Origin of the sequence: Mycobacterium sp. IS-1742, assembly GCF_001500125.1 — a bacterium.
GTDB lineage: Bacteria > Actinomycetota > Actinomycetes > Mycobacteriales > Mycobacteriaceae > Mycobacterium.
The window spans coordinates 57672-108303 of sequence record NZ_LQIV01000011.1 but is presented as its reverse complement, the minus strand read 5'-3'; the positions used below and the strand labels follow the sequence as shown (position 1 = coordinate 108303).

Here is a 50632-nt window from a genome sequence, read left to right as displayed (position 1 = left end):
CCGGGTCGACGACCGGGATGCCGGTCGGCGGGGTGGGGGCGGACCACTCCGGGGGCGCCTGCGGCTCGTCGGCCGCCGGATCGCGGAACCGCTGTTGAGCCCTGAAGCCGCCCGCCGAGTGGTCACCCATCAGCCGACCCCGGCGTAGGAGTGCAGGCCGACGGTGACGAGATTGATGAAGAACAGGTTGAACACCATCGCGGTGAACCCGGCCACGTTGATCCACGCGGCCTTGCGGTCCCGCCAGCCCGCGGTCGAGCGGGCGTGCAGATAGGCGGCGTAGACCACCCACGCGATGAACGACACCGTCTCCTTGGGGTCCCAGCCCCAGTAGCGTCCCCAGGCCTCCTCGGCCCAGATGGCGCCGAAGATCACGCCGAACCCGAAGACCGGGAACGCGAAGATCGTCGTGCGGTAGGCGATGCGGTCCAGCGTCTGCGCGTCGGGCAGGCGCTGCACGACCCGCGACACCAGCCCGTCGTGGTCGGGTTGACCGAACCGCGACATCTTGACCAGGAACAGGATGCTCGCGACGCCGCCCACGAGGAACACCCCGGACCCCAGGCTGACCACCGACACGTGGATGGGCAGCCAGTAGGACTGCAGGGCGGGCATCACCGGGGCGGCGTGGGAGTAGAGCCACCGGCCCGAGACCGTCAACAGGATCAGCACCGGGACGAGGACGAACACCCACAGGCTGCGGTACTGCGGTCGGCGCAGCACCACCGCCGCGGCGACCAGACCGCAGAACGACGTCAGGTTGATGAACTCGTACATGTTGCCCCACGGCACCCGTGAGGTGGACAGGCCGCGCAGCACGATGCACGCCAGCAGCAACGCCGTGCCCACGTACACCAGCGCGATCCCCGACGAGCCGATGCGCTCGCCGAGCGGGCGCCTGGGGACGTCGGCGACGATGCCCGGTCCTGCGCTGTCGGCGCCGACGGCTCCGGCGGCGACCAGCTCGCGGTCGGCGACCTTGCGGCTGCGGCTGTAGGCCAGTTCGACGGCGAGCAGCAGCAGCGCCGCGACGAGGACCACCACCGACGAGGTGAACGCCCAGTCGGAATACCGGGCCAGACCGAGGTCGATATCGGAACCGTTCATGTGACTCTCTCTCCTGACACGGCGCCGGCTTGCGTGTCGGTGTGACCAGCGTCGGGGTGGCCGGCCAGCAGCCGCACCGTCAACCGCTCGAACTCCTCGCCCCACCCGGAGTTGTCGGTGCGGGCCAGCCCGCCCAATTCGACGCCAACGGTACCCGGATGTGCCGAAATGATCCGAATCCAGATCCGGCGGCGCCGCACGATCAACGACACCAGCAGGCCCGCCATCATGCTCATCGCGAACACCAGCACCCAGATCTGGGCCGGGTCGTGGGAGACCTGCACGTTGACGAACGGCACCGCACCGTCGAACCGGACGACGGTGCCGTCGTCGAGGCGGGTCTCACCCCCGGCGTCGAGGTTCACCCGCGCCTCCCGGGTGAGGCGGCCCTGACCGACCAGTCGCTCGTCGAGCGAGAAGATGTTCTGCGGTCGGCCGGAGTCGAGCCCGGTGTCGCCGCGGTAGATGTCGATCGCCACGCCGGGGTCGCGCATCTCGGGGAAGCTCGACGACAGCAGGCTGCCGTGCAGCAGCTGCGTCGGCGCGAACAGGCCCTGGATCGCTATCTGGTTCTCGCGGCGTTCGTCGGCGTCGGGATAGGTCCCCGCCGGCGGGTCGAACCGCATCACGCCCGACGACAGGAACGTCGTCTGGTCGTCGGGCCGCCACTGCAGCGTCTGGGTGCGGGTCTGCCCGTCGGGGAACGTCACGGTGAACGTCGGCGCGTAACCGTGGCCCTGCAGGTAGACCCGGTCACCGCCGACGCGCAGCGGTTCGTTGACCTTCAGCTCGTAGGGCCGCCACGTCCCGGACGTCAGATCCTCACCGGCCTGATAGGCGATGTCCGCCGAGAACGAGGTGGCCTGACCGTTGTCCAGGTAATCGGCCTCGAACCCGTTGACCTTCAGGCAGATCGGGTACAGCGAGGTGCCGTCGACGGTGTTGCCGGCGCGGAACGAGTCGAACGCGGCGGGCGAGGCCGAACAGAACCCGGGGCCGCCGTCGGCGATGACGATGACATTGCCCTCGTAGCCGAACAGCTTGCCCGCGGCGATCGCGACGAGCAGGCCCAGCAGCGAGAAGTGGAAGACGATGTTGCCGAACTCCCGCAGATAGCCCTTCTCGGCGGAGATCTCGGTCGTCTCGCCCTCGGTGCGGGTGGCCTTCCGCCAGCCCCTGAGCTCGTCGCTCATGGCGGCCGCGACCTGCTGCGGGTCGCCCGTGACCTCGGCGGTGTGGTGTTTGGGCAGCCGGCCCAGGTTCCGCGGGGCGGGCACCGGAACCGCCCGCAGGCTCTTCGCGTGTTCGACCAGGCGCGGTGTCAGGCAGCCGACGAGCGAGATGAACAGCAGCACGTAGATCGCGGTGAACCAGAAACTCGAGAACACGTCGAAGGCCTGGAGGCGGTCCAGCCACGGGCCGAGCGTGGGGCGGTCGGCGATGTACTCGGCGACCTTGGCCTCGTTGAGGCTGCGCTGCGGCAGCAGGGCGCCCGGGATGGCGGCCAGCGCCAGCAGGAACAGCAGCACCAGCGCGGTGCCCATCGACGTGAGCGTCCGCCAGGTGTTGCGCGCGTAGGCGAGCAGCGTCGAGACCGGGCGGGGCATCAGATCGGCAGCCTGACGTCGCTGACGAACGCATCCCGCACCCACGACACGAAGTCGTTCCACAAGCCGGTGACCAGGGCGGTGCCCACGATCAGCAGCAGCACTCCCCCGAAGACCTGGATGGTGCGGCTGTGCCGGCGCAGCCAGCCCAGCCCCTGCATCGCGCGCGCCGACCCGAAGGCCAGCAGGACGAACGGGATGCCGAGGCCCAGGCAGTAGGCGATGACCAGCGCGACACCGCGGGCCACGCTCGCCCCGTCGGTCGCCGACGCGACCGTGATGACCCCGGTCAGTGTGGGCCCGAGGCACGGCGTCCAGCCCAGCGCGAACACCGCACCCAGCAGCGGCGCGCCGGCGACGGTGGACAGCTGGCGTGGGGTGAACCGGGCCTGACGTTGCAGCGCGGGGATCAGCCCGATGAACACCAGACCCATGATGATCGTGACGACGCCGCCGATGCGTTGCAGCAGAAGCTGGTTGGTGATCAGTGTCGTCGTCATACCGAGCACCGCGACGGTCCCCAGCAGGAACACCGCGGTGAAGCCGGCGACGAACAACGCGGCGGCGCCGGCGACGCGCAGACGTCGCGTGCGCACGGCGACGGCGCCGGACGCGTCGGCCTCCGGATCGACGCCCACCACGGCGGCCAGATACGACAGGTAACCCGGCACCAGCGGCACTACGCACGGCGACGCGAACGACACCAGACCGGCCAGCACGCAGACGCCGAGCGCCAGCGCCACCGGCCCGGCGGCGGCGATCTCGGCGAACCCGGTCACGGCTGGGCCCCCTGCCCCGGGGCGGGCTCGGCGGCCAGCCGCTCGACGACCGGCTGCAGATCCTCGGCGAGCAGTTCCCGCAGGAACACCGCGGCCACGCGGTGCTCACGGTCGAGCACGACGGTCGACGGGATGACCGTGGTCGGGTACTTCCCGCCGAACGCGATCATCGTGCGCATCGGCGGGTCGTAGATCGATGGGAACGTGATCCCGCGGTCGCGGACGAAGTCGACGGCGGCGTCGCGGTTGTTGTCACGCACGTCGATGCCCAGGAACGCGACGTTCAAGTGTCGGCTGTGTTCATACACCTGCTGCAGTTCGCCGATCTCGGTGCGGCACGGCGCACACCACTGACCCCAGACGTTGATCACGACGACCTGGCCCGCGAAGTCGTCGAGCGACAGCGTCCTGGCCGGGTCGAGCAGATCCGGGCCCGACAGCGGGCCGGGTTTGCCGCGGTCGGCGGGCGGGTCGTAGAAGATGTCGGTCTTGCCGCCGGGCGCCACGAATTCGAACGTGCCGCCCTGGGCGACGGCGTCGTCACCGGTGGAGCAGCCGGCCAGCGCGACCATCGCCACGCTCGCCAGCACGATCCACCACCGCCTCACTGCCCGGACAACTCCGCGTAACCCCACCCGACGTAGGTGTCACCGTGGAAGTAGAACGAGGTGACCGAGGCGAGGTTGCACAGCCGCCGGGTCGGGAAGTGGTGCAGCGGTGCGCCGGTCATCGCCCGGCGCAGCGTCTCCACCGGCAGCTGGTGGCTGACGCACACCGCTTCGTGTCCGGCGGCCTTCTCGCGCGCCCGGTCCACCGCCGCGGTCATCCTCGCAGCGATGTCGCGGTACGGCTCACCCCACGACGGGGTGCGCGGGTTGCGCAGGTGACGCCAGTTGACCGGGTTGCGCAGGGCGCCGTCGCCGGGTGAGACCCGCTTGCCCTGGAAGACGTTGAGCGATTCGATCAGTTCGTCGTCGGTGTCGATGGACAACCCGTGCGCCGCGGCGATCGGCCCTGCGGTCTCCTGTGCGCGTTCCAGCGGGGAGGCCACCACGTAGACCACGTCGCGGTCGGCGAGCCAGGCCGCGACCGCCTCGGCCTGGGCGCGGCCGCGTTCGGACAGGTGGTAGTCCGGCAGCCGGCCGTAGAGGATGCCCTCCGGGTTGTGCACCTCGCCGTGCCGCATCACGTGCACGATCGTCTTGTCCCCGGTCATGCGGGCCTCGTCGCTTCCGCGGCGGCGCGGGCCGCGCCGGGCAGCGCGGCGGCGATTCGGTCGAACGCCTCGTCGTCGAGGGCCGCCGAGACGAACCACGCCTCGAACGCGCTGGGCGGCGGATAGACGCCGGCGTCGAGCAGGGCGTGGAAGAACGGCGGGAACCGCCACGTCTCGCTGGCCCGGGCGGTGGCGAAGTCGGTGACCTGTTCGGCGGTGAAGAACACCGACACCATGTTGCCGCCCCGCTGGACGCGGTGGGTGACGCCGGCGTCGGTGAGCGCCTCGGTGAGCAGCCCGGCCAACCGGTCGGCGTTCTTGTCGAGCGCGGCGTACACCGCGTGGTCGGCGGTGCGCAGCGTCGCCAGCCCGGCGGCCATCGCGACGGGGTTCCCCGACAGGGTTCCGGCCTGATAAACCGGGCCGAGCGGCGCGAGCCGTTCCATCACCTCGGTGCGACCCCCGAACGCCGCGGCGGGCAGGCCGCCGCTCATCACCTTGCCGAACGTGAACAGGTCCCCGTCGACCGGATCGACGCCGTACCACCCCGACCGGCTGACCCGGAAACCGGTCATGACCTCGTCGAGGATCAGCAGGGCGCCGTGGTCGGCGGTGATCCGGCGCAGCGCGGCGTTGAAGCCGGGCTCCGGCGGGACCGCGCCCATGTTGCCCGGGCTGGCCTCGGTGATGACGGCGGCGATCTGGTCGCCGGCGTCTGCGAAGACCTCCTCGACGGCGTCGACGCTGTTGTAGGGCAGCACGATGGTGTCGGCGGTGGCGGCGCCGGTGACCCCGGGCGACGACGGCAGCCCCAGCGTGGCGACACCCGATCCGGCGTCGGCGAGCAGCGCGTCGCTGTGGCCGTGGTAGCAGCCGGAGAACTTCACGATCTTGGGGCGCCCGGTGAACCCGCGGGCCAGCCGGATCGCGCTCATCGTGGCCTCGGTCCCGGAGTTGACCATCCGCAGACGCTCCACGGGCGCGACGCGGTCGATGATCTCGGAGGCGAGTTCGGTCTCCGACGGGGTGGGGGCGCCGAAGGACAGGCCGTCGGCCGCGACGCGCTGCACCGCCTCCACGACGGCCGGGTGGGCGTGACCGAGGATCATCGGCCCCCAGGAGCAGACCAGGTCGACGTAGCGGTTGCCGTCGGCGTCGGTCAGCCAGTAGCCGTTGGCCGAGGTGATGAACCGCGGTGTACCGCCGACGGCGTTGAACGCCCGGACCGGGGAGTTGACCCCGCCGGGGATGACAGCGCACGCATCGGCGAACAGCCGCGCCGACTTCTCGGTCGCGGTGTGGTCAGCACCCATGACCACCAGTGTCCCAGCCGCGCCGGACGCGTCAACTACAGGGTGTAGTGGGACCGGTCATACCGGGTTCGGACCCGACACCGGGGTGAGCGCGAACACGGGATGGTCGGCGTCGTGCGGGAGCCGGCGGAAGTACCCCTCGACGGCTCGCCCGGCCTTCTCGCGGTAGGCGGCCAGGACGACGGGGCGTTCGTCCTCGGCGATCTCCCGCGCCTCGTACGCGGTCGATCCGACCGTCACCGTCCCGGCTGCCCGGACGTTCCGGACCCACTGCGCCTCGCCGCGCGTCGAGACCACGTACCTGTGCCCGCCGACGTCGACGGGGATGACCGGGACGCTTTGGGCGCGGCCGCTGCGCCGACCGGCGACCGTCAGCGTCTGCGCGCCGCTCAGACCCGTGACCTTCACGATGCGGTTGAACACCGCCCGCGTGAACCACGACGGTTCGAGGTACGCCATAGAAAAAGTGTGGGTCCGCGGACCCGGTCAGGGCAACCGGCCCCGCCAGTAGAGCACCTCGCCGACGCCCTGGGTCATCACGGCGCCCGGCATCACCCGCAGCCGGTACGGCGTGAGCCGGAGCGCGGCGAACTCGTCGGATGTGGGCCCGCCGCTCCACTGCGGGATGACGTAGGGGTCGTATCCGACCGGGGCGGGCCCGTTGGCGAACTTGTCCCACACGGCGGTGCGGGTCTCGTCGTCGGTGTACCACTCGACGAGGCAGTCCGCGCTGCAGGTGTCCTGGCTGGGCGCCCAGTAGTTGATCGACACGTACGGATTCGCCTGCAGGTGGGCGCGTTTGACCGGGCTCGGCACGGTCGCGATCCAGCCGAACAGGTCGGTGCCGTCCCACTCCCAGATGGGGTGCAGGACGCGGGAGCGCGGGCGTCCGTTGGCGTCGACGGTGGCGACCGACGCCCACACGATCGCGTGCGCCATCTCGACGAACGCGGGCGCGGTCCTGTCCAGAGTGCTCACCCGGTTCACCCTAGGCGCGCGACTCCGAACCGGGTCAGCTGGAGTCGGAGGAGGCCTGCGCGGTCTCCGCGTCCTTCGTGTCGTCGGCGGTGTCGGCGGTGTTGCCGTCCCCGTCGGCGCTGTCCTCGCCGCCCTCGTCCTTGCCGAACTTCGGCTCGCCGTTCTCGTCGACCCAGTCGTTGACCGCGGTGCCGGCGACCGTTCCGCCGGTCCCCGGCATCACGATCGTGGGCCGTTCCTCCTCGTATTCCTTGCGCATCTCCTTGGCCGCTTCGCGGTGCTTGTCCGTGATCTCCGGTTTCTCGGTGATCTTGGCGTCGGGGTCGTCGGCCACCTTCTGGGAGGCGTTGGCCTCGGCTCCGGTCTGTTCTTCGTCTTTGTCGTCGTCGCTCATGTGCATACGACTAACCGAATGTGTGATCGACGAAACAGAACGTCGGTTACGCGTGCACAGCTCTCAGTGCGGCGGGCAGGCTCGGCAGGAAGTGCTGGGTGGCGAAGGCACGGAGATCGTCGGCGGTGTCGAGCGGCTGCATGCTGGGCAGCAACAGCACCACGGCGGCGTAGCGCAGGATGACATCGGCGAGTTCGTTCACCGCCCGCGGACCGATCCGTTCGGCGAATCCGGCCGGGAAGATCACCCGCAGCGCCTCGGCCATCCGCTCGACGGCCGCCGCCCAGTGCTGATGGGCGAGGGCCAGCACGAAGCCGGGATCCTCGGCGAGCATGCCGTTGAGGATCCGGTGTCCGCGGAATTTGAGGATCGACAGCGTGAACGCCTCGACGTGGTAGTTCGCCTGCGGCCCCGCCTTCTTGAGCTCGAGCGCGATGTCGGCGAACAGCGCGACGTTCTCCCGCTCCACCACCGCGGCCACCAGTTCGTCGCGGTTGGCGAACCGCCGGTAGATGGTGGTGCGGCTGACGCCTGCGCGCCGGGCGACGTCGTCGAGGGCGACCCGGCGGAAACCGTGCCGTTCGAACTCGACGACCGCCGCGTCGAGGATTGCTTCGGTGGCGCTATCCAGCGTGCGCATAGCCGCGTTGGGCGTACTTGTTGTAGCGGACGCTCATCGGCAGCCGGTCCCACACCCAGTTCACCGGGCGGGACCGCCAGAACGCGGCGAAGCGCTGGTAGCGCCGCTCCTGGCGCTCGCTCCAGGGCAGGCCGAGCAGGCGCCGGGCCTGGGGCGGCAGCCCGCCGGTCGTGAGGAACGCCGCGAGCGGATCGAAGCCGACCGACAGCACCCGCCACACCAGCGGATGCACACCCTTCGGGCACGGGAAGCCCTTGGTCACGTATCCCACGCCGTACTTGGCCGTCTGGTGGGCGACGACGGTCTCGTCGAGCATGCGCTCCCAGTACTTCTCGAACTCGGCGTAGGTTGCGGGCATCGGCCGGTCGCTGACGCCGTAGCGGCGGTACCACGTCTTCGACTCCAGGTAGATCTGTTCCTTCTCCGCGCGCGTCAACTTCTTGACGAAGGTGTCGGCGAAGTACAGCACCTGCTCGACGAAGGTCGCGTGGGCCCAGAAGTACGTGTCCGGATCGAGGGCGTGGTAGCGGGAGCCGTCGGGCATCTCGCCCTTGATGTCGTGGTGGAAGTCGCGGACGTTGAAGCCCTCGTTCTTGTCGTCGGAGCCGTAGACGGTCATGAAGATCGGCGGCAGCGACCGCTTGACCCGCGCCGCGGTGTCGGAGAAGAACACCGAGTGGTCCAGGACGCCCTGCCCGAGCTCGGCGAGCATGTTCTGCAGAACCGCGGGCCGGGGTCCGATCAGGTACATCCGGTTGTCGCCGAAGTACCGCCAGACCAGGGACTGCGGCCCCAGCGGCAACGCGTCGTCGAGGTCGGTGTTGTTCTGCGCCAGTTCGGTCATGAGAGACAGTGTTACAGATCTTGAACTTTGTACCAACAGGTCAGTGACGAGGCTCACTCCGCCGCAGCCGCGCCACCGCCACGACGGTGAGCACTCCCGCAAGCGTCGCCAGCAGCAGCGCCAGTACCAGCAGCGGCGCCGAGTACACCGTCACGACGGTCTCGGGCTCTCCGGGCAGGACCGGCGCCGCCGTCGCCGGCCTGCCGGCCGCCGCCCAGCTCGCGAGGCAACCGAGCGCCGCGGCCGCGGCCAGCACCAGTTCCAACAGCGCGCGCGTCCGTGCGCTCACGGCACCCGGTCCTCGACGAGCCTGACGAGCTCCTCGCGCAGGGTCGCATGCCGGCGCGCCCACGCCTGGGCCGTGCGGCCGCCGGACAGCTTGAGACCGATTCCGGTGCGTCCGCGCGGAACACCGGTCAGCTCGCCCAGCGCCCGGGCCGACTGCCACTTCTGCATCTCGGCGCCGGACGGGGGCGGGAACACGGTGACGATCTCGGACACCTTGGTGATCTCGGCGCCCTGGCGCAGGGTCTGGGGTGTCAGCTCGACGGAGGTGTGGATGCGCGCGGCCTTAATCTGGATGGCCAGGAAGCCCGACACCAGCACCAGGAACAGCCCCGGCACCAACGGCTGCAACCCGTACCCGGCGGAGATCTGGATCGCCAGCATCGCGCCGCCCGCCGCGGGACCGGCGAGCAGCCACGCCCAACTGGCGCCGGGCTCGTAGAACAGCCGCTCGGTCGACGGGCCGGTCATCGGGACCCGGCCTGCTCGTACCAGCCGGTGGCGCTGCGCCGCGTCAACATCACGGTTCCGACCGCGATCGGCACCAGCGCCAGCAGCGTCACGAGGTTCGCCACTCCGGCGCCCGCGGCCAGCATGACGAGCACGACGGCGATCGCGAGCGCCAGCGCGACCGTCGCGCGACGGAACCGCGGATCGCCGCGCCGGGCCCGGCCCGCGACGAACGCCAGTGCCGCGCCGGCGAACACCGAGCCGACGCCGACACCGCGCTGGACGGCCAGGAAGCTGCGCAACGACTCGTTGCTGACGTCGGAGTCGATCGCCGATCGCGCGGTCTCGAAGGTGACGGTGGCGGCCAGCAGTCCGCCGACGATGAGCAGGACGGCCCCGCCGACCAGTGCCCAGAACGCGATGTCGACGACGCGCGGCCGCGACGGTAGTGGCGAAGCGGTCATGGTCGGGTCAGCCTAGCCTGGTCACCGCGTGAAGAAGGCGTTGGCGTCTTTGCGGTGCAACAGGAAGATGCCGCCGGCGATGAGGACCGAACCGATGATCGCGGTGACGGCGTAGCCGAACGCCGCGACCGGCGACTCCCGCTCGACGGTGAACAGATTCGTGACGGTGTAGGCCACCGATCCGAACCCGCCCGCGGTCAGCAGCGTTCGGGTCCAGCGATAGCCCTGCCGCAACAGGATGAGGAACGTCAGCACGATCGCCGAGACGGCGACGACGATCATGACCGCCATGCCCTTGATGAACGGCGACGCGCCCGCGACGGGCGCCAGCAGGTTGTCGATCAGGTATCCGATCACCAGCAGCGGCAGCGCGGCCGTCCACAGCCAGAACCCGGTGTCGACATCGGGCGGCCTCGTGGTGGATTCGGTCATGCCAGCCAGCCGGCCGCGTCGGCCGCCCAGTAGGTCAGCACGATGTCCGCCCCGGCGCGGCGGATGCCGACCAGCGCCTCCAGCGCGGAGGCCTGCAGATCGATCCAGCCGTTCGCGGCGGCGGCGCTGATCATCGCGTACTCGCCGGAGATCTGATAGGCGGCCACCGGCACCGGCGAGATGTCGGCGCATGCGCGCACCACGTCGAGGTAGGACATGGCCGGTTTCACCATCACGATGTCGGCGCCTTCGGCGAGGTCGAGTTCGATCTCGCGCACCGCTTCGCGGGCGTTGCCGCTGTCCTGCTGATAGGTCCGCCGGTCGCCCTGCAGGCTGGAGCCGACGGCTTCGCGGAACGGACCGTAGAACGCCGAGGCGAACTTCGCCGCATACGCCAGGATCGCCACATCGGTGAAACCGGCGGCGTCCAGCCCGTCACGGATGGCGGCCACCTGACCGTCCATCATGCCGCTGGGCCCCACCACGTGGGCGCCTGACTGTGCTTGGGCCACAGCCAGTTTCACGTACTGCTGGTTGGTGGCGTCATTATCGACCCGGCCGCGGTCGTCCAGCACGCCACAGTGCCCGTGATCGGTGAACTCGTCGAGGCAGGTGTCGGCCATGATCACCGTGTCGTCGCCGAGATCCTCGGCCAGGTCCCGCAGCGCGACGTTGAGGATGCCCTCTGGGTCGATGCCGGTGGACCCACGCGGATCCTTGTCCTCGTCGCGGGGCACCCCGAACAGCATCAGCCCGCCCACCCCGGCGGTCACCGCGTCGGCCGCGGCGCGGCGCAGCGAATCGCGGGTGTGCTGCACCACGCCCGGCATCGACGAGATGGGCCGCGGTTCGTCGATACCGTCCGCGACGAACATCGGCAACACCAGATGCCTTGGCTCCAGGGAGGTTTCCGCCACCAACCGGCGCATTGCCGGCGTCGAACGCAACCTGCGCGGACGCTGACGCATGATCAGCGGCGGCGGCTCTTCTTGCGCGGTGGCGGCAGCGCACCCTCGGCACGCAGCCGGGCGGCATGCTCGGCGAGCGCCTCCACGAGCGGACCGACGGCGGCCACCTCGGGCTGCACGTCGACGCGCAGGCCGAACTCGGCCGCGGTCTCCGCGGTCTTGGGCCCGATGCAGGCGACGATCGTGCGGGCGTGCGGCTTGCCCGCGATACCGACGAGGTTGCGCACCGTCGAGCTCGAGGTGAAGCACACCGCGTCGAAACCGCCGGTCTTGATCATCTCCCGGGTCGAGGCCGGCGGCGGCGCGGCACGCACCGTCCGGTAGGCGGTGACGTCCTCGATCTCCCAGCCGCGTTCGCGCAGTCCCTCGGCCAGCGTCTCGGTGGCGATGTCGGCCCGCGGCAGCAGCACACGGTTCACCGGATCGAAGATGTCGTCGTAGGGCGGGAACTCGTCGAGCAGACCCAGCGAGGACTGTTCCCCGGTCGGGACCAGCTCGGGGTTGATCCCGAACGCGCGCACCCGTTCGGCCGTCGCCTGACCGACGCAGGCGATCTTCACACCGGAGAACGCGCGGGCGTCGAGCCCGAACTCGTTGAACTTCTCCCACACCGCGCGCACCGCGTTGGTGGAGGTGAACACGACCCACTGGAAGCGTCCGTCGACCAGACCCTTGACCGCGCGCTCCATCTGCGCGGGGCTGCGGGGCGGTTCGACGGCGATGGTCGGCACCTCGATCGGCAGCGCACCGTGGCCGACGAGCTTCTCGCTCATCTCGCCCGCCTGGTCCTTGGTCCGCGGCACCAGCACGGTCCAGCCGTACAGCGCGCGGCTCTCCCACCAGTTGAGCTTCGCCCGGTTGGCGACGGTCCGGCCGAGCGTCACGACCAGCGGTCCGGCCAGCGGCGCGGCGGGCGCACCGGTGGCGTCCGGCCCGGTCAGCACGTTCTTGTCCATCAGGCCGGACAGCGTCGACTCGACGGACCGCTGCTGGCAGGTGGTGCCGTTGGCGGTGACAACCGCCGGGGTGGTCTCGGCCAGGCCGTACTCGATCAGCGTGCGCGCGGCGTCGGGCAGATGCGAGGCGGTCGCGTGCAGGATCAGCGGACCGGGGGCCGCCGCGATCGCCGCCCAGTCCACGTCACCGCGCACGTCGGCGACGGTGTGGGTGGAGCCCAGCGGCAGCCCGGCGTACGTCGGCACCGCGGTGGTGTCGGGCAGGCCGGGCACGATCTCGAAGTTGGCGTGGCTCTTCGCCAGCGCGTTCACCTCGGCGATGACCGCGTCGACCGACAGCGGGTCACCGGCCACCAGCCGGACCACGTCCACGCCGTGTTTGGCCTCACCGGCGAGGGTCTTGGCCACCTCGGCCGGGTCGCCCAGCGCGGGCCGGATGTCCGGGCCGCCGGGGATCGTCGAACCCGCCTGCTCGTCGGCGCCGTCGGCCGGCTCGGCCGGTTCAGGGCCCGACGGCGGCGGCAGGTGCGCGCCCACCAGGGACAGCACCGCCTCCGGAACGTCGGGGTCGGTGAAGACCAGCGCGGCATTGACGAGCACACTGTGGGCCCGTGTGGTCAGCAGGCCGGGGTCGCCCGGGCCCGAGCCCACGAAGGTGATGCGGCCGGGCTTCATCTTGCGCCCACGCCCGCTCTCCTGCCGAGTCATCTGTCGCTCACTCCGCTCTACAGCTCAGTGGTGATCCGCAATGAGCTCTCGCGCACCCAGTTCGAACAGTTCCGCGGCCACCGAGACCCCGAGGTCTGCGGCCCGGCCGGGAGTTCCGATGCCAGACGCACGGATCACGTCGGATCCGTCCAGCGCCGCCACGCACCCGCGAAGCGACACCTCTTCGAAGACGCGGCCGTCCTCATCGATAGACTCGACCACCTCGGCGATCGCGCCCACCGGTGCGGAGCAACCCGCCTCCAGTTCGGCGAGCAGGACCCGTTCAGCGGTGACTGCCGCGCGCGTGTCGGTGTCGTCCAACTCCGCCAGTAGCGCGATCAGTCCGGTGTCCCCTGCGCGGCACTCGACCGCGAGGGCACCCTGAGCCGGCGCTGGCAACATCTGCACCGGCTCGAGAGTCTCGGTGACATCGCCCAGCCGTCCGATGCGGGCCAGACCCGCCCGGGCGACCACGATGCCGTCGAGCTCACCGTTGCCGACCCTGTTCAACCTGGTATCTAGGTTGCCTCTTAGGGGGCGGATTTCCAAACCGAGACCCAGTGCTCTAAGCTGCGCGGCCCGTCGCGGGCTCGACGTGCCGACCGTGGAGCCCGCGGGCAACTCCCCCAGCACCAGCCCGTCGCGGGCCACCAGGGCATCGCGGGGGTCCTCACGGCGGGGGATCGCCGGGATGGTGAACCGCTCGTCGGACGCCGTCGGCAAATCCTTGTACGAGTGCACGGCGGCGTCGACCCGGCCGTCGGCGATCGCCTCGCGCAAAGCGGCGGTGAACACCCCCACACCGATGTCGGCGATGGGTCCCTGGTTGCGGTCACCCTCGGTGGAGATGAAGACGAGTTCGGCGGGGTGCCCCCTGGCCACGAGCGCGTCGCGGATGGTGCCTGCCTGCGTCCTCGCGAGCAGGCTGGCCCGGGTGCCGATCCGGATGGGCGTGTCGGCGTTGTTCAACCGTTACTCGGACTTGTCGAGATCAATGGGCAGCAAAGGCAATTCGCCGGCGGCCACCGCGTCGACCGCCTGCTGGTCGAGTTCGAAGAGCTCGCGCAGAGCTTCGGCGTAGCTGTCACCGCCGGGCGCGCTCGCCAGCTGTTTGACGCGCACGGTCGGGGCGTGCAGCAGCTTGTCGACGACCCGGCGGACCGTCTTGGCAACCTCGTCGCGGTGGGCGGCGTCGAGCCCCGGCAACCTGTTGTCCAGGCGCAGCAACTCGGCCTCGACCACGTCCGCGGCCCGCTGCCGCAACGCGGTGACGGTGGGGGTGACCTCGGCCATCCGCTGGCCGGCGAGGTAGTTCGCGACCTCGGCGGCCACGATCGTGCGGGCGGCGTCGGCGTCGGCGGCCGCCGCGCGCGCCGAGGGCTCGCGCTGGATGCGCTCCATGTCGATGACGTTGACGCCGGGCAGCCCGGCGATGGCCGGTTCGACGTCGCGGGGCATGCCCAGGTCGCAGATCACCAGCTGGCGGTGCTCCGGACGGCCGGTCAGCCCGCGGTGGGCGTCGGCCAGCGACACCACCGGCCGGACCGCACCGGTGGAGGAGACCACCACGTCGGCGTCGGCCAGCGCACGGGCGATGTCGTCGAGGGTGTGCGCGTCGGCGGTGACGCCCTGATCGAGCAGGTTCTGCGCCAGGCGGCGGGCGCGCGGCAGCGACCGGTTCACCACGTGCACCCGTTCGATGCCTGCGCGGACCAGATGCTTGGCCGACAGCGCGCCCATGGACCCGGCGCCGATGACCACGGCGGTGCGGCCGGCCAGCGAGCCGAGCTTGCCCTCGGCGATGTCGAGCGCCACCGAGACGACCGAGGCGCCCGCGGCGTCGATCCCGGTCTCCGAGTGCACGCGCTTGCCGACCGACAGCGCGCGCTGCGACAGCTCGTGCAGTGTGCGGCCGACGGTGTGGTTGGCCTCGGCGGAGGTGTACGCGCGACGGACCTGGCCCAGCACCTGCTGCTCACCGATGACCGCGGAGTCCAGTCCGCTCGCGACGGCGAACAGATGCTCGACGGCGGCCTCGGCGTAACGCACGTAGGCGTACTTGGTCAGATCGTTGAGCGACATGCCGCAGTGTTCGGCGAGGACCTGCCCGATGACCGACAGCCCGCCGTGGAACGCGTCGACCACGGCGTAGACCTCGACGCGGTTGCAGGTGGACAGCACCATCGCCTCGGTCACCAGCGACGACTGCAACACCTGGTCGACGATCTTGGCCTGGTCGGACTCCTCGGTGCTCAACTGCTCGAGGACCGACACCGGGGCACTGCGGTGCGAAACCCCGAACAACAGCACGCTCATGGCTTCATCACCACGTCATCCACGGTAATCGTTCACAAGCGTGCCGACCAAATTTCACCTAGTCATCTTTGTCACCACGAGCCCGGTTTGTCACTGCAGATCCGCGCGCAGCCGCGGTTCGTCGACCTCCCAGTAGCTGTGTTCGGCGCCGTCGAGCAGCACCACCGGCAGCCGGTCGCCGTACTCCGCGCGCAACGCGGTGTTCCCCGAGGCCGCCGCCGCGTCCACGTCGGTGACGGTCAGCCGGAAGCCGAGTTCGCCGGACAGGTGCGCCAGCCGGGCGGCCGCCTGTTCGCACACGCTGCATCCGTCGCGCGTCAGCAACTCGACCGCGTGCTGCGTCCCGTCGTAGTCCACCACCCCAGTATCCGGTGCCGGTGTCCTAGGGTTGAGCCGTGTCCGAAACCGGGGGTACGCACGCCGCGCGGCAACAGATCGCCGGGGACGCCAGCGCCGAGGCCGCGGTCACGGATCTGGCGACCGAATCCGTCCCGGCGCCACCCGCGCCGCCGCCGGACCTGACCGCCGCGGCGTTCTTCGACGTGGACAACACCCTCGTGCACGGTTCGTCGCTGGTGCACTTCGCGCGCGGCCTGGCCGCCCGGAAGTACTTCACCTACGGCGACGTGCTGGGCTTCGTGTACGCGCAGGCCAAGTTCCAGCTGACCGGTCGGGAGAACAGCGACGACGTGGCGGCCGGGCGGACCAAGGCCCTGTCGTTCATCGAGGGCCGTTCGACCGCCGAACTCGTCGCCCTCGGCGAGGACATCTACGACGAGATCATCGCCTCCAAGATCTGGCCGGGCACCCGTGCGCTGGCGCAGATGCACCTCGACGCCGGCCAGCAGGTCTGGCTGGTGACTGCGACGCCCTATGAGCTCGCCGCGACCATCGCCCGCAGGCTGGGCCTGACCGGCGCGCTGGGCACGGTCGCCGAATCGGTGGACGGGGTGTTCACCGGCCGGCTGGTCGGCGACATCCTGCACGGCACCGGCAAGGCGCACGCCGTCCGTTCGCTGGCCATCCGGGAAGGGCTCAACCTGCGCCGCTGCACGGCCTACTCGGACAGCTACAACGACGTGCCGATGCTGTCGCTGGTCGGCACGGCGGTGGCGATCAACCCGGACGCCGCGCTGCGCAGCCTCGCCCGCGAGCGGGGCTGGGAGATCCGCGACTTCCGCACCGCCCGCAAAGCGGCGCGCATCGGGGTGCCGTCGGCGGTGGCCCTGGGCGCGCTGGGCGGTGCGCTGGCGGCCGTGGTGTCGCGCCGCCAGGACGGCCGTACCGGGTGGCGCTGATAGGCTCGCGCCGCCAAGCACGTCGACGCGGGGAGTACGCGAAGCCATGGCCATCGCTGAAGAGATCATCGGCACCCACTACCGGTATCCGGACTATTTCGAGGTGGACCGGGAGAAGATCCGGGAGTTCGCCCGCGCCGTCAAGGACGAGCATCCGGCGCACCACGACGAAGCGGCCGCCAAGGAGTCCGGTTACGACGCGCTGATCGCATCGCTGACGTTCCTCGCGGTGGCGGGACGCAAGGTGCAGGCCGAGATCTTCAACCAGTTCGACGTGCCGATCAACATGGAGCGCGTGCTGCACCGCGACCAGAAGATCACCTTCCACCGGCCGATCCTGGCCGGCGACAAACTGTTCTTCGACTCCTACCTGGACTCGGTCATCGAGGCGCACGGCACCGTCGTGACCGAGGTGCGCGGTGAGGTCAGCGACGAGGCCGGCGAACCCGTGCTGACCAGCGTCGTGACCGTGATCGGCGAGGCCGCCCACGACAGCGAGGCCGACGAGATCAGCGCCACCATCAAGGCACGCCGCGACGCCGCGATCGCGAAAATGGTGTCCGGACAGAACGCCAAGTGAGCACGGCCCCGCGGGCTCAGCCGAAGAACGTGTTCCGTCGGCCGGCCAGCAGCTGGTAGAGCGTCTGCTGAATGGTCTCGCGGACCTGGTCGGTCACGTCGAACGTCACCATCGGATCGTCGGCGGCGGACTCGTCGTAGCCCTCGGTGGAGATCGGCTCACCGAACTGGATGTGCCACTTCGACGGCAGCGGCACCAGACCGAGCGGACCGGCCACCGGGAACAGCGGGGTCACCGGGAAGTACGGCAGGCCGAGCAGCCGCGCCAGCAACTTGACGTCGGCCATCATCGGGTAGATCTCCTCGGACCCGACGATCGAGCACGGCACGATCGGGGCCTTGGTGCGCAGCGCCGCCGAGACGAAGCCGCCCCGGCCGAACCGCTGCAGCTTGTAGCGGTCCTTGAACTGTTTGCCCAGCCCCTTGTAGCCCTCGGGGAACACCGCGGTCAGCTCACCTGCCGCCAGTAGCCGGTGCGCGTCAGAGGTGCACGCCATCGTGTGGCCGGCCTTGCGCGCGGCCTGCCCGACCATCGGCAGGTCGAACACCAGATCGGCGGCCAGCAGCCGCAGGTCGCGGTGCGCGGGATGCCTGTCCTTCACCGCGACCGATGTCATCAACCCGTCGAACGGCAGCACCCCGGCGTGGTTGGCGACGACGAGCGCGGCGCCCTCGGCGGGCAGGTTCTCGACACCGCTGACCTCGACGCGGAACCACGAGTTGAACAGCACCCGCAGGATCGGCAGGAACACGGTGCTGTTGAGGTGGGAATCGAAGCCGAACTCGTCGACGGTGTAGTCGCCGGACATCCGCTTGCGGACGAAATCGGCGAGCGCCGCGATGCGTTTGGCGAGTTCGGTGGGGGTCTCCTCCACCGCGGCCCCGCCTGCGCCGCCGGTGCGGTGCTGGTCGATCTCGCGCACCACCGCGGCGATCTGCTCGGCCGAGGCCCGGCTACCGGGGTCGGTGAGAAGAGAGGGATGACGACGGGCGCTGTCCGCACGCTGGGCGGCCCGTCTCGCCGCGTTCCGCCCTGAATTCCCGTGCAGCGGAATGACTTTGGCTTTCGACTCGCCTGACACGTACTCTTCACCCCACCGATCCGTCAGTGTTCTCTAACGTCCCCACCGCTGCGCCACCGCCACGGCTCGGCCTTCCATCGACCGTACCCATCGTGGATCGACGATGGGCGTCAATCCGCGACCACGTACGTAGTCATCGAATGCCTCCGCCGTGGTCCACTTCGGGTGGTATCCGAGGACGTCACGCATCCGCGTGGTGTCCATGACCCGGCCGTAGCTCAGATAGTTCAGCTGTTCCCGATCGAGCTCAGTGTATCGGGTTGCCCGCCGCAATGAGTCGACGAGCGACAGAGCCGACCGCGGCACCGGCAGCGCGACGCGCCCCGAGCGCCGAATCGCCTGGCTCATCATGATGATTCCGGATGCGCCGACGTTGAACGTGCCGGATCTCCCCGCGATCGTGGCGCGCTCCAGCGCACCGAGCGCGTCCTGTTCGTGCAGCAGCTGCAGGCGTGGATCCTGTCCGAGCACCGTGGGGACCACCGGTCCGGCCAGGTACCGCGACAGCGCGGTGTCCATCGCAGGACCGATCATGTTGGCCAGCCGCAGGATGGTCACCCCGATGTCGGGGCGGCGCCTGCCGAGACCGCGCGCGTAGCCCTCGATGTCGATGCTGTCGCGGGCGAAACCCTCGCCTGGTGGCCGGCGGGCATCGCTGTTCTCGGTGAACATCACCGGATCACGCGGGCTCGAGCCGTACACCTCGGAGGTGGACTTGAGGATGACCCGGCGCACCGAGGGAGCCTTCTGGCACGCCGCGAAGAGCTGGATCGCCCCCATCACGTTGAGCTCTTTCAACGCGGCCCGGCCGCCTGCTCGCGGCGCGTACGACGCGGCAGCGGCGTGGACCACCGTGTCCACGTCGCCGTTGCGAATCACCTTGGCGATGAACGGGTTACGGATGTCCGCGCGGACGAATTCGGCACGGCCCATCCGCCGCAGGAGGTCCTTGCTCGGTGCGACCGCGTCGACCGCGATCACATGGTTGATCAAGGGGTTCTGCGCCAGCCGCGCGATGAGATAACCGCCGAGGAACCGGCACGCCCCGGTGACCAGGACCACCTTCGGGTACGAGCCGACGTCGCCCGAGGTGCTCGAATCCACCACGTCAGCCTAACGGCTGCGGCTGAGAGCCACCTGGGCGACGGCCGAGAGGTTACTTACCGAGTTTTCTGCGCTGCACCCGTGTCCGGCGAAGCAGCTTGCGGTGCTTCTTCTTCGACATGCGCTTACGCCGCTTCTTGATGACTGAACCCATGAACTCCGCTACCTAGATTTCCTCGGTCCGACCCGGGGCCCGACCCGAGGATCGGCCCGACGTCCGGATTGACGTCCAACCCGGACACCTTACCCAAGGGGCGCAGGTGAACGAAAACGTCGGTACCGGCCGGCCCGCTCCGCCGGCGTCTCAGCCCGCGTCGAAGTACGAACTCTCCAACATGTCGTGGACGGCTTTGGCGTGCACCCGGAACGACCGGCCGACCCGCACCGCGGGCAGCTCACCGTTGTGCACGAGGCGATACACCGTCATCTTGCTGACCCTCATCAGGCTCGCCACCTCGGCGACCGTGAGGAATTGAGCCCGTGGCTGTTGGCCGTCGGCACCGGAGCCGGCACCGTCCCGCTTACCGCCAGCCGAATCACGTGCCGATGGCCCGTTCATAGACGTCATCGCAACCCAATCCATCAGGCGCGGGCAGTTCCAGCGGCTTCCCCACCGCTGGCACCGACCCGTGCATACACGAGGAGAATAGCGTGGCGTGTGGGGTTACTGCGACGGGTGTGGGCTAATCCGTCGGAAATCGGTGAACTACTCTGATGTAATTCCTAGCTGCTCAGAGCGTGTTTTCGCGGCTTCCACCGCATTGGCCACCGCTGCCCGCAAACCACCGCGTTCGAGTTCTCGCAGTCCAGCGGCGGTGGTACCGGCCGGTGAGGTAACCGTAGCGCGAAGCTGCGCCGCCGTGGTGTCCATGGCCGTTCCCATGGCCGCATCGCCCACCGGCTGGGCCTCGTCGAGACGCTCGAGCAACATCGCGGCCGAACCGGCCATCGTCTGCACGACCAGATCGGTGGCCACCGTCCGCGACAGCCCGCTCGCCACCGCGGCGTCGACCAACGCCTCGACCATCAGGAAGAAGTAGGCGGGCCCGGAGCCCGACACCGCGGTCACCGCGTCCAGTTGCGACTCCGGCACCGTCAGCACCCCGCCGACCGAGTCGAAGATCGCGGAGACCTCACGCAGGTGCTCGGCGGTCGCGAACCGGCCGGCCGCCAGCGCGCTGACTCCCCCGCCGACCACCACCGGCGCGTTGGGCATCGCGCGGATCACCGGTGCGCCCGCGGGCAGCTTGTTCTCGTAATAGGCGGTCGGCACACCGGCCGCGACGGTGACGAAGACCTGCTCGGCGGTGTCGGTCTCGGCGTTGGCGGCGGCTTCGGCGATGTCGTCGATGACGTGCTCGACGTCGGCCGGCTTCACCGCGACGATGACGTAGTTGGCGTTGTCGGTGGCCTCGACCACGGAGGTGACCAGCACCGAGTGCTTGTCGGCGAGGAACTTTGCGCGGTCCGGATGCTTCTCCGCGACCACCAGATCCTTGACCTGCCTGCCCGCCCGGAGCAGCCCGGACAGCAGCGCCTCACCCATACTTCCGCCACCGATGATCGCGATTCTGGCCATGGGCCAAAGCATTGCACGTCCGGCGGGGCCGTCCTCATCCGGCGCGCGTCACTGCGCGGCGGGCACCATCGCCAACTGCCGCGTCTGCACGACGATCCGGCCCTCGCAGTCGACGACGACGTGGTCCTCGTCGAACCACTCCTGACCGATCTGCGTCGTCGTGCAGATGACCCGCAGCCACCCGTCGGCCGGGCGGGCCCTCAGATAGCCCGTCAGCTGTACGGTGGGCGCCCAGCCGAACCGGTTGACCCCGAACGTCACCGGGGCCGACACATCGCCGCACAGCAGCGCGAACAGGACGTCCGGCGCGGCGTCGCGTGGCCGCACCCAGTACTCGATCACCGGTGGCCCGCCGTCCGAGCGCGGCTCCATCGTCGTCAGCGAGGGCCGGATGTCGCAGCCGTGCGCGAGGTGCACGATGTCGGCCATCCGGTGGCCCGGCCCGATCGGCGCCAGCCCGGGCGGCGGCTCCGGTGTCATCAGCGGCACGACGGGGTTGACCGACAGCAGGGGCGGGACGTCGTGTTCGGGTTCGCCGAGGGTGATCGCGGCCCGCACGGCGGTTCTGTCCCCCTGGTTCAACTCGACGTCGATCAGGCTCACCCGACGGCCGCGCTTACGCACCGTCGTGACGGCGTGCATCTCCCCCGGATCGGGCGCCCACAGGAAGTTGGCGGACACCGCGATCGGCTCCACGCCGCTGTGATATCCCGGGTCGCTCCGCTCGTGCCCTCCGACGCCGTGCTCGGTGCGGGCGGCGTTCGCACACAACGCCAGCATCGCGCCACCGTGCACCTTCGGCCCGATCGTCCAGTGTTCGTTGAGCTCACCGCTGTACACGCCGTCGCCCAGCGCCGTGAGCGCCATCGCATCGGTGAACAGGGTCGAACCGGACATGTGCGAGTTCCTTTTCGGTCGGCGCCGCGGATCAGCGGAGCAGGTGTGCCCGGGCATACTGCAGCGATTCGCGCAGCAGCGCCTCACGCTCGTTGGCGGTGCGCGCCCCGGAGGTGGTGACCTCGAGGATCACATGGCCGTTGAAGTCGCCGTTGGCCAGCATCTGGCACACCTCCGCGGTGGGCTGAGTACCGCGGCCGGGGACCAGGTGCTCGTCGGCCGAGGCGCCGCTGCCGTCGGCGAGGTGCAGGTGCACCAGCCCGTCTCCCATCCGCTCCGCCATCTCGATGGCGTCGGTGCCCGCCGTCGCGGTGTGGGACAGGTCCAGTGTGTAGTGCGCGTGATCGCCGTCCAACGGGTCGTAGGACGGCGCGAACGCCGAGATCCCCGGTCCGGGCCTGCCGCCGCGCTTGCGCATGCGCTCGATGGACGTCTGGCCGGCGCCGAAGAACCGGTCGGCGCGGAACGGGAACATGTTCTCCACCGCGACCATCACGTCGCTGCCTGCTTCCAGTTCGGCGACCTGCTCGCTGAACCCCTCGGCGTAGCGGCGCTGCCAGCGGAACGGCGGGTGCACGACGACGGTCTGCGCGCCCAGTTGTTCGGCGGCGCGGACGCTGCGGTCGAGTTTGGGGATGGGGTTGGCGCCCCACACCCGCTGGGAGATCAGCAGGCAGGGCGCGTGGACGGACAGCACCGGCACCCCGTATTGCGCGGACAATTTCGCCACGGCGTCGATGTCCTGGCTGACGGCCTCGGCCCACACCATCAGTTCGACGCCGTCGTAGCCCAGGCGGGCGGCGTACTCGAAGGCGGCCTCGGTCCTCAGCGGATAGACCGAGGCCGTGGACAGACCGACCTTGATCGCGGGGCGCACAGGGTGACTAGCCGGACTGCAGCAACGCCAGCGGCCCCAGGGTGACCAGTGCGCCGACCGCGACGGCGATCAATGTGCTGCCGATGTCCTCGGTCTTGCGCACCACGCGCACCCCGACCACCAGCCCGAGGATGACCAGCACCGACAGCACGAGCGCGACGATGTTGTTCCACTTCCACAGCTGGTCGAAGGCGATGAACAGGCCCGCGCCGAAGGCGACGGCGATGATGCACTGCCCGACGATCCAGGCGCCGCGCAGGAACGCCGACATGCGGCCGCCGGACTCGACGTCATCGCGCAGGTCGTCGCGGTCGAGGTCGCGGTCGTGGTCGGCGCGCAGGTCCCGCTCGTCGAGCTCGTCCTCGTCCTCGTCCTCGTCGTGCTCGTCGATCGTGGCGGTGTCGGCGTCCCTACCCCGGCGGGCGAGGTCGTCGGCGACGGTGCCGCCGCCGAACAGCGGACCCGCCGACGAGCGCAGATACGACGGCAGCTCGTCATCGTGGTCGGAGCGGTCGAGCGCGGGTTCGTCGTGATCCGGGTCCCGCAGATCCGCCGGTTCCTCTTCGTCGTCGAGGAGCGGATCGGGGCTCATGTCCTCGGCGCCGACGGCGGCGTCGCGATCGAGCGGGATGTCCTCGACCCCGTCGGCGTCGTCGGGTTCGTCGGTTTCGAGCTCCCGGAGGTCGGCCGGCTCTGCCACCTCGGCCTCGACCGGTTCGTCGGAGGTCTCGACGACGTCGTCGTCGGCGACGTCGGGCGCAGGTTCGGTGACGGTCTGCTGCGGGATGCCGTTGACCGGGGTCTGGGTGGTCTCCTCGGCCCGCTGCTCGCGCGCCGGCTTCTCACGGGTGTCGGCGGGGCGGTCGGTGATGACCGGGATCTCACCGGTCAGCTCGGCGACCGTGACGGCGTCGGCGTTGCCGCGGCGGCGCCGGCGCCTGCCCCCGACCGGCGGCGCGCCGATGGTGCCGTTCTTCGCGAGCAACTCGGCGACCGAGATCGGCCGGGTGCTGCTGTTCTCTGGTTCTGTCATCGTGTGTTGCCTTTAGTGGCAGTTGGGCGAAGCGCCGTACGTCCAGCATCCCGCACGGGCGTCTCCGCCGCGGCGAGATCGTCGACACCGCCCACGCCGGTCAGTCCGTCGACGCCGGTCAGGTCGTCGGTTCCGCCGACGAACGGGCTCCCGTCGGCCTCGCTGTCGAGTTTCCGCAGAATCAAACCCTCCCGCAACGCCCACGGACAGATGTCCACGGACTCGATTCCGAGCGCCCGCATGCTTGCCTCAGCCACCAACGCTCCGGCCACGATCTGTGGCGCTCGCTCGGCACTCACCCCTTCCAATTCCGCTCGGTCAGCCGCGGTCATCCTAGAGATGAAGGCTATGAGCTGCCGCAACCCGGTCGTCGTCAGGGTCCGCTTGACCCGCGGACCGGCCCCCGACGGCGCCGCCCCGGTGAGCCGCGCCAGGCTCCGGAACGTCTTCGACGTCGCGACCGCCAGGTCGGGAATGCCGGCGTCCAGCAGTTCGGCGCTGGCATCGGAGAGCTCGTTGGCCAGCCAGTCGCGCAGCATCGCCACGCGACGCCGGCCGGGCGGATCGTCGGGCAGCCACTCGCGGGTCAGCCGTCCCGCCCCCAGCGGCAGCGACAGCGCCACCTCGGGCTCCTCGTCGACGCCGTTGGACAGCTCCAGCGATCCACCGCCGATGTCGATGTTGATGATGCGGCCGGCGCTCCAGCCGTACCAGCGCCGCACGGCCAGGAACGTCAGCCGGGATTCGTCGACCCCGCTGAGCACCCGCAGCCGGACCCCGGTCTCGGCCAGGACCCGCGCCAGCACGTCGTCGGAATTGGTGGCGTCGCGCACCGCGGAGGTGGCGAACGCCATCATCTCCGCACAGCCGGAACTGGTGGCGATCTTGGCGAATTCGTCGACGGTGTCGACGAGCCGGTCGGCCCCCTTGCGGGTCAGTTTGCCGGAGTCGTCGATCGCCTCGGCCAGCCGCAGGGACGCCTTGGTCGAGCTCATCGGGGTCGGGTGGCCGCCCCGTCGCGCATCCACCACAAGCAGATGGACGGTATTGCTGCCCACGTCGAGCACGCCCAGTCGCACGCCTCCAACCTAGCCCGTCGCCCCGCGGTGACCGTGCGCCGACACCCCAACGCGTACGCCGCGGCGCCTCGCCGGGGCGGGTAGCGTCTGACCTGTGATGCCAGCCCATCCCGGTGAGGTGGAGCTCGACTTCGCCCGCGAGTGGGTCGAGTTCTACGACCCTGACAACCCCGAGCACCTGATCGCCGCGGACATGACGTGGCTGTTGTCGCGGTGGACATGCGTCTTCGGCACCCCGGCCTGCCAGGGCACGGTCGAGGGCAGGCCGGACGACGGCTGCTGTTCGCACGGGGCCTTCCTGTCCGACGACGACGACCGCGCCCGCCTGGACGCGGCCGTCGAACAGCTGAGCGCCGACGACTGGCAGTTCCGCGACAAGGGCCTGGGCAAGAAGGGCTACCTCGAGATGGACGAGTACGACGACAAGCCCAATCTGCGGACGCGGAAGTACAAGGGCGCGTGCATCTTTCTCAACCGGCCGGGCTTCCCGGGCGGCATCGGATGCGCGCTGCACAGCAAGGCGCTCGAGCTCGGCGTCGAACCGCTGACCATGAAGCCGGACGTGTGCTGGCAGTTGCCGATCCGGCGGACACAGGACTGGGTGACCCGGCCGGACGGTTCGGAGATCCTCAAGACGACGATCACCGAGTACGACCGCCGGGGCTGGGGTGAAGGCGGTGCCGATCTGCACTGGTACTGCACCGGCGACCCGGCGGCCCATGTGGGCGCGCGCCAGGTGTACCAGTCCTACGGCCCGGAGCTGACCGAGTTGCTCGGCGAGAAGGCGTATTCGGAACTGGCGGCCATGTGTCGGCGCCGCAGCGGGCTCGGGCTGATCGCGGTGCATCCGGCCACACGGGCGGCCCAGTGAGCACGCCAAAGGTGTTCCTGTTCAAGCTCGTGCCGCCGCGCGCCGACTTCGCCCAGACGATGACGGCCGACGAACAACAGGCGATGGCCGGTCACCAGGACTACTGGCGGGACCTGCTCGAGGCCGGGAAGGTCGTCGTCTACGGCCCGGTGGCCGATCCCGAGGGGGTCTGGGGGCTGGGCGTGCTGCGCGCCGCCGACCGCGCCGAGGTCCTCGAGATCGGCAGGCGCGACCCCTCCGTCCTCGCCGGGGTCAACACCTTCGAGGTGTTCGAGATCATGGGCGGCACAACAGGATAGCCCCGCCGGGTCAGCCCTCGAGCTTGTATCCCAGGCCCCGCACCGTGACCAGGTGCACCGGGTTGGCCGGATCCGCCTCGATCTTGGAGCGGAGTCGCTTGACGTGGACGTCGAGGGTCTTGGTGTCGCCGACGTAGTCCGCGCCCCACACCCGGTCGATGAGCTGACCGCGCGTCAGCACCCGCCCGCTGTTGCGCATCAGGTACTCGAGAAGGTCGAACTCCTTGAGCGGCAACGTAATCGCTTCGCCGTTGACGCTGACCACGTGACGTTCGACGTCCATCCGCACGGGTCCGGCCTCGAGCACCCCGTCGGGGATGCCGGGGTTGTCGACCTCGACACCGCGCCGCAGCACCGCGCGGATGCGCGCGATCAGCTCGCGGGCCGAATACGGTTTGGTGACATAGTCGTCGGCGCCGAGTTCCAGCCCGACGACCTTGTCGATCTCGCTGTCGCGTGCGGTCACCATGATCACCGGCACGCTGGACCGGGCACGCAGCTGCTTGCAGACGTCGGTGCCGCTCATCCCGGGCAGCATCAGGTCCAGCAGGACGATGTCGGCGCCGGACCGGTCGAACTCGGCCAGCGCCGAGGGCCCGTCGGCCACGACGGTGGTCTCGAAGCCCTCTTTGCGCAGCAGGAAGGCCAGGGGATCGGCCAAGGACTCCTCGTCCTCCACGATCAACACACTGGTCATTGGTCTCGGGTCCTCCTATTGATTCGTTTCATCGTCCGCGTCCTCGGATCGCGGGTAGGCCGGAATCGACAGGGTGAACGTCGACCCGGTGCCCGGCTGACTCCACAGCCGGATGGCTCCGTTGTGATTGGCGGCGACGTGCTTGACGATCGCCAGGCCCAGACCGGTACCGCCGGTCGCCCGCGACCGGGCCTTGTCGACACGGAAGAACCGTTCGAAGACCCGCTCCTGGTCGCCCTTGTCGATGCCGATCCCGCGGTCGGTGACCGAGATCTCGATGTTGTCGCCCCGGCGGCGCCGGCTGACCGAGACCGGGGTTCCCCGCGGGGAGTAGGCGATCGCGTTGGACAGCAGGTTCGCCAGCGCGGCCACCAGCAGCGGCTGGTCGCCCAGAACCTTGAAGCCGGTGGGCGCATCGGTGGTGATCGCGATGTCGGCGTTGTCGGCGGCCACTTTGTGACGCGACAGCGCTTCGGCGACCACGGTGTCCACATCGACGATGCCGAGGTCGGGCAGCCGCTCGCCGCCCTGGAGCCGCGACAGTTCGATCAGCTCGCCGATCATGTCGGCGAGGCGGTGCGCCTCGTCGACCATCTTCTCGGCGAAGTGGCGCACGGTCTCCGGGTCGTCGGCCGACGCCAGCAGGGCTTCGGCGAGCAGACCCATCGCGCCGACCGGGGTCTTCAATTCGTGGCTGACGTTGGCCACGAAGTCGCGCCGGGTGGCCTCCATCCGCGCGTACTCGGACTGGTCGTCGACATAGACCACCGCGAAGCGGCGGTCCGCCCTGCTCAGCAACCGCACCGCCCCGCGCACCGACAGACCCGACCGGCCGGGATGGGCCACCTTGCGCGGGGACAGGTCGACCTGGACGTCCTCACCGGTGGTCAACGTGTGCTGCGCGGCTTCCCACGCCCGTTCGTCGAGCAGACGTTCCCGGACCAGGCCGAGCTCCTCGGCGCGCGCATTGCTGTAGACCACGTCACGGAACTTGTCGACCACGACGATGCCGACCGGCGACGAGGAGACGATGTGCGCGAGCATCTGCGACACGGTGATCCCGGCCGCCTCGGCCGCCCGCCGCCGACGGCGCTCGGCGACCCGAGGGGTGAGCATGACGCCCACTCCCACGCCCACCAACAGCGTGAGTAGCGCCACGACCGCCGTCATCAGCAGTGCGGATGCCACACTCACGCCGAAATCGTACGCATGCGGTGAACGTCATCCCAGCAGCGTGCGGCCAAATCGAGACAAGTCACACCGCGAATCGCAGGAGTTCGGCCGCCGTTCACCGCGTGTTCGCGCAGTGCCCTTGAGCGGGCCCCTACTTCGCGCCCTGCGACGCGACCGCCGCCGCCCCGGCGGCCGCGGCCTCCGGGTCGAGGTAGGTGCCGCCCACCACCGTCGGCTTCAGATCCGAGTCCAGGTCGTAGCGCAGCGGGATGCCGGTGGGGATGTTCAGGCCGACCACGTCCTCGTCGGACATTCCGTCGAGGTACTTCACCAGCGCGCGCAGGGAGTTCCCGTGCGCGGCGATCAGCACCGTCCTGCCCTGGCGCAGGTCGGGCACGATCGTCTGCTCGAAGTACGGCACGAAGCGGGCCACCACATCGGCCAGGCATTCGGTGAGCGGTCCGCCGTCGATGTCGGCGTAGCGCGGATCGCGGTCCTGGCTGTATTCGCTGCCTGCCTCGATCGGCGGGGGCGGGGTGTCATAACTGCGCCGCCATGCCATGAACTGCTCTTCGCCGTACTTCTCTTTGGTCTCGGCCTTGTCGAGCCCCTGGAGGGCGCCGTAGTGCCGTTCGTTGAGGCGCCAGTCGCGATGTACGGGGATCCAGTGCCGGTCGGCCTTGTCCAGCGCGATGTTGGCCGTGGTGATGGCGCGGCGCAGCAGCGACGTGTAGAGCACGTCGGGTAGCCGATCGAGGCCTGCCATCAACTCACCCGCCCGGGCGGCCTCGGCCCGGCCCTTGTCGGTCAGGTCGACGTCGACCCACCCGGTGAACAGGTTCTTCGCGTTCCATTCACTCTCGCCGTGACGAAGCAGGATCAGCGTGGAATCTCCCATGGCTGAATCTTCTCACGGGGGCGGTCATCGCACCTGAGCCGATCGCGGGGGCCGTCAGTCGTCGTCGATGAGGTGCTCGAAGGCGCGCAGGTTCTTGAGCGACTCACCCCGCGACACCCGCCACTCCCACTCGCGCTGGATCGAGGATTTGAACCCGAGTTCGAGCAGGGTGTTGAAGTCGGCGTCGACGGCTTCGAGCACCTGGCCGAGGATGCGGTCGATCTCGTCGGCGGTCACCGAGTGCAGCGCCATGCGGCCGACGAGGTAGATGTCGCCGACGTTGTCGAGGGTGTAGGCCACACCGTAGAGGCGCCGGTTGCGTTTGAGCAGAAAGCGATACACGCCTTCGTGGTTCTCATCGGGTTTGCGGCAGACGAATGCCTCGATCCGCACCGAGTGCTCGCCGATCGACAGAATCGTGTTGGTCTTGAGGCGTCGTTCGCCGGGTAGTTCGACGATGATGCCGGGCAGCCCGCCGTGGGCGCCCTCGTGGAACGTGTAGGCGAGATCGTGCTCGTCGAGCGTCTCCACGATCGTCTGCTGGACGTGGTTGTCGGTGCGCTGCCCCAACGGATCACTCACGCCCGCACCCCCCGTCGTCTCGTGAACCGCCGTGCGGTGCGGCGGGACAGCGTGTCGTCGGCGTGCGGATGCCGGTCGCGGTAGTCGCTGATCGCCCGGCCGTAGCTGGCCAGCAGGTCGTCGACGGTGTGGGCCCAGGAGAAGGTGGCCGCATGCTCGACCGCGGCCCGCCGCATGGTGGCCGGACCGCGCGACAGCAGCGAGTCGATGGTGTGGGCCCAGTCGCCGGCGTCGTGACCGTCGACCAGTGCACCGGTCACCCCGTCGCGCACCGCCACCGGCAGACCGCCGACGGCGGCCGCCACCACGGGGGTGCCGCAGGCCTGCGCCTCGACGGCGACCAGTCCGAACGACTCCGAGTAGCTCGGCACCGCAACAAGATCGGCGGCGCGGTACACCCGCACGAGGTCCTCGCGGGACTGCGGCGGCAGGAACGTCACGCGCTGGGAGATACCCAGTTCGTCGGCGAGGGCAACCAGATTGTCCGGAGCGGCCAGACCCGAACCCGACGGCCCGCCCGCGACCAGCACCCGCACGTCGGGCAACTTCGCCGCCGCCCGCAGCAGTATGTCCGGCGCCTTGAGCGGTTGGATCCGCCCGACGAACGCGACGACGGTCTCGCGCAGGTCCAGCCCGAGGGCGGCCCGGGCGGCCGCGCGGTCACCGGGGGTGAAGGTTTCGAGGTCGACGCCGGGATGCACGACGTCGATGCGTGAGCGGTCGGCGTTGTGCAGCGAAACCAGTTGGTCCGCTTCGACTTCGGTGTTGACGATCAGCCGGTCGGCCTCGTCGACCACCTGCTGCTCGCCGACGGCGCGCAGCGGTGGTTCGGGTGAGTCGCCTTCGGCGAGCGCCGCGTTCTTGACGGCCGCCAGCGTGTGCGCGGTGTGCACCAGCGGCACCGCCCATCGGTCGCGGGCCAGCCAGCCGACCTGGCCGGACAGCCAGTAGTGCGAGTGGACGATGTCGTAGTAACCGGGTTCGTGGGTGGCCTCGGCGCGCAGCACCCCGGCGGTGAAGGCGCACAGCTGGGTGGGCAGGTCGTTCTTGTCGAGCCCCTCGAACGGCCCGGCCACGACGTTGCGGACCAGCACGCCGGGCGCGACCCGCACGACGGGCGGATCGGCCGATGTGGTGGCGCGGGTGAAGATCTCCACCTCGACGCCGCGGCGTGCCATCTGCAACGCGCTCTGCAGGACGTAGACGTTCATCCCGCCGGCATCGCCGGTGCCGGGCTGCGCCAGCGGCGACGTGTGCACCGACAACACGGCCACGCGCAGAGGCGGCCTACCGAGCTGGTCCGTTGCTAGGCGCACACACTCATGTCTACACCTGTCGTCATCGGCGGGCCGTCACGACGCCGCCTCCGGCCGGCGGGGCGCCGACCGGCGCATCGCGGCGATCGGCTCGGCGTAGAGACCGCCCAGCGACACCACCCCGGCGCCGGCCTCCTGCACCCGGTTGCCGAACGAGGTCAGGCGGATGTCGCGACCCGCCAGCACCGACCGCGCCGCGAACGCCGCCTCGACCGACGGCATGGCCTCGGGGTACTCGGTGAAGGCCTGCCCGCCGACCACCAGATCGTCGGGGTTGAGCATGTCGCGCAGCAACGCGACGGCCTCACCGAGCACACGGGCCCGCTCGGCCAGCAACGCCTGTGCGGCGTCGTTGCCCTGCCGGGCCGCGCGCAGCACCGCCGCCATCGTCGACGTGGGACCGTCGGCGGCGATGATGCGCTGCCTGCGGGCGGCGGTGAGCACGGCTTCGTCGCTGACCGTCGACTCCAATTGCCCACTGCCGCCGAGCAGTTCGGACTGAGCGGGCAGCGCGGCGATGGTGCCCGGCCCGCTCGTCGGCGAGTGCACCCGCCCGTCGATGGACAGCGCGAAACCGACGGTCTCCCTGGCGTAGACGTAGAGGCTGGTGGACGACGGCGCGACCGTCGGCCTGCGCGAGCCGAGCAGCAACTCGGCGCCTGCCATGGCGTCGACGTGCGAGGCCACCGACACCGGCAACCCCAGCGCTTCGGCCAGCACCGGCCCGACCGGCGCATGCGACCAGCCCAGGCGCGGGTGGTCCAGATGCCCGGTGGTGCCGTCGACGACACCACCGGCGGCCACCCCGACCCACAGCGGACGGCGCCGGTGCCACCGGCTCAGATATTTGCGCGCGCTGGCCGACAGCGCCGCGAGCGCCGCATCCTGCGGACCCCGCGGCGTCGGCGTCTCCACCACGTCGAGCGTCCGGCCGAACAGGTCGGTGGCCACGATGCTGGTGGTCTTGGCGCCGATGTGGATGCCGAGGGTGAGGAAGGGTTCGTGGTTCACCTCGACCGGCACGCGCGGGCGGCCGATCGCACCCGAGACGGCCAGATCGGCTCTCTCGCGCAGGATCGCGGCGTCGAGGAGCGCGCTGACCTGGCGGTTCACCGTCGCGATGCTCAGTCCGGTGACGCGGGCGATGGCGTCGCGGGCGATCGGGCCGCGCATGCGGGCGGCGGCGAAGACCGACGCGGCCGCCGCGTCGGCGACCTTCAGCGCGGGCGCGACGACGTGGCGCTGATGGGCGATGCGCGGCGACGCCGCGGACAGTGGCCGCTTCGCCGGCAGGCGACGGACAGCGGCGGGAACAGCGGAAGCGGGTTCGAGGGTGGCGCGCACGGGATGGTCCTTCGGGTGAGTCGGCTGGTGGGTCCTGGCCACACCTGCGACTCAAACGGGAACAGATCCCTCGGTTCGGTCAGGCGCGGCGAAATGCGCAGCGACAACAACAGTGCCGCGCGTCGAATGCCTGACCACCGGAGAACACGAGGTGAATCTAGCACGCTGGCTAGAGTTGGTCAGATGACGACTTCTGGAGGCGGCCGACGCGTCGCGGTGGTCACCGGCGCCAGCGCCGGAATCGGCGAAGCGACCGCGAGAACCCTTGCCGCGCAGGGCTTTCACGTCGTGTGCGTGGCCCGCCGGGAAGGACCCATCACGGCGCTCGCCGAGGAGATCGGCGGGTCCGCGATTGTGGCGGACGTCACGTCCGCCGAGGCGGTGTCCGCGCTGGCCGACGCCCTGGACCGGGTCGATCTGCTGGTCAACAACGCAGGCGGTGCCCGCGGACTCGAACCGATCGCCGACGCCGACGTCGAGCACTGGCGGTGGATGTGGGAGGCCAACGTCCTGGGCACCCTGCTGGTGACGCGGGCGCTGCTGCCGAAACTCATCGACTCCGGCGACGGGTTGATCGTCACGGTCACCTCGATCGCCGCGGTGGAGATCTACGACAACGGCGGCGGCTACACCTCGGCCAAACACGCCCAGGGTGTCCTGCACCGCACGCTGCGCAGCGAATTGCTCGGAAAACCGGTGCGGCTCACCGAGGTTGCACCCGGCATGGTGCAGACGGACTTCTCGCTCAACCGATTCGAGGGTGACGAGGAACGCGCCGCGAAGGTCTACGAGGGTGTCACACCGCTGGTGGCCGAGGACATCGCCGAGGTGATCGGGTTCGTCGCCGGCCGCCCGTCGCACGTCGACCTGGACCTGATCGTGGTCCGGCCGCGCGACCAGGTCAGCGGCGCCAGCGGGAGCCGCTTCAACCGCCGCTGACCGCGCCCGGGTATCAGCCGCCGGGCCGGCCGTTCACCGGCTGCGGAGCTCCGGTCGGGGTCACCGGGACCGTGCTCGGGATGCCCGACGGCGACTCCTGATCCGACAGCGCCGACATCGACGTCCACTCGTCCCACGGCACGGCCCAGTCCCAGATGTCGCCGTCGGCGTAGGACAGTTGGATGCGCGTGCCGGTGACCTCGACGGGGTCGCCGTAGATCGCGGTGTTGAAGTACTGCTGGGCGTCCGACTCGGACAGGTTGATGCACCCGTTGGTGACGTTCGAATTGCCCTGCGAGCCCAGGCTGGCGGGGTTGGCATGGATGAACTCGCCGTTGTTGGAGATCCGCACCGCGAACCGCTCTCGGACGTTGGCGTATCCGGCCGCGGGGTTGGTCATGTAGAAGTCCTCGTACTTCTCGGTGACCACGTGGATGCCGCTGCGGGTGACGTTGCGGTCGAGGTCGCCCTCGCCGTAGCTGCACGGGAAGTCCATGATCACCGCGCCGACCTGGTCGATCACCTGGATGCGGTGGCTGGACGCCTCGGCGCGGACCACCTGCCGACGGCCGATCGTGAAGTCGAGCGAGGAGTCGGCCGCCCCGTAGGCGTCGCCCCCGAACTTCACCCCGTAGAGCTTCGCGTCCACCCGCACCGTCGTGCCGGGTTCGAAGTACTCGCGCGAACGCCAGTGCAGCCGCGAGCCGGCGGCCTCGTCGGGCAGCCACGCCCAGCTGCCCTCGGTCGGCGGGTTGGTGGTCACCGACAGCGCCTTCTCGACCGTCGCCCGGTCCGCCTCGTCGATCGAGGCGTCGAACTGCAGGATCACCGGCGCCGCGACCCCGACGGTCTGCCCGTCGGCCAGCTGAAAGCGTCCGTTGACCTGGGTCGCCGGGTCGAGCGTCGAGAACTCGCCCTTGACGGGGACGGCCTTGCCGTCCTCCCCGACCGCCGAGCCCGACCAGCTGTAGGTCGCCCCGTATCCGAGCGGCTCGCTGATGGTGAAGACGTTGCGGTCCTGGTTGAGCGCACCGGCGACGACCTTGCCCTCGGCGTTGGTCAGCGCCACCCGCTGGAACCAGCCGCCGCTGACCTCCACCCGCACCGGATCGGTGGGCGAGACGTCGGTGGCGGACTTGGCCGGTTCGAACGCCAGCGACGCCGACGCGGGCGCCTCCGCGGGCCCACCGGAATCGGTGATCGAGCGGCTACACGCCGCGAGCGCACCGGGCGCGACCAGTCCGACCGCCAGGGCGGTCAGGGCGCGCCGCCGAGTCATGGGCGGCATCTTGTCGGCGGCACTCACGTGTACCCAACATACCTAGAGAGCGCAGCCGATCAGCGTCGGCTCGGGTGTGAGTTCGATCCCGAAGGCGGTGCGCACACCGTCCCGCACCGTCCTGGCCAGCGCGATCACATCCGCGGTCGTGGCTTCGCCCCGATTGGTCACAGCGAGCGCATGTTTGGTCGACAGCCGGGCCGGGGCGTCGTCGCCGGGGTAGCCCTTGCCGAAGCCGGCGTGTTCGACCAGCCAGCCGGCGGCCAGCTTCACCCCCTCGGCAGCGGGGTAGCTCGGCACATGGCCGTCCACCCCGGCCGCGAGGCGTTCGTAGTCCGCGGTCGTGACCACGGGATTGGTGAAGAAGGATCCGACGCTCCAGGTGTCACGGTCGGGTTCGTCGAGCACCATGCCCTTGCCGCGGCGCAGCGCCAGCACGGTCTCCCGCACCGCGACCGGATCGGCGCGGCCGCCCGGTTCCACCTCGAGCGCCCGGGCCAACTCCCCATAGCGCAGCGGCGCGCTGCGACCCTCGGCGTCGAGCGCGAACTCCACCTCGAGTACGACGGCGTGGTCGGAGTGCTTGAGCACACTGGTGCGGTACCCGAAGGCCATCTCCTGCGGCGTCACCCACTCGTCGCGGCCGGTGCGGCGGTCGAACAACCGGACGCGCCGGATGGTGTCGGCGACCTCGGCCCCGTAGGCGCCGACGTTCTGCACCGGTGTCGCTCCTGCCGAACCGGGGATCCCCGACAGGCACTCCAGTCCGCCGAGGCCGTGCGCCAGCGCGGTGACCACGACGTCGTCCCAGTTCGCGCCCGCCTCGACGCGCAGGATCCCGTCGCGCACGGTGATCTCGCTGCTGGCCACCCGGATCACCGTGAGGTCGGCGATGTCATCGGCCAGCACGACGTTCGAGCCGCCCGCGAGGATCAGCGCGTCCCGGCCCACGGGCGCCCGCAGTGCGGCGACGAGTTGTTCGGTGCTGCTCGCGGTGATGAGTCGCCGCGCGACCGGCCCGACCCGCAGCGTGGTCAGCGGAGCCAGCGCGACGTCGGCGTCGACCTCCGCGCCCGCGAGTTCCTGACCGGTCACGGGCGGTAACGGTAGCGTGGCCAGCTATGCCCCGCTCATTCGACTTGGCCGCCGACTACGACGGCACCGTCGAAGAGGTCCACCGTGCGTTCAGTGACGAACGGTACTGGCTCGCGCGCCTGGCGGATTCGGGCGCCGATCACGCGACGCTCGACGACATGACCGTCGACGCGGACGGTGGCATCGACGTCACCACGACGCAGACCCTGCGCGCCGACCGGTTGCCGGGCGTGGTGGCGCAGTTCCACCGGGGCGACCTGTCCATTCAGCGCGAGGAGACCTGGACCGGTGTGCGGGACGGCCGCGCAACCGCGACGGTCACCGGGTCCATCCCCGGCGCCCCGGTCACGCTGACCGGGACGGCGACGCTCACCCCGAGCGCATCGGGCGGATCCCGGCTGGAACTCAAGGCCACCGTGGAGGTACGCGTGCCGCTCGTCGGCGGGAAGATCGAGAACTTCATCGGCAACGGCCTGGTGGACCTGATCATCGCCGAACAACGGTTCACGACGGTGTGGATCACCGAGAACGTCTGACCAGACGCGTACCGTGAGCGCCATGGGGAGGCGGTCCGAGCACGTCGTCGTGTTCGACGTACCCGCCGAACAGATCCACGCACAGTTCACCTCCGAGGAGTACTGGCAGGCGTTGACAGAGGTGTACCGCGGGCTCAACACCCGCACCGACCTGACGATGTTCCGCTCCGATGCCCGCGGCGCCGACATCGCGCTGCGCCAGGTGATCCCCCGCGACGAGCTCCCGCCCATCGCGCGCAAGGTGGTGCCCGTCGACCTGGTGCTGACCCGCGAACAGCATTTCGACCCGTTCGACGACGGCGCCGCACGTGCCCACGGCACCTTCGCGGCCACCATGCCGCGCGCACCGGGACGGCTCGACGGCCGCTACGAACTGTCCGACACCGCGACCGGTAGCCGCCTGCTGGTGCGCAGCCGCTGCAAGGTGTCGGTGCCTCTGGTGGGCGGGACGCTCGAAGATCTCATCCTGACCGGCATCCGCGAGCTGTTCGACGGCGAACGGGACTTCACCGCCCGCTGGCTCGCCGGCCGCCGCTGAGACCGATGACGCAGCACCCGGGCACCCCGATCGGGGTTCTCACCCGCGGCACCACCGGCTACAACCGCCTGCGCCGCAGCGACCGGTGGCTGGTGCACTCCCCCCGGGTCCGCACGGCACTGCTGTCGGCCACCGATCCGCTCGTCGTCGACCTCGGCTACGGCGCGCTGCCCGTCACCACCCTGGAACTGGCGTCGCGGCTGCGGACTCTGCGCCCCGACGCGCGGGTGGTCGGCCTGGAGATCCATCCCGACCGGGTGGCGGCCGCCCGCGCCGCCGCGGTGGCGGACGTGGAGTTCACGCTGGGCGGGTTCGAGCTTGCCGGCCTACACCCGGTCCTGGTGCGGGCGTTCAACGTCCTGCGTCAGTACCCGGTCGACGCGGTCGACGAGGCGTGGGCGGTGATGCGGGCCGGGCTGGCGCCGGGCGGTCTCATCGTCGACGGCACCTGCGACGAGTTGGGGCGCCGGTGCGCCTGGGTGCTGCTCGACGCGGCGGGGCCGGTCAGCCTGACCCTGGCCTGCGATCCGTTCGCCATCGATCGTCCGTCCGATCTCGCCGAACGGCTCCCAAAGGTGTTGATCCACCACAACGTTCCGGGTCAGCCCGTCCACCGGCTGCTCACGGCGGCGGACCGGGCATGGGCCAGTGCGGCGGGTCACGGTGTGTTCGGACCGCGGATCCGTTGGCGCGCGATGCTCGATCTGCTTGCGGGCGAGGGCTTTCCGGTCGACCCGCCGCGGCGCAGGATGCGCGACGGGGTGCTCACGGTGCCGTGGGCAGCGGTTGCGCCTGCGGACGCGCCGTAGGGCCGGGTGTCTCGACGAGCGCGCCGTCGAGGTCGTCGGCCACCCGGATGTCGAGGCCGCGCAGCGGCGCGGGCGACGTCAGAAGTGCGACCCCGACGTAGGTCACCAACGACGCGGCGAAGGCGATGAACGTCGGCCAGCCGTCGAACGTCGCGTCGAAGACCCCGTTGGGAACGTAGAGGATCGTGTTGTCGAGGCCGTACATCGTCGGCGCCATCGCGAACAACACCAGCCGCACCGCGAGACCCACGACGATCGACACCAGCGCCGCCGCCGACGTGCCCCTCCGCCACACCAGACCGAGCACGAACGGCACCACCAGACACGCCAGCAGCAGGTCGAACGCCAGGGTGAGCAGGATCCCGGTCTGCTTGACGTAGATCGCGATCGCGATGGCGAACAGGGTCACCGGCACCATGGCGATACGCGTCGCGCGCAGCAAGGGGTCGCGCTCACCCGGGACCCGCCTGCGCCGGACGCCGCCGAGGTTGCGCACCGACACGTTGGAGATGGCCAGGATCGCGCCGTTGGCGGTGCTCATCGATGCGCCGACCAGCCCGCACAGCACCAGGATCGTCAGCGCCAGCGGCGCATAGCCGTCGAGCAGCACCAGCAGGATCGGCCCGTCGAGTTCCTCGGGCAGGAACGCCTTGGCCGACAGCACGACGAGGCCGAACGGCACGCAGATCGCGACGACGCCGGCCGCCGCCCCGAAACAGGCCCGGCGGGCGATCTCCGGCGACTTCGCGGCGAAGACCCGCTGCATGAAGTCGATCGCGACGATGTCGCCGATGCCGAGCGCGATCAGGGTCGCCCAGTTGATCGTCGCGCCCTGCGCCGGATCGGTCATCTGACCGAGACCGAGCGGGCCCATGCCCTCCTCGATCGCCAGACCGTAGGTGACGGCCATCCAGATCAGCAGACCGACCGCGCCGGCCAGGATCAACGCCATCTGGATGATCGCGGTGTACGCGTCGGCCAGCAGCCCGCCGGTCCCGGTGTAGGCGACCGCCAGCGCCGCGATGGCGACCGTGCCCAGCCAGTACGGGATGCCGAGGAAGTAGTTGAACAGGAACCCGCCGGCCACGAGGTTGCCCGCCACGAGGATGCAGAAGCCGAGCATCAGCATCACCGAGGCGGCGACCTCGACGCCGCGGCCGAACCGCAGGCGGTAGTAGTCGGGGAACGACGTCAAGCCCATCCGGTTCATTGGCTTGGCGAAGAACAGTCCGGTGAAGAACAGGCACAGCGCCAGTCCCAGCGGCAGACAGGCCCCGGCCCAGAATCCGAATTCCGAGGCCAGATCGGTGTTGCCGAGGGTCGCGTTGGTGTCGACGGCCGAACCCATCAGGGCGCCGCCGACGAGTATGAGCGGCAGGGTGCGCCCACCGACCAGGAAATTGGCGCTGTCGCCCGCGATCCGGCGGGAGACCAGGAAACCGACGAGCACCACCACCGCGATGCTGGCGCCCACCCCGAAAAGGACCATCGGCCCAGACAATCCCGGTGCGGTTACAGCGGTTCGCGAGCGGCGTTAAGGACGTGTTGCGAACGGCGCCGCCCGTAGGCTGGAGCTCATGCGGATCGCGTGTGCGCAGATCGCCTCGGCCACCGACCCGGCGGCCAACCTCGAACTCGTCGAGCAGTACACCCGGCGGGCCGTCGACGCCGGGGCGCAACTGGTGCTGTTCCCCGAGGCGACCATGTGCCGGTTCGGGGTGCCGCTCGCGCCGGTCGCCGAACCACTCGACGGACCGTGGGCGCGGGCGGTGCGGTCCATCGCCGAGAAGGCCGGCGTCACCGTCGTCGCCGGGATGTTCACCCCCAGCGGTGACGGCCGGGTGCTCAACACACTGCTCGCCACCGGCGCCGGGGTGGACACCCACTACCACAAGATCCATCTCTACGACGCGTTCGGATTCCGCGAATCCCGCACTGTCGCACCGGGTTCCGAACCGGTCACGATCGCCGTCGCGGGCGTCGAGGTCGGCCTGACGACCTGTTACGACATCCGTTTCCCCGAGCTGTACGTCGAGCTGGCCCGCCGTGGGGCCGAGCTGATCACCGTGCACGCCTCGTGGGGGGCGGGTCCGGGCAAGCTCGACCAGTGGACACTGCTGGCGCGGGCCCGGGCGCTCGACACCACCGGCTACCTCGCCGCCGTCGACCAGGCGTATCCCGGCGACGAGGTGGCGGCCTCCGGACCCACCGGGGTGGGCGGCAGCTTGGTCGCCTCCGCCACCGGCGAGGTGGTGGCCGGCGCCGGTCCCGACCCGGAACTTCTGGTCGTCGACCTCGACCTCGACGCGGCGCGCACGGTCCGCGAGACCATCGCCGTGCTGAACAACCGCTCGGAGGTCGACTCACCCGGTAGGGCAGAATCGCGGGCGTGACTGATCCCTGGGCCCGTCCGGCCGACCAGCAGCCAGTCCCGCCTCCCCAGCCGTTCCCGCAGGGTGCGCCGCCGTCGGCACCCCATCCCGGCGCGGAACCGCCGAAGGAACGCGGCTCTGTGCTGGCCAAGGTCAAGGGCGTCTTCAGTGATCCGCTGTCGGTCGTGCTGGCCGTCGTCATCCTCGTGGCGCTGATCGCGGCCGGTCTGCTCGGCGGCGAGCTGTACGCCCGCAACCGCGCCGACGACGTGGTCTCCCGCGTCGTGTCGTGCGTCGTCGAGGACGAGGCCACCGCATCGTTCGGCGCCCTTCCTCCGTTCCTGCTTCAGCACATGACCGGGCATTACACGAACATCAATATCGAGACCGCAGGCAACCAGATCCGCACCGCCAAGGGTATGAAGGTCGCGATCGACATCCGGGACGTCCGGCTCGAGGACAGCGCGGACTCCGGCGGCTCCATCGGCTCGCTGGCCGTCAACGTCGACTGGTCCTCCGACGGCATCACCCGGACCGTCCAGGATGCGATCCCGCTGTTCGGGAGCTTCCTGACCGGGGTGAGCACCAATCCGTCTGAGGGCACCATCGAATTGGAGGGGGTGCTCGGCAGCATCACGGCGAAGCCGCAGGTCGTCAACGGCGGCATCTCGCTGCAGGTGCAGCAGCTCACCGGGCTCGGGTTCACGCTGCCCCGCGAAGCCGTGCAGCCCGCCCTGGACGCGTTCACCTCCGGGCTGACGGAGAACTATCCGATGGACATCAAGGCGCAGAGCATCCAGGTCACCGACACGGGTGTGACGGCGCTGTTGACGTCGCAGAACTCGCAGATCCCGAAGAGCGGCGAGGACCCCTGCTTCACCGAGCTGTGAGCGGTCAGTCCAGATCGTCGAGCACGGCCCGGGTGGCCGACAGCCCCAACCGGGTCGCGCCCGCGTCGAGCATCGCGATCGCATCGGCGGCCGTGCGGATGCCGCCGCTGGCCTTGACCTCGACCTGAGGCCCGACCGCCGCGACCATGATCTCGACCGCGCCCGCCGAGGCGCCGCCGTACGGGTGGAACCCCGTCGAGGTCTTGACGTACTCGGCGCCTGCGGCCTTGGCGGCACGGCACGCGTCGACCAGCACGTCGCGGCCACCCAGTTCGAGCAGCGCGGCTGACTCCACGATCACCTTGAGCAGCGTGCGCCCGCCGATCGCGGCGCGCACCGCGTCGACGTCGGCGTACACGGCGTCGATCTCCCCGGCCAGCGCGGCACCCACGTCGATCACCATGTCGATCTCATCCGCGCCCGCGGCGACCGCGAGTGCGGCTTCGTGCGCCTTGACGGCCGGGAGGTGCTTACCGGACGGGAAGCCGACGACGGCCGCGATCTTCGTCGTGAACGGGCGGGCGCGGACGGCGGCGGGGACCATGGACGGCGACACACAGGCCGCGTAGACCCCGAGTTCCTCGGCCTCCTGCACCAGCATGTCGACGTCGCCCTCGCCGGCCTCCGGTTTGAGCAGCGTGTGGTCGATGAGCCCGGCCACGCGTTCGCGGGTCCACCTGCCCATCAGAACGGCTCTTCGGTGCCGCCGGGATTACACCCGGCGGCGACCATCTGCTCGACGGGGACTTCCGGCCGCCACGGTTCGAGGTTCCAGCTGGTCTTGCCCGGTGCGGCGAACTCCGCGAACTGCCAGTGGCAGTCGAACTGCTCGCGCATGCCGGGGATCGCGGCGTCGGGTGACGCGGCGAGCACCTCCGCCCAGGCGTGCTCGGCCTCGACGACGGTGCCGACCTGGCCGGCGGCCCGCCTGCCCGCAGCGGTGGGATAGACGCGCAGGCTGGACAGATCGCCCCATTTGGCCCACGTGACGTGGTCGACGTACGGCGGCGGCGCGGGCTGCGCCGAGGCGACGGGTGCCGCGACGATCGAGAACGACAGCGACAGGACCAGAGCCGCCGTCACGGCGGCTGGAGCGATGCGCACCGACCTACCGCGACTTTCCCTGGATCTCGAGGAGCTTGGGCCGTACGTCGACCAGGTAGACACCGGCCGCGCAGGCGCACACCGCAGCGCCGAATGCGTCGCGGAAGAGCAGCAGGATGAGCACACCGCCGCCGAGGATCGCCAGCCATACCGGCTTGGTGAGTTTCCCGGCCGCGGTGTAGGCGTCGGGACGCTGGATCGCCGCGTGGACGAACGCGTACACACCGACGACCAACACGATCAGGACGAGACCCAGAATGATGACGCCCGCAAGGTCGGCAAGTATCACCTCACCAGCCTATGCGGGCGTCATCCTGCGGTCGAATTCGACTTACTTCTGGGTGACCTTCTTGGCCGGAGCCTTCTTGGCCGGAGCCTTCTTGGCGGGCGCCTTCTTGGCCGGGGCCTTCTTCGCGGTCGCCTTGACCGGCTCGGCGGTCTCCTCGGTCTTCTTGGGCAGCTCGACGCCGACGAGCTTGGCGGCGCGCTCACCGACGGCGCGGGTCTGCGTCGCCACGTTGCCCAGGGCCTGCTCGGTCAGTTCGACGGCCTGGTCGGTGTAGCTCTCGACGCGGTTGGCCGCGTCGGAGAAGCCGGGCTGGCTGCGCAGCCGCTCGAGTGCGGCCTCGCCGCGCTCGACGAGCTTGGCGTAGGTGCTCTGCGCGGCCTCGGCGTAGCCCTCGGCGGCACGGCGCAGTTCGTCGGCGGTCAGCCGCTCGCGCAGCTCGGTGACCTGCGTCGGGAGCTCGCCCTGCAGCTTGTTGATGCGGGCCCGGCTCTCCTCGACGCGGGTGTTGGCGTCGGTGCGGGCCTCGTCGGCGCGATCACGCAGGCTCGCGACGATCTCGTTGACGGTGGCCAGCGCGAGATCGGCGGCGCCGACCGCGGCGAGCAGCGGGGCCTTGAGGTCCTCGATGTCGACCTGGGGGTTCTTCTCAGCCATGTTGGATGTCCTTTCCGGAATCTCGGGGTGGGATTTCTAGTGCGCGTTGGATCGGGTCGCCATGGATCGGTTGGTGTTCAGTCGTCGGCTCCTCGTCTACTCCGGTTTCGGCTGCCTCGTTCTGCTGGCAGAACGACGTGTAGATGTCGAGCAGCACCTGCTTCTGCCGCTCGGTGATCGCCGTGTCGTTGTAGATGGCGTCACGGACCTGTCCGGCCTCGCTGGGTTCGAGGATCCCGGCTTGGACGTAGAGCACTTCGGCCGAGACCCGCAACGCCTTGGCGATCTGGTTGAGCACATCGGCGGACGGTTTCCGCAATCCCCGCTCGATCTGGCTGAGGTAGGGATTGCTGACACCGGCCTTCTCGGCCAACTGCCGCACGGACACCTGGGCCGCTTCCCGCTGGCTCCGGATGAAGCTCCCGATGTCCTGCGCGGCGTTGGTCACCACAGCGGCAAGATTCTCGTCCTGCGACATGGGTGACGACCCCCTCGAAACGCGGGTATCCGATCAACGACAAAGTCAACCGTACGCGCGGGTGCTAACTATTGCAAGCACTAGCTAGCGCAGGTCAGAACAGTAGCTGAGCTATCGAATAGATGACGAGGCCCGCCAACGAGCCGACCACGGTGCCGTTGATCCGGATGAACTGCAGGTCGCGGCCGACGTGGAGCTCGATGCGGCTGCTGGCCTCGTCGGCATCCCAGCGCTCGACGGTGTCGGTGACGATCGTGGTGATCTCGGCGCCGTATTCACCGACCACGTGCTGGGCACCGCGGATGATCCAGTTGTCGACCTTGTCCCGCAGTTCGGCGTCGTCGCGCAAACTCTCCCCGATGCGCATGACCGAGTCGGCAATGCGTGCGCGCAACGTCGACGACGGGTCGTCGACCGATTCGAGGATGATGCGCTTGGCGGCACTCCACGCCGTCTCCGCCGCCCGCGCCACCTCGTCGCGCGCCATGATCTGCTCTTTGACGTTCTCGGCACGCTGAATGGTCGCCTCGTCGTTCTGCAGATCGCCGGCGAATTCGAACAGGAACTTGGTCGCCGACCGGCGCAGCTCGTGGTCCGGGTTGCGGCGCACCTTGTCGGTGAAGTCCATCAGTTCGCGGTGGATGCGGTCCCCGACCAGGTGGTCGACCCAGCGCGGCGACCACGTCGGCGAATCGCGCTCGATGACCCGCTCGATGACCTCCCCCGCGTTGAGCGACCATTCGAAGGCCCGGTCGGCGAGCAGCTGGATGAGCGCCTCCTGGCGGCCCTCCTGCAACAGCTGCGAGAGCACCCGGCCCACCGGCGGTCCCCACTGCGGTTCGGCGATGCGTTTGACGATCATCCGGTCGAGCACCTGCTGGACGTCCTCGTCACGCAACATCTCCACCAGCACCCGCAGGACGTTGGAGGTCTCCGTCGCCACGCGTTCGGCGTGCGAACGGTCCGCCAGCCATTTGCCCAACCGACCGGCCACCTCGGCGTCGCGCAGCTTGGTCTCGACGTTCTCCCGCGACAGGAAGTTCTCCCGGATGAACTCGCCCAGACCCTCGCCGAGCTGGTCTTTCTTGCGTTTGATGATCGCGGTGTGCGGGATCGGGATGCCCAGCGGATGCCGGAACAGGGCGGTGACGGCGAACCAGTCGGCCAGCGCACCGACCATGCCCGCCTCGGCGGCGGCGCGCACGTAGCCGATCCACGGGGCGGCGGCGCCCTGAGACTGCGCCCAGGTGCAGACCAGGAAGACGACGGTGGCCCCGAGCAGGAAGCCCAGTGCGACGGTTTTCATGCGCCGCAGGCCGCGACGGCGTTCGGCGTCGGCGGCCGAATCCGCACCCGCGATCGCCTCGGCGAAGCTGACCCGTCCGGGCTGCTGTGTAGATACCACGGGTTCCATCATCCGCTATCGGCAGAGCGCGGCGGTCCGACGCGGCTGTCGACGCCCGTTCGCCGTATTATCGAGACGGACTAGTGAACGGGACTACGGGGATAGTGGCACAACAGACCCCGCCTTTGGCGGTCAAGACCGATGGTCGGAAGCGGCGCTGGCACCAGCACAAGGTCGAGCGCCGCAACGAGTTGGTCGACGGCACCCTCGAGGCGATCCGCCGTCTGGGCAGCAACGTCAGCATGGACGAGATCGCCGCGGAGATCGGTGTCTCCAAGACCGTCCTGTACCGCTACTTCGTCGACAAGAACGACCTCACCACCGCGGTGATGATGCGGTTCGCCCAGACCACACTGATCCCCAACATGGCCGCCGCGCTGACGTCGAACCTCGACGGCTACGAACTGACCCGCGAGATCATCAGGGTCTACGTGGACACGGTCGCCAACGAGCCGGAGCCGTACCGCTTCGTGATGGCCAACAACTCGGCCAGCAAGAGCAAGGCCGTGGCGGCTTCCGAGGAGATCATCGCCCGCATGCTCGCGGTGATGCTGCGCCGCCGGATGGCGGGGGCCGGCATGGACACCGGTGGCGTCGAACCGTGGGCCTATCACATCGTCGGCGGCGTGCAGCTGGCCACGCACTCGTGGATGTCGCATCCGCGGATGAGCGCCGACGAGCTCATCGACTACCTGACGATGCTGTCGTGGAGCGCGTTGTGCGGCATCGTCGAAGTAGGCGGATCGCTCGAGAAGTTCCGGTCCGAACCGCACCCCTCCCCGATCCTGCCTCCCCAGTTGATGGAGCAATGAGCCGAGAATCCGATCTTCCCGCCCTGTGGTCGCACGATCCGCATGTCCACCTCCGGTTCCGGCCGGGCGACAAGGTCGCCGACATCGACACCTCCGCGACACCGGGTTTCACCGGCTCCAAGACCGACGCCCCGGCGCTGCACGCCGAGCGCAGTTCGCGGCTCGGTGAGTTGCAGGAGAAGCTGTACGCCAACAGCCGCGCCGGCGACACCCGCTCGGTGCTGCTGATCCTGCAGGGCATGGACACCGCGGGCAAGGGCGGCATCGTCAAACACGTTGTCGGAGCGGCCAATCCGCAGGGCATCAAGTACACCAGCTTCGGTAAGCCCACCGAGGAGGAGTTGGCCCACCACTACCTGTGGCGCATCCGCAAGGCGCTGCCGACGCCCGGGCACATCGGGGTCTTCGACCGGTCGCACTACGAGGACGTGCTGATCGTGCGGGTGCACGATCTGGTCCCGCCCGACGTCTGGGGCGCCCGCTACGACGAGATCAACGACTTCGAGCGCGAACTCGTCGACAGCGGCACCTCGATCGTGAAGGTCGCGATGTTCGTGTCGCTGCAGGAGCAGAAGCGCCGCTTGGCCGAACGGCTCGAACGCCCGGACAAGTACTGGAAGTACAACCCCGCCGACATCGACGAACGGCTGTTGTGGCCGAAGTACGAGCAGGCCTACCAGGCGGTGCTCGACCGCACCTCGACCGACCATGCGCCGTGGTACGTGGTGCCGTGCGACCGGAAGTGGTACAGCCGATTGGCGATCACCGAACTGCTGATCGAGGCGCTCAAGGGTCTCAACATGTCCTGGCCGCCGCCGGATTTCGACGTCGAGGCGGAGAAGCGGCGTCTGGCTGACGCCTGAATTTTTTCGCCGACTGCACGGTTGTTGCCGCCGCCTCTCGGCGTTTGTGTACAACAACCGTGCGGTCGGCGGAGTTATCCACAGCGGAGGCAACTACCGCAGGGGTAGAGGCGTCCGTCGCCCGACGATGTAGTGCGTGAGAGCCCCCCTGATCGTCGCCACCGAGGCGCTCGAGTCCGGCGAACTCACCCGCCGAGATCTGCGTCGTCGGTACACCAAGGTGTATCGCAACGTGTACGTGCCGACGGGAATCGAGTTGACGGCGACCGACCGGGCGCGTGCAGCCTGGCTGTGGTCGGGACGGCGGGCCACGCTCACCGGTCATTGCGCGGCGGCCGTCCTGGGCAGCCGCTGGATACCACCCAGGGCCCCCGTCGAGATCGCGCATTCCCGCCGACCGGCGGCCGACGGAATGATCGCTCGATGCAACGCATTTCGCGATGACGAGGTCACCTCGGTCGACGCCATGCGATGCACGACTGTCGCCAGGACCGCCTACGACCTCGGGCGGCGGCTGCCCGAGCAGATGGGCGTGATCCGCATCGACGCGCTGCTCAACGCGACGGGTGTGCCGGCCGAAGCCGTCGATGCGATCGCCACCCGATATCCGGGCGCGCGAGGCGTCCGTCGGCTACGTAAGACCATGACGTTGGTCGACCCGGGCGCCGAGTCACCGCAGGAAAGCCGACTCCGTCTGCTGATCGCCCGGTCGGGCCTGCCACGACCGGTGACGCAGATTCCCGTGTGCAACGACTATGGACGCGTCGTGCGACGCATCGACATGGGCTGGCCGTCGTGCCTGGTCGGCGTCGAGTACGACGGCGAACAGCACTTCACGAACCCCGACGACTACGCCGCTGACATCGAGCGGCTCGAGTTCCTCGCCGCTCGGGGATGGCTGATAGTCCGCGTGAGCGCCACCCAGTTGCGGTCACGTCAGCCGGAAATCATCGAACGCGTAGACGCTGCCCGCCGAGCGCACGGTTGTTGACGGGCCTTCTCGGTGTTTGCGTACAACAACCGTGCGTTCGGCGCTGGCGCTAGTAGGAGTAGAAGCCCCGGCCCGACTTCTTGCCCAGCTGTCCGGCCTCGACCATGCGCAGCAGCAGCGGCGGCGGACCGTAGTGCGGCTCCTTGAACTCCTCGAACATCTTGTCCGCGATGAGCTTGAGGGTGTCGAGTCCGACCAGGTCCGAGAGCCGCAGCGGGCCCATCGGATGCGACAGCCCGGCGACGACGGCCTTGTCGACGTCCTCGACCGTCGCGAAGCCCGCCTCGACCATCCGGATCGCCGAGAGCAGATACGGCACCAGCAGCGCGTTGACCACGAAGCCCGACCGGTCGCTGCAGCGCACCACCTGCTTGCCGAGCACGTCGCCGGCGAACCGCTCGACCCGCTCGATCGCCGACTCCGACGTCACGAGTGTGCTGACGAGTTCGACCAGCGGCAGCACCGGCACCGGGTTGAAGAAGTGCAGACCCAGCACTCGGCCCGGATTCTGCGTTGCCGCACCGAGTTTCATGATGGGGATGCTCGACGTGTTCGACGCCAGTACGGCGTCGGGGTCGGTGATCACCTGGTCGAGTTCGGCGAAGACCTTGGCCTTGATCGCCTCGTCCTCGATGATCGCCTCGATGACCAGCTGGCGGTCGGCCAGGTCGGCGAGGTCGGTGGTGAACCGCAGCTTCGCCAGCGCCGCCGACTTCTCCCCGTCGGTCACCTTCCCCGCGCTCACCCCGCGCTCCAGCGACTTGGTGATGCGGTTGCGGCCTGCGGTGACCAGCGCCTCGGTGGTCTCGAAGACCAGCACGTCGACGCCGGCGCGGGCGGACACCTCCGCGATGCCCGCGCCCATCTGGCCGGCGCCGATGACGCCTACTCGGTCAATGGGATTGCTCACTGCTGAACTTCCTCCTGTCATGCGTCAGGCCCCGCCCAACACTTCTTGGGCGGGGCCTGCGCTGTCAACTCTGCGACTTAGTGGAACTGACCCTCTTCGGTGGAACCGGTCAGCGCGGTGGTCGAGCTGGTCGGGTCCACGGTGGTGGCGATCCGGTCGAAGTAGCCGGCGCCGACCTCACGCTGGTGACGGGTCGCGGTGTAGCCGCGCTCCTCGGCGGCGAACTCACGCTCCTGCAGCTCGACGTAGGCGGTCATCTGGTTGCGGGCGTAGCCGTAGGCCAGATCGAACATCGAGTAGTTGAGGGCGTGGAAGCCGGCCAGCGTGATGAACTGGAACTTGAAGCCCATCGCGCCGAGTTCCTTCTGGAACTTCGCGATCGTGGCGTCGTCGAGGTGCTTCTTCCAGTTGAACGACGGCGAGCAGTTGTAGGCGAGCATCTGGTCCGGGAACTCGGCCTGCACCCCCTCGGCGAACCTGCGGGCGAGCTCGAGGTCCGGGGTGCCGGTCTCCATCCAGATCAGGTCGGAGTACGGCGCGTAGGCCTTGGCGCGGGCGATGCACGGCTCGATGCCGTTCGTGACCCGGTAGAAGCCTTCCTTGGTCCGCTCACCGGTGATGAACGGCTGGTCGCGCTCGTCGACGTCGGAGGTGATCAGCGTGGCGGCCTCGGCGTCGGTGCGGGCGATGACGACGGTCGGCACGTCGGCCACGTCGGCGGCGAGGCGGGCCGAGGTCAGGGTGCGGATGTGCTGCTGAGTCGGGATCAGCACCTTGCCACCGAGGTGGCCGCACTTCTTCTCCGAGGCCAGCTGGTCCTCCCAGTGCGAACCCGCGACACCGGCGGCGATCATCGCCTTCTGCAGCTCGTAGACGTTGAGCGCGCCACCGAAGCCGGCCTCACCGTCGGCGACGATCGGCACCAGCCAGTTCTCGACCGAGGTGTCGCCCTCGACCTTGGCGATCTCGTCGGCGCGCAGCAGCGCGTTGTTGATGCGGCGCACGACCTGCGGCACCGAGTTGGCCGGGTAGAGGCTCTGGTCGGGGTAGGTGTGGCCGGACAGGTTGGCGTCACCGGCGACCTGCCACCCGGACAGGTAGATGGCCTTCAGGCCGGCGCGGACCTGCTGGACCGCCATGTTGCCGGTCAGCGCGCCGAGCGCGTTCACGAACTCCATGTCGTGAAGCTGGTTCCACAGCACCTCGGCGCCGCGGCGGGCCAGCGTGGCCTCCTCGACGACGCTGCCCTGCAGCGCGACGACGTCTGCGGCGGAGTACTCGCGGGTGATGCCCTTCCAGCGGGGGTTGGTGTCCCAGTCCTTCTGGATCTCTTCGGGGGACTTCGGCGTGCCAACGGTCGACATCGGGCTGCTCCTTCGGTTACTTGCATCGCTGCCGGCGCCGCCGGACTTTCGGCTTGTTAACACCAGCAGGGGTTCACTGCCTTGCTAAAGCGAGGATGCCTTACCGCATAACCGCAGGTCCACCCGTTTCAATCGCCAACTTTTGCCAACGGCGTCAGAAAAGTTGCAAAGGTTGCGAAGGCGGGATCAGCTTGACCGGTTCAGTAGCTACTCGCGAGTAACCTGTTTTCGCTGGTCAGTACGCCCGTACTGTTAAACCGGGAACGTCAGAGCGGGAAGATGCACGCGACGGCTTTCGTCTCGTCGCCGACGGCATATGTGAGCGTTGTAACAGTCCGATCCGTGAGATCCGCGCCGAATTTGTCGGTCGAACCGGGCGGATGGACGTGCCGGATGATCTCCAGCTTGTCGCCGAGCCCCACCGGAAGGTCGTGTTCGATCGTCACCCGCAGCGGCGCCTGCACCAACTCGGGATGGCTGTATAGGTAGTCCTCGACCACCGACCAGTACACCGCGTTGTTCATGTGGTCGAAGATGTCGATGTCGCTGACCCGCACCGGGTACTCGCGGATCTCCTGGGCGTCGTCGCGGCCGCCCGCACTCAGGTAGGCCTTCCACCGCAACCGGTTGATGTCGGTGGTGCGCTGCAACCCGGCGATGAAGTCGTCGGCGATGCGCGCCGGCCCCTGCGTCTCCCGGTTGATGTTGATCCAGAACGCCTCGGATTCCATGAGCCCGCCCTTGCGTCCGTCGATGCGCACCCGCATCTCGCACCACCGGTTCGACGTGCCCGAACACCAGCGCCGCAACCTCAGCATGTCCTGGAACTCGATGGGGCGGATCAGGTCGATCATGGTGCGGCGCACGATCCACAGCGGGTGCGTCTTCTCGTAACCGAGTTCGCGCAGGTGGTCGGTTCCGATGTCCTGGATGTGACGGGTCGCGGCGTCGAACTTCAGGCGTCCGGTGCGGTCGACGTCGGCGACGCGCAGCGGCCAGCCGGTGTCGAAGACGTCGGGGTGCGGATCCGGTACCGGCATCATGATCTTGTTCAGGCCCGTGGTACCGGTGGGCTTGCCTGATGACGTCGTGCCGGTCACTCGTGTTCCTCCTGATCACCCGCCCGCCGCGATACATGG

At 69.5% G+C, this 50632-nt stretch carries 60 protein-coding genes; 13 read left to right on the top strand and 47 right to left on the bottom strand.

Going from position 1 to position 50632, the window contains the following annotated elements:
- Positions 1–129: 129 nt before the first annotated feature.
- From ccsB to AU196_RS08510, 20 genes are all read right to left on the bottom strand, one after another.
- Positions 130–1107 (bottom strand): c-type cytochrome biogenesis protein CcsB, encoded by a 978-nt coding sequence (ccsB, locus tag AU196_RS08605; RefSeq protein WP_059094687.1) that lies wholly within the window; start codon positions 1105–1107, stop codon positions 130–132.
- On the bottom strand, positions 1104–2714 hold the full coding sequence (resB, locus tag AU196_RS08600) for a cytochrome c biogenesis protein ResB (RefSeq protein WP_059094686.1): 1611 nt from the start codon (positions 2712–2714) through the stop codon (positions 1104–1106). Before resB ends, ccsB begins: the two co-directional genes overlap by 4 nt.
- Positions 2714–3493, bottom strand: a complete 780-nt coding sequence (locus tag AU196_RS08595; RefSeq protein WP_059094685.1) for a cytochrome c biogenesis CcdA family protein — start codon at positions 3491–3493, stop codon at positions 2714–2716. Before AU196_RS08595 ends, resB begins: the two co-directional genes overlap by 1 nt.
- Entirely contained in the window at positions 3490–4065 is a 576-nt protein-coding gene (locus AU196_RS08590) for a TlpA disulfide reductase family protein (protein ID WP_157546168.1), read from the bottom strand. The genes AU196_RS08595 and AU196_RS08590 overlap by 4 nt, the downstream gene beginning before the upstream one ends.
- A gap of 32 nt (positions 4066–4097) precedes the next feature.
- Complete coding sequence (locus AU196_RS08585; RefSeq protein ID WP_059094683.1) at positions 4098–4709, bottom strand: histidine phosphatase family protein; 612 nt, start codon at positions 4707–4709, stop codon at positions 4098–4100.
- On the bottom strand, positions 4706–6022 hold the full coding sequence (gene hemL / locus AU196_RS08580) for a glutamate-1-semialdehyde 2,1-aminomutase (RefSeq protein WP_059094698.1): 1317 nt from the start codon (positions 6020–6022) through the stop codon (positions 4706–4708). Before hemL ends, AU196_RS08585 begins: the two co-directional genes overlap by 4 nt.
- 57 nt (positions 6023–6079) lie before the next feature.
- Positions 6080–6481 (bottom strand): nitroreductase/quinone reductase family protein, encoded by a 402-nt coding sequence (locus AU196_RS08575; protein WP_059094682.1) that lies wholly within the window; start codon positions 6479–6481, stop codon positions 6080–6082.
- Positions 6482–6508: 27 nt separating this feature from the next.
- The gene (locus AU196_RS08570) at positions 6509–7000 is read right to left on the bottom strand and encodes a pyridoxamine 5'-phosphate oxidase family protein (protein ID WP_059094697.1); all 492 of its coding nucleotides are present in this window, start codon (positions 6998–7000) and stop codon (positions 6509–6511) included.
- Between the two features lie 34 nt (positions 7001–7034).
- Positions 7035–7394 (bottom strand): hypothetical protein, encoded by a 360-nt coding sequence (locus tag AU196_RS08565; protein WP_059094696.1) that lies wholly within the window; start codon positions 7392–7394, stop codon positions 7035–7037.
- A gap of 46 nt (positions 7395–7440) precedes the next feature.
- Positions 7441–8034, bottom strand: a complete 594-nt coding sequence (locus tag AU196_RS08560) for a TetR/AcrR family transcriptional regulator (protein ID WP_059094681.1) — start codon at positions 8032–8034, stop codon at positions 7441–7443.
- Positions 8018–8878 carry an oxygenase MpaB family protein gene (locus AU196_RS08555; RefSeq protein WP_059094680.1) on the bottom strand — a complete coding sequence of 287 codons (861 nt, stop codon included), beginning with the start codon at positions 8876–8878 and terminating at the stop codon, positions 8018–8020. The genes AU196_RS08560 and AU196_RS08555 overlap by 17 nt, the downstream gene beginning before the upstream one ends.
- Positions 8879–8918: 40 nt before the next feature.
- A complete protein-coding gene (locus AU196_RS08550) occupies positions 8919–9167 on the bottom strand; it encodes a hypothetical protein (protein WP_059094679.1) in 249 nt (82 codons plus the stop codon).
- On the bottom strand, positions 9164–9634 hold the full coding sequence (gene mce1N / locus AU196_RS08545; RefSeq protein WP_059094678.1) for a transport-regulating membrane protein Mce1N: 471 nt from the start codon (positions 9632–9634) through the stop codon (positions 9164–9166). The genes AU196_RS08550 and mce1N overlap by 4 nt, the downstream gene beginning before the upstream one ends.
- Positions 9631–10077: a hypothetical protein gene (locus tag AU196_RS08540; protein WP_059094677.1), complete on the bottom strand. Its 447-nt coding sequence runs from the start codon at positions 10075–10077 to the stop codon at positions 9631–9633. The genes mce1N and AU196_RS08540 overlap by 4 nt, the downstream gene beginning before the upstream one ends.
- Positions 10078–10098: 21 nt before the next feature.
- Positions 10099–10509 (bottom strand): hypothetical protein, encoded by a 411-nt coding sequence (locus tag AU196_RS08535; RefSeq protein ID WP_059094676.1) that lies wholly within the window; start codon positions 10507–10509, stop codon positions 10099–10101.
- Positions 10506–11477: a porphobilinogen synthase gene (gene hemB / locus AU196_RS08530; protein WP_059094675.1), complete on the bottom strand. Its 972-nt coding sequence runs from the start codon at positions 11475–11477 to the stop codon at positions 10506–10508. Before hemB ends, AU196_RS08535 begins: the two co-directional genes overlap by 4 nt.
- Positions 11478–11479: 2 nt before the next feature.
- Positions 11480–13141 (bottom strand): bifunctional uroporphyrinogen-III C-methyltransferase/uroporphyrinogen-III synthase, encoded by a 1662-nt coding sequence (locus AU196_RS08525; protein WP_059094674.1) that lies wholly within the window; start codon positions 13139–13141, stop codon positions 11480–11482.
- Between the two features lie 24 nt (positions 13142–13165).
- Positions 13166–14089 (bottom strand): hydroxymethylbilane synthase, encoded by a 924-nt coding sequence (gene hemC / locus AU196_RS08520; protein WP_197415733.1) that lies wholly within the window; start codon positions 14087–14089, stop codon positions 13166–13168.
- A 24-nt stretch (positions 14090–14113) separates the two neighbouring features.
- On the bottom strand, positions 14114–15457 hold the full coding sequence (locus AU196_RS08515; protein WP_059094672.1) for a glutamyl-tRNA reductase: 1344 nt from the start codon (positions 15455–15457) through the stop codon (positions 14114–14116).
- A gap of 90 nt (positions 15458–15547) precedes the next feature.
- Positions 15548–15814: a glutaredoxin family protein gene (locus AU196_RS08510; protein ID WP_059094695.1), complete on the bottom strand. Its 267-nt coding sequence runs from the start codon at positions 15812–15814 to the stop codon at positions 15548–15550.
- Positions 15815–15852: 38 nt separating this feature from the next.
- Here AU196_RS08510 and AU196_RS08505 point away from each other — a divergent pair, with 38 nt between their 5' ends.
- Positions 15853–16755, top strand: coding sequence for an HAD family hydrolase (locus tag AU196_RS08505; protein WP_059094671.1), 903 nt, complete (start codon positions 15853–15855; stop codon positions 16753–16755).
- A 46-nt stretch (positions 16756–16801) separates the two neighbouring features.
- Positions 16802–17335 carry an FAS1-like dehydratase domain-containing protein gene (locus AU196_RS08500; protein ID WP_059094670.1) on the top strand — a complete coding sequence of 178 codons (534 nt, stop codon included), beginning with the start codon at positions 16802–16804 and terminating at the stop codon, positions 17333–17335.
- Between the two features lie 16 nt (positions 17336–17351).
- Here AU196_RS08500 and AU196_RS08495 read toward each other — a convergent pair whose 3' ends face one another.
- The 9 genes from AU196_RS08495 to AU196_RS08460 form a co-directional block, all read right to left on the bottom strand.
- Entirely contained in the window at positions 17352–18416 is a 1065-nt protein-coding gene (locus AU196_RS08495) for a lysophospholipid acyltransferase family protein (protein WP_059094669.1), read from the bottom strand.
- 33 nt (positions 18417–18449) lie between these two features.
- Positions 18450–19523: an SDR family oxidoreductase gene (locus AU196_RS08490; RefSeq protein WP_059094668.1), complete on the bottom strand. Its 1074-nt coding sequence runs from the start codon at positions 19521–19523 to the stop codon at positions 18450–18452.
- A 49-nt stretch (positions 19524–19572) separates the two neighbouring features.
- On the bottom strand, positions 19573–19674 hold the full coding sequence (locus AU196_RS25060) for a 30S ribosomal protein bS22 (RefSeq protein ID WP_003402602.1): 102 nt from the start codon (positions 19672–19674) through the stop codon (positions 19573–19575).
- Positions 19675–19824: 150 nt separating this feature from the next.
- Positions 19825–20088: a helix-turn-helix domain-containing protein gene (locus AU196_RS08485; protein ID WP_059094667.1), complete on the bottom strand. Its 264-nt coding sequence runs from the start codon at positions 20086–20088 to the stop codon at positions 19825–19827.
- 138 nt (positions 20089–20226) lie between these two features.
- Positions 20227–21099, bottom strand: coding sequence for a pyrroline-5-carboxylate reductase (proC, locus tag AU196_RS08480; protein ID WP_157546159.1), 873 nt, complete (start codon positions 21097–21099; stop codon positions 20227–20229).
- Between the two features lie 48 nt (positions 21100–21147).
- Positions 21148–21996, bottom strand: coding sequence for a thioesterase family protein (locus AU196_RS08475; RefSeq protein WP_059094665.1), 849 nt, complete (start codon positions 21994–21996; stop codon positions 21148–21150).
- A gap of 31 nt (positions 21997–22027) precedes the next feature.
- Complete coding sequence (locus AU196_RS08470; RefSeq protein ID WP_059094664.1) at positions 22028–22873, bottom strand: sugar phosphate isomerase/epimerase family protein; 846 nt, start codon at positions 22871–22873, stop codon at positions 22028–22030.
- Positions 22874–22880: 7 nt separating this feature from the next.
- On the bottom strand, positions 22881–23906 hold the full coding sequence (locus AU196_RS08465) for an Rv0497 family membrane protein (protein WP_059094663.1): 1026 nt from the start codon (positions 23904–23906) through the stop codon (positions 22881–22883).
- Positions 23903–24985 (bottom strand): Ppx/GppA family phosphatase, encoded by a 1083-nt coding sequence (locus AU196_RS08460; protein WP_059094662.1) that lies wholly within the window; start codon positions 24983–24985, stop codon positions 23903–23905. The genes AU196_RS08465 and AU196_RS08460 overlap by 4 nt, the downstream gene beginning before the upstream one ends.
- Before the next feature lie 97 nt (positions 24986–25082).
- On the opposite strand from AU196_RS08460, the gene AU196_RS08455 reads away from it, so the two are divergent.
- Positions 25083–25856 carry a DUF3109 family protein gene (locus AU196_RS08455; RefSeq protein WP_059094694.1) on the top strand — a complete coding sequence of 258 codons (774 nt, stop codon included), beginning with the start codon at positions 25083–25085 and terminating at the stop codon, positions 25854–25856.
- An 11-nt stretch (positions 25857–25867) separates the two neighbouring features.
- Positions 25868–26155, top strand: a complete 288-nt coding sequence (locus tag AU196_RS08450) for a YciI family protein (RefSeq protein WP_059094693.1) — start codon at positions 25868–25870, stop codon at positions 26153–26155.
- A gap of 10 nt (positions 26156–26165) precedes the next feature.
- On the opposite strand, the gene regX is transcribed toward AU196_RS08450, so the two are convergent.
- The 6 genes from regX to AU196_RS08420 form a co-directional block, all read right to left on the bottom strand.
- Complete coding sequence (gene regX / locus AU196_RS08445; RefSeq protein ID WP_059094661.1) at positions 26166–26852, bottom strand: two-component sensory transduction protein RegX; 687 nt, start codon at positions 26850–26852, stop codon at positions 26166–26168.
- Positions 26853–26867: 15 nt separating this feature from the next.
- A complete protein-coding gene (locus AU196_RS08440; protein WP_059094660.1) occupies positions 26868–28046 on the bottom strand; it encodes a sensor histidine kinase in 1179 nt (392 codons plus the stop codon).
- Positions 28047–28176: 130 nt separating this feature from the next.
- Positions 28177–28923: a phosphoglyceromutase gene (locus AU196_RS08435; protein WP_059094659.1), complete on the bottom strand. Its 747-nt coding sequence runs from the start codon at positions 28921–28923 to the stop codon at positions 28177–28179.
- 54 nt (positions 28924–28977) lie between these two features.
- Positions 28978–29505: a type III secretion system chaperone family protein gene (locus AU196_RS08430; RefSeq protein WP_059094658.1), complete on the bottom strand. Its 528-nt coding sequence runs from the start codon at positions 29503–29505 to the stop codon at positions 28978–28980.
- Positions 29502–30821: a D-inositol-3-phosphate glycosyltransferase gene (gene mshA / locus AU196_RS08425; RefSeq protein ID WP_059094657.1), complete on the bottom strand. Its 1320-nt coding sequence runs from the start codon at positions 30819–30821 to the stop codon at positions 29502–29504. Before mshA ends, AU196_RS08430 begins: the two co-directional genes overlap by 4 nt.
- Positions 30822–30857: 36 nt before the next feature.
- The gene (locus tag AU196_RS08420) at positions 30858–32075 is read right to left on the bottom strand and encodes an ROK family protein (RefSeq protein WP_502687230.1); all 1218 of its coding nucleotides are present in this window, start codon (positions 32073–32075) and stop codon (positions 30858–30860) included.
- Between the two features lie 273 nt (positions 32076–32348).
- On the opposite strand from AU196_RS08420, the gene AU196_RS08415 reads away from it, so the two are divergent.
- Positions 32349–33104, top strand: coding sequence for an SDR family oxidoreductase (locus AU196_RS08415; protein WP_059094655.1), 756 nt, complete (start codon positions 32349–32351; stop codon positions 33102–33104).
- Between the two features lie 13 nt (positions 33105–33117).
- Here AU196_RS08415 and AU196_RS08410 read toward each other — a convergent pair whose 3' ends face one another.
- Together AU196_RS08410 and AU196_RS08405 are read right to left on the bottom strand one after the other, a co-directional pair.
- Positions 33118–34410, bottom strand: coding sequence for a L,D-transpeptidase (locus AU196_RS08410; protein ID WP_059094654.1), 1293 nt, complete (start codon positions 34408–34410; stop codon positions 33118–33120).
- A 15-nt stretch (positions 34411–34425) separates the two neighbouring features.
- Positions 34426–35478 carry a UDP-N-acetylmuramate dehydrogenase gene (locus tag AU196_RS08405; RefSeq protein ID WP_059094653.1) on the bottom strand — a complete coding sequence of 351 codons (1053 nt, stop codon included), beginning with the start codon at positions 35476–35478 and terminating at the stop codon, positions 34426–34428.
- 26 nt (positions 35479–35504) lie between these two features.
- Here AU196_RS08405 and AU196_RS08400 point away from each other — a divergent pair, with 26 nt between their 5' ends.
- Genes AU196_RS08400 through AU196_RS08390 form a run of 3 tightly spaced genes read left to right on the top strand, consistent with a single transcriptional unit; the run spans position 35505 to position 37361 of the window.
- Entirely contained in the window at positions 35505–36014 is a 510-nt protein-coding gene (locus tag AU196_RS08400; RefSeq protein ID WP_059094652.1) for a DUF2505 domain-containing protein, read from the top strand.
- Positions 36015–36036: 22 nt separating this feature from the next.
- Positions 36037–36552 carry a DUF2505 domain-containing protein gene (locus AU196_RS08395; RefSeq protein ID WP_059094651.1) on the top strand — a complete coding sequence of 172 codons (516 nt, stop codon included), beginning with the start codon at positions 36037–36039 and terminating at the stop codon, positions 36550–36552.
- Between the two features lie 5 nt (positions 36553–36557).
- The gene (locus AU196_RS08390) at positions 36558–37361 is read left to right on the top strand and encodes a hypothetical protein (RefSeq protein ID WP_059094650.1); all 804 of its coding nucleotides are present in this window, start codon (positions 36558–36560) and stop codon (positions 37359–37361) included.
- Here AU196_RS08390 and AU196_RS08385 read toward each other — a convergent pair.
- Positions 37318–38850 carry a high affinity choline transporter 1 gene (locus AU196_RS08385; protein ID WP_059094649.1) on the bottom strand — a complete coding sequence of 511 codons (1533 nt, stop codon included), beginning with the start codon at positions 38848–38850 and terminating at the stop codon, positions 37318–37320. The genes AU196_RS08390 and AU196_RS08385 overlap by 44 nt on opposite strands.
- A gap of 88 nt (positions 38851–38938) precedes the next feature.
- On the opposite strand from AU196_RS08385, the gene AU196_RS08380 reads away from it, so the two are divergent.
- Together AU196_RS08380 and AU196_RS08375 are read left to right on the top strand one after the other, a co-directional pair.
- Complete coding sequence (locus tag AU196_RS08380) at positions 38939–39754, top strand: carbon-nitrogen hydrolase family protein (protein ID WP_059094648.1); 816 nt, start codon at positions 38939–38941, stop codon at positions 39752–39754.
- Positions 39751–40623, top strand: a complete 873-nt coding sequence (locus tag AU196_RS08375) for an LmeA family phospholipid-binding protein (protein WP_059094647.1) — start codon at positions 39751–39753, stop codon at positions 40621–40623. Before AU196_RS08380 ends, AU196_RS08375 begins: the two co-directional genes overlap by 4 nt.
- Before the next feature lie 4 nt (positions 40624–40627).
- Here AU196_RS08375 and deoC read toward each other — a convergent pair whose 3' ends face one another.
- The 6 genes from deoC to AU196_RS08345 form a co-directional block, all read right to left on the bottom strand.
- Entirely contained in the window at positions 40628–41311 is a 684-nt protein-coding gene (gene deoC / locus AU196_RS08370; protein ID WP_231737467.1) for a deoxyribose-phosphate aldolase, read from the bottom strand.
- A complete protein-coding gene (locus tag AU196_RS08365; RefSeq protein ID WP_059094645.1) occupies positions 41308–41727 on the bottom strand; it encodes a DUF2599 domain-containing protein in 420 nt (139 codons plus the stop codon). The genes deoC and AU196_RS08365 overlap by 4 nt, the downstream gene beginning before the upstream one ends.
- Before the next feature lie 4 nt (positions 41728–41731).
- Positions 41732–42016: a DUF2516 family protein gene (locus AU196_RS08360; protein WP_059094644.1), complete on the bottom strand. Its 285-nt coding sequence runs from the start codon at positions 42014–42016 to the stop codon at positions 41732–41734.
- Positions 42017–42058: 42 nt separating this feature from the next.
- Complete coding sequence (locus AU196_RS08355; protein ID WP_059094643.1) at positions 42059–42670, bottom strand: hypothetical protein; 612 nt, start codon at positions 42668–42670, stop codon at positions 42059–42061.
- Entirely contained in the window at positions 42663–43148 is a 486-nt protein-coding gene (locus tag AU196_RS08350) for a helix-turn-helix domain-containing protein (RefSeq protein WP_059094642.1), read from the bottom strand. The genes AU196_RS08355 and AU196_RS08350 overlap by 8 nt, the downstream gene beginning before the upstream one ends.
- Before the next feature lie 94 nt (positions 43149–43242).
- Positions 43243–44565, bottom strand: a complete 1323-nt coding sequence (locus AU196_RS08345) for a DUF445 domain-containing protein (RefSeq protein ID WP_059094641.1) — start codon at positions 44563–44565, stop codon at positions 43243–43245.
- 92 nt (positions 44566–44657) lie between these two features.
- Between AU196_RS08345 and AU196_RS08340 the strand changes: the two genes are divergently transcribed.
- From AU196_RS08340 to AU196_RS08330, 3 genes are all read left to right on the top strand, one after another.
- Positions 44658–45365, top strand: a complete 708-nt coding sequence (locus tag AU196_RS08340) for a TetR/AcrR family transcriptional regulator (RefSeq protein WP_059094640.1) — start codon at positions 44658–44660, stop codon at positions 45363–45365.
- Positions 45362–46228 (top strand): polyphosphate kinase 2 family protein, encoded by an 867-nt coding sequence (locus AU196_RS08335; RefSeq protein ID WP_059094639.1) that lies wholly within the window; start codon positions 45362–45364, stop codon positions 46226–46228. Before AU196_RS08340 ends, AU196_RS08335 begins: the two co-directional genes overlap by 4 nt.
- Before the next feature lie 136 nt (positions 46229–46364).
- Positions 46365–47219 carry an endonuclease domain-containing protein gene (locus tag AU196_RS08330; protein ID WP_059094638.1) on the top strand — a complete coding sequence of 285 codons (855 nt, stop codon included), beginning with the start codon at positions 46365–46367 and terminating at the stop codon, positions 47217–47219.
- Positions 47220–47268: 49 nt separating this feature from the next.
- On the opposite strand, the gene AU196_RS08325 is transcribed toward AU196_RS08330, so the two are convergent.
- The 3 genes from AU196_RS08325 to AU196_RS08315 form a co-directional block, all read right to left on the bottom strand.
- Positions 47269–48129: a 3-hydroxybutyryl-CoA dehydrogenase gene (locus tag AU196_RS08325; protein WP_157546153.1), complete on the bottom strand. Its 861-nt coding sequence runs from the start codon at positions 48127–48129 to the stop codon at positions 47269–47271.
- A gap of 77 nt (positions 48130–48206) precedes the next feature.
- Positions 48207–49493, bottom strand: coding sequence for an isocitrate lyase (aceA, locus tag AU196_RS08320; RefSeq protein ID WP_059094636.1), 1287 nt, complete (start codon positions 49491–49493; stop codon positions 48207–48209).
- A 266-nt stretch (positions 49494–49759) separates the two neighbouring features.
- Positions 49760–50536: an acyl-[acyl-carrier-protein] thioesterase gene (locus tag AU196_RS08315; RefSeq protein WP_059094692.1), complete on the bottom strand. Its 777-nt coding sequence runs from the start codon at positions 50534–50536 to the stop codon at positions 49760–49762.
- Positions 50537–50632: the final 96 nt, after the last annotated feature.

Bases quoted from the DNA above. Each gene is read 5' to 3' on its own strand.
- ccsB (WP_059094687.1), bottom strand. From the start codon at position 1,107: ATGAACGGTTCCGATATCGACCTCGGTCTGGCCCGGTATTCCGACTGG.
- resB (WP_059094686.1), bottom strand. From the start codon at position 2,714: ATGCCCCGCCCGGTCTCGACGCTGCTCGCCTACGCGCGCAACACCTGG.
- AU196_RS08590 (WP_157546168.1), bottom strand. From the start codon at position 4,065: ATGGTCGCGCTGGCCGGCTGCTCCACCGGTGACGACGCCGTCGCCCAG.
- AU196_RS08585 (WP_059094683.1), bottom strand. From the start codon at position 4,709: ATGACCGGGGACAAGACGATCGTGCACGTGATGCGGCACGGCGAGGTG.
- hemL (WP_059094698.1), bottom strand. From the start codon at position 6,022: ATGGGTGCTGACCACACCGCGACCGAGAAGTCGGCGCGGCTGTTCGCC.
- AU196_RS08575 (WP_059094682.1), bottom strand. From the start codon at position 6,481: ATGGCGTACCTCGAACCGTCGTGGTTCACGCGGGCGGTGTTCAACCGC.
- AU196_RS08565 (WP_059094696.1), bottom strand. From the start codon at position 7,394: ATGAGCGACGACGACAAAGACGAAGAACAGACCGGAGCCGAGGCCAAC.
- AU196_RS08560 (WP_059094681.1), bottom strand. From the start codon at position 8,034: ATGCGCACGCTGGATAGCGCCACCGAAGCAATCCTCGACGCGGCGGTC.
- AU196_RS08555 (WP_059094680.1), bottom strand. From the start codon at position 8,878: ATGACCGAACTGGCGCAGAACAACACCGACCTCGACGACGCGTTGCCG.
- mce1N (WP_059094678.1), bottom strand. From the start codon at position 9,634: ATGACCGGCCCGTCGACCGAGCGGCTGTTCTACGAGCCCGGCGCCAGT.
- AU196_RS08540 (WP_059094677.1), bottom strand. From the start codon at position 10,077: ATGACCGCTTCGCCACTACCGTCGCGGCCGCGCGTCGTCGACATCGCG.
- AU196_RS08535 (WP_059094676.1), bottom strand. From the start codon at position 10,509: ATGACCGAATCCACCACGAGGCCGCCCGATGTCGACACCGGGTTCTGG.
- hemB (WP_059094675.1), bottom strand. From the start codon at position 11,477: ATGCGTCAGCGTCCGCGCAGGTTGCGTTCGACGCCGGCAATGCGCCGG.
- AU196_RS08525 (WP_059094674.1), bottom strand. From the start codon at position 13,141: ATGACTCGGCAGGAGAGCGGGCGTGGGCGCAAGATGAAGCCCGGCCGC.
- AU196_RS08515 (WP_059094672.1), bottom strand. From the start codon at position 15,457: ATGAGCGTGCTGTTGTTCGGGGTTTCGCACCGCAGTGCCCCGGTGTCG.
- AU196_RS08500 (WP_059094670.1), top strand. From the start codon at position 16,802: ATGGCCATCGCTGAAGAGATCATCGGCACCCACTACCGGTATCCGGAC.
- AU196_RS25060 (WP_003402602.1), bottom strand. From the start codon at position 19,674: ATGGGTTCAGTCATCAAGAAGCGGCGTAAGCGCATGTCGAAGAAGAAG.
- AU196_RS08485 (WP_059094667.1), bottom strand. From the start codon at position 20,088: ATGACGTCTATGAACGGGCCATCGGCACGTGATTCGGCTGGCGGTAAG.
- proC (WP_157546159.1), bottom strand. From the start codon at position 21,099: ATGGCCAGAATCGCGATCATCGGTGGCGGAAGTATGGGTGAGGCGCTG.
- AU196_RS08475 (WP_059094665.1), bottom strand. From the start codon at position 21,996: ATGTCCGGTTCGACCCTGTTCACCGATGCGATGGCGCTCACGGCGCTG.
- AU196_RS08465 (WP_059094663.1), bottom strand. From the start codon at position 23,906: ATGACAGAACCAGAGAACAGCAGCACCCGGCCGATCTCGGTCGCCGAG.
- AU196_RS08455 (WP_059094694.1), top strand. From the start codon at position 25,083: ATGCCAGCCCATCCCGGTGAGGTGGAGCTCGACTTCGCCCGCGAGTGG.
- regX (WP_059094661.1), bottom strand. From the start codon at position 26,852: ATGACCAGTGTGTTGATCGTGGAGGACGAGGAGTCCTTGGCCGATCCC.
- AU196_RS08435 (WP_059094659.1), bottom strand. From the start codon at position 28,923: ATGGGAGATTCCACGCTGATCCTGCTTCGTCACGGCGAGAGTGAATGG.
- AU196_RS08415 (WP_059094655.1), top strand. From the start codon at position 32,349: ATGACGACTTCTGGAGGCGGCCGACGCGTCGCGGTGGTCACCGGCGCC.
- AU196_RS08400 (WP_059094652.1), top strand. From the start codon at position 35,505: ATGCCCCGCTCATTCGACTTGGCCGCCGACTACGACGGCACCGTCGAA.
- AU196_RS08395 (WP_059094651.1), top strand. From the start codon at position 36,037: ATGGGGAGGCGGTCCGAGCACGTCGTCGTGTTCGACGTACCCGCCGAA.
- AU196_RS08390 (WP_059094650.1), top strand. From the start codon at position 36,558: ATGACGCAGCACCCGGGCACCCCGATCGGGGTTCTCACCCGCGGCACC.
- AU196_RS08385 (WP_059094649.1), bottom strand. From the start codon at position 38,850: ATGGTCCTTTTCGGGGTGGGCGCCAGCATCGCGGTGGTGGTGCTCGTC.
- AU196_RS08380 (WP_059094648.1), top strand. From the start codon at position 38,939: ATGCGGATCGCGTGTGCGCAGATCGCCTCGGCCACCGACCCGGCGGCC.
- AU196_RS08355 (WP_059094643.1), bottom strand. From the start codon at position 42,670: ATGGCTGAGAAGAACCCCCAGGTCGACATCGAGGACCTCAAGGCCCCG.
- AU196_RS08350 (WP_059094642.1), bottom strand. From the start codon at position 43,148: ATGTCGCAGGACGAGAATCTTGCCGCTGTGGTGACCAACGCCGCGCAG.
- AU196_RS08345 (WP_059094641.1), bottom strand. From the start codon at position 44,565: ATGATGGAACCCGTGGTATCTACACAGCAGCCCGGACGGGTCAGCTTC.
- AU196_RS08335 (WP_059094639.1), top strand. From the start codon at position 45,362: ATGAGCCGAGAATCCGATCTTCCCGCCCTGTGGTCGCACGATCCGCAT.
- aceA (WP_059094636.1), bottom strand. From the start codon at position 49,493: ATGTCGACCGTTGGCACGCCGAAGTCCCCCGAAGAGATCCAGAAGGAC.
- AU196_RS08315 (WP_059094692.1), bottom strand. From the start codon at position 50,536: ATGATGCCGGTACCGGATCCGCACCCCGACGTCTTCGACACCGGCTGG.